Source organism: Streptomyces taklimakanensis, assembly GCF_009709575.1.
GTDB lineage: Bacteria > Actinomycetota > Actinomycetes > Streptomycetales > Streptomycetaceae > Streptomyces > Streptomyces taklimakanensis.
This window is the reverse complement of sequence record NZ_WIXO01000001.1, coordinates 5,545,830-5,600,976: the sequence shown is the minus strand read 5'-3', so window position 1 is coordinate 5,600,976 and position 55,147 is coordinate 5,545,830. Positions and strand designations below refer to the sequence as shown.

Annotated in this window: 54 protein-coding genes and 1 riboswitch (2 of these 55 only partly in view); of the genes, 22 read left to right on the top strand and 32 right to left on the bottom strand. The window is 73.3% G+C overall.

Translation table 11 applies throughout. The features are described 5' to 3' along the window. The 3 genes from F0L17_RS24685 to F0L17_RS24675 all read right to left on the bottom strand — a co-directional run. Nucleotides 1–314: the 5' portion of a YidC/Oxa1 family membrane protein insertase gene (locus F0L17_RS24685; RefSeq protein WP_155072752.1), read on the bottom strand. The gene continues 406 nt to the left of window position 1, outside the view; the window shows 314 of its 720 coding nt (coding positions 1–314); its start codon is at nt 312–314; its stop codon lies beyond the left edge, outside the window. A 102-nt stretch (nt 315–416) separates the two neighbouring features. After that, nucleotides 417–677, bottom strand: a complete 261-nt coding sequence (locus F0L17_RS24680; RefSeq protein ID WP_238420910.1) for a DUF6412 domain-containing protein — start codon at nt 675–677, stop codon at nt 417–419. Nucleotides 678–1,016: 339 nt separating this feature from the next. After that, a complete protein-coding gene (locus F0L17_RS24675; protein WP_155072751.1) occupies nt 1,017–1,649 on the bottom strand; it encodes a TIGR03086 family metal-binding protein in 633 nt (210 codons plus the stop codon). A 339-nt stretch (nt 1,650–1,988) separates the two neighbouring features. Here F0L17_RS24675 and F0L17_RS27175 point away from each other — a divergent pair, with 339 nt between their 5' ends. Beyond that, nucleotides 1,989–2,159: a hypothetical protein gene (locus F0L17_RS27175; RefSeq protein ID WP_202917935.1), complete on the top strand. Its 171-nt coding sequence runs from the start codon at nt 1,989–1,991 to the stop codon at nt 2,157–2,159. 88 nt (nt 2,160–2,247) lie between these two features. Here the strand turns inward: F0L17_RS27175 and F0L17_RS24670 are convergent, their stop codons facing one another. Beyond that, on the bottom strand, nt 2,248–2,607 hold the full coding sequence (locus F0L17_RS24670; protein ID WP_155072750.1) for a hypothetical protein: 360 nt from the start codon (nt 2,605–2,607) through the stop codon (nt 2,248–2,250). Nucleotides 2,608–2,958: 351 nt separating this feature from the next. Here F0L17_RS24670 and F0L17_RS24665 point away from each other — a divergent pair, with 351 nt between their 5' ends. Then, complete coding sequence (locus tag F0L17_RS24665) at nt 2,959–4,314, top strand: hypothetical protein (RefSeq protein WP_162466655.1); 1,356 nt, start codon at nt 2,959–2,961, stop codon at nt 4,312–4,314. 40 nt (nt 4,315–4,354) lie between these two features. Here F0L17_RS24665 and F0L17_RS24660 read toward each other — a convergent pair whose 3' ends face one another. Next, nucleotides 4,355–5,080: an ABC transporter permease gene (locus F0L17_RS24660; protein WP_238420908.1), complete on the bottom strand. Its 726-nt coding sequence runs from the start codon at nt 5,078–5,080 to the stop codon at nt 4,355–4,357. Nucleotides 5,081–5,147: 67 nt separating this feature from the next. Beyond that, on the bottom strand, nt 5,148–6,134 hold the full coding sequence (locus F0L17_RS24655; RefSeq protein ID WP_155072748.1) for an ATP-binding cassette domain-containing protein: 987 nt from the start codon (nt 6,132–6,134) through the stop codon (nt 5,148–5,150). 130 nt (nt 6,135–6,264) lie between these two features. Here F0L17_RS24655 and F0L17_RS24650 point away from each other — a divergent pair, with 130 nt between their 5' ends. After that, a complete protein-coding gene (locus tag F0L17_RS24650; protein ID WP_155072747.1) occupies nt 6,265–7,029 on the top strand; it encodes a TetR/AcrR family transcriptional regulator in 765 nt (254 codons plus the stop codon). Between the two features lie 45 nt (nt 7,030–7,074). Here F0L17_RS24650 and F0L17_RS24645 read toward each other — a convergent pair whose 3' ends face one another. After that, nucleotides 7,075–8,727 carry a glycoside hydrolase family 13 protein gene (locus tag F0L17_RS24645; RefSeq protein WP_338018208.1) on the bottom strand — a complete coding sequence of 551 codons (1,653 nt, stop codon included), beginning with the start codon at nt 8,725–8,727 and terminating at the stop codon, nt 7,075–7,077. Between the two features lie 224 nt (nt 8,728–8,951). Between F0L17_RS24645 and F0L17_RS24640 the strand changes: the two genes are divergently transcribed. Then, on the top strand, nt 8,952–9,599 hold the full coding sequence (locus tag F0L17_RS24640) for a DedA family protein (protein ID WP_155072746.1): 648 nt from the start codon (nt 8,952–8,954) through the stop codon (nt 9,597–9,599). Between the two features lie 154 nt (nt 9,600–9,753). On the opposite strand, the gene F0L17_RS24635 is transcribed toward F0L17_RS24640, so the two are convergent. The 3 genes from F0L17_RS24635 to F0L17_RS24625 form a co-directional block, all read right to left on the bottom strand. Beyond that, a complete protein-coding gene (locus F0L17_RS24635) occupies nt 9,754–10,236 on the bottom strand; it encodes a phosphatase domain-containing protein (RefSeq protein ID WP_155072745.1) in 483 nt (160 codons plus the stop codon). 82 nt (nt 10,237–10,318) lie between these two features. Then, nucleotides 10,319–11,107 carry an alpha/beta hydrolase-fold protein gene (locus tag F0L17_RS28390; RefSeq protein ID WP_162466654.1) on the bottom strand — a complete coding sequence of 263 codons (789 nt, stop codon included), beginning with the start codon at nt 11,105–11,107 and terminating at the stop codon, nt 10,319–10,321. 63 nt (nt 11,108–11,170) lie between these two features. Next, nucleotides 11,171–12,148, bottom strand: coding sequence for an SDR family oxidoreductase (locus tag F0L17_RS24625; RefSeq protein ID WP_155072744.1), 978 nt, complete (start codon nt 12,146–12,148; stop codon nt 11,171–11,173). A 187-nt stretch (nt 12,149–12,335) separates the two neighbouring features. Between F0L17_RS24625 and F0L17_RS24620 the strand changes: the two genes are divergently transcribed. Together F0L17_RS24620 and F0L17_RS24615 are read left to right on the top strand one after the other, a co-directional pair. Further along, nucleotides 12,336–12,716 (top strand): hypothetical protein, encoded by a 381-nt coding sequence (locus tag F0L17_RS24620; RefSeq protein ID WP_155072743.1) that lies wholly within the window; start codon nt 12,336–12,338, stop codon nt 12,714–12,716. 94 nt (nt 12,717–12,810) lie between these two features. Then, nucleotides 12,811–14,079: a cytochrome P450 gene (locus F0L17_RS24615; RefSeq protein ID WP_155072742.1), complete on the top strand. Its 1,269-nt coding sequence runs from the start codon at nt 12,811–12,813 to the stop codon at nt 14,077–14,079. 39 nt (nt 14,080–14,118) lie between these two features. On the opposite strand, the gene F0L17_RS24610 is transcribed toward F0L17_RS24615, so the two are convergent. The 5 genes from F0L17_RS24610 to F0L17_RS24590 form a co-directional block, all read right to left on the bottom strand. Beyond that, nucleotides 14,119–14,652 carry an AAA family ATPase gene (locus F0L17_RS24610; protein ID WP_338018207.1) on the bottom strand — a complete coding sequence of 178 codons (534 nt, stop codon included), beginning with the start codon at nt 14,650–14,652 and terminating at the stop codon, nt 14,119–14,121. Nucleotides 14,653–14,733: 81 nt separating this feature from the next. Further along, complete coding sequence (locus tag F0L17_RS24605; RefSeq protein ID WP_238419598.1) at nt 14,734–15,264, bottom strand: DUF1360 domain-containing protein; 531 nt, start codon at nt 15,262–15,264, stop codon at nt 14,734–14,736. A gap of 50 nt (nt 15,265–15,314) precedes the next feature. Further along, entirely contained in the window at nt 15,315–15,620 is a 306-nt protein-coding gene (locus F0L17_RS24600) for a hypothetical protein (protein WP_162466653.1), read from the bottom strand. 66 nt (nt 15,621–15,686) lie between these two features. Beyond that, nucleotides 15,687–16,100, bottom strand: coding sequence for a site-specific integrase (locus F0L17_RS24595; protein WP_155072741.1), 414 nt, complete (start codon nt 16,098–16,100; stop codon nt 15,687–15,689). Between the two features lie 137 nt (nt 16,101–16,237). Next, on the bottom strand, nt 16,238–17,134 hold the full coding sequence (locus F0L17_RS24590; protein ID WP_162466652.1) for a glycoside hydrolase family 19 protein: 897 nt from the start codon (nt 17,132–17,134) through the stop codon (nt 16,238–16,240). Between the two features lie 326 nt (nt 17,135–17,460). On the opposite strand from F0L17_RS24590, the gene F0L17_RS24585 reads away from it, so the two are divergent. Further along, complete coding sequence (locus F0L17_RS24585) at nt 17,461–18,396, top strand: DUF2637 domain-containing protein (protein WP_338018206.1); 936 nt, start codon at nt 17,461–17,463, stop codon at nt 18,394–18,396. A gap of 121 nt (nt 18,397–18,517) precedes the next feature. Here the strand turns inward: F0L17_RS24585 and F0L17_RS24580 are convergent, their stop codons facing one another. From F0L17_RS24580 to F0L17_RS24565, 4 genes are all read right to left on the bottom strand, one after another. Further along, nucleotides 18,518–21,721 (bottom strand): glycosyl hydrolase 115 family protein, encoded by a 3,204-nt coding sequence (locus tag F0L17_RS24580; protein ID WP_155072740.1) that lies wholly within the window; start codon nt 21,719–21,721, stop codon nt 18,518–18,520. 296 nt (nt 21,722–22,017) lie between these two features. After that, nucleotides 22,018–23,199 (bottom strand): aminotransferase class I/II-fold pyridoxal phosphate-dependent enzyme, encoded by a 1,182-nt coding sequence (locus F0L17_RS24575; protein ID WP_162466651.1) that lies wholly within the window; start codon nt 23,197–23,199, stop codon nt 22,018–22,020. A 76-nt stretch (nt 23,200–23,275) separates the two neighbouring features. Further along, nucleotides 23,276–23,548, bottom strand: a complete 273-nt coding sequence (locus tag F0L17_RS24570; protein WP_155072738.1) for a DUF4235 domain-containing protein — start codon at nt 23,546–23,548, stop codon at nt 23,276–23,278. Between the two features lie 151 nt (nt 23,549–23,699). Continuing rightward, a complete protein-coding gene (locus tag F0L17_RS24565; RefSeq protein ID WP_338018205.1) occupies nt 23,700–25,355 on the bottom strand; it encodes a catalase in 1,656 nt (551 codons plus the stop codon). 384 nt (nt 25,356–25,739) lie between these two features. Between F0L17_RS24565 and F0L17_RS24560 the strand changes: the two genes are divergently transcribed. Then, nucleotides 25,740–26,165 carry a hypothetical protein gene (locus tag F0L17_RS24560; RefSeq protein ID WP_155072736.1) on the top strand — a complete coding sequence of 142 codons (426 nt, stop codon included), beginning with the start codon at nt 25,740–25,742 and terminating at the stop codon, nt 26,163–26,165. Between the two features lie 93 nt (nt 26,166–26,258). On the opposite strand, the gene F0L17_RS24555 is transcribed toward F0L17_RS24560, so the two are convergent. Then, nucleotides 26,259–27,338: a glutamate--cysteine ligase 2 gene (locus F0L17_RS24555; protein WP_155072735.1), complete on the bottom strand. Its 1,080-nt coding sequence runs from the start codon at nt 27,336–27,338 to the stop codon at nt 26,259–26,261. A gap of 207 nt (nt 27,339–27,545) precedes the next feature. Here F0L17_RS24555 and F0L17_RS24550 point away from each other — a divergent pair, with 207 nt between their 5' ends. Next, complete coding sequence (locus tag F0L17_RS24550) at nt 27,546–28,571, top strand: DNA topoisomerase IB (protein WP_155072734.1); 1,026 nt, start codon at nt 27,546–27,548, stop codon at nt 28,569–28,571. A gap of 67 nt (nt 28,572–28,638) precedes the next feature. Here F0L17_RS24550 and F0L17_RS24545 read toward each other — a convergent pair whose 3' ends face one another. Then, nucleotides 28,639–29,856 carry a hypothetical protein gene (locus F0L17_RS24545; RefSeq protein ID WP_155072733.1) on the bottom strand — a complete coding sequence of 406 codons (1,218 nt, stop codon included), beginning with the start codon at nt 29,854–29,856 and terminating at the stop codon, nt 28,639–28,641. 226 nt (nt 29,857–30,082) lie between these two features. Beyond that, complete coding sequence (locus tag F0L17_RS24540; protein ID WP_155072732.1) at nt 30,083–30,940, bottom strand: helix-turn-helix domain-containing protein; 858 nt, start codon at nt 30,938–30,940, stop codon at nt 30,083–30,085. A 395-nt stretch (nt 30,941–31,335) separates the two neighbouring features. On the opposite strand from F0L17_RS24540, the gene F0L17_RS24535 reads away from it, so the two are divergent. Further along, on the top strand, nt 31,336–31,797 hold the full coding sequence (locus F0L17_RS24535; RefSeq protein WP_155072731.1) for an ATP-binding protein: 462 nt from the start codon (nt 31,336–31,338) through the stop codon (nt 31,795–31,797). 63 nt (nt 31,798–31,860) lie between these two features. On the opposite strand, the gene F0L17_RS24530 is transcribed toward F0L17_RS24535, so the two are convergent. Together F0L17_RS24530 and F0L17_RS24525 are read right to left on the bottom strand one after the other, a co-directional pair. After that, nucleotides 31,861–33,276, bottom strand: coding sequence for an NADP-dependent succinic semialdehyde dehydrogenase (locus F0L17_RS24530; protein ID WP_155072730.1), 1,416 nt, complete (start codon nt 33,274–33,276; stop codon nt 31,861–31,863). 218 nt (nt 33,277–33,494) lie between these two features. After that, the gene (locus tag F0L17_RS24525; protein WP_155072729.1) at nt 33,495–33,902 is read right to left on the bottom strand and encodes a hypothetical protein; all 408 of its coding nucleotides are present in this window, start codon (nt 33,900–33,902) and stop codon (nt 33,495–33,497) included. Nucleotides 33,903–34,021: 119 nt separating this feature from the next. Between F0L17_RS24525 and F0L17_RS24520 the strand changes: the two genes are divergently transcribed. Then, nucleotides 34,022–34,486 (top strand): MarR family winged helix-turn-helix transcriptional regulator, encoded by a 465-nt coding sequence (locus F0L17_RS24520; RefSeq protein ID WP_155072728.1) that lies wholly within the window; start codon nt 34,022–34,024, stop codon nt 34,484–34,486. Nucleotides 34,487–34,502: 16 nt separating this feature from the next. Here the strand turns inward: F0L17_RS24520 and F0L17_RS24515 are convergent, their stop codons facing one another. From F0L17_RS24515 to F0L17_RS24500, 4 genes are all read right to left on the bottom strand, one after another. Then, nucleotides 34,503–34,892 (bottom strand): hypothetical protein, encoded by a 390-nt coding sequence (locus F0L17_RS24515; RefSeq protein WP_155072727.1) that lies wholly within the window; start codon nt 34,890–34,892, stop codon nt 34,503–34,505. 47 nt (nt 34,893–34,939) lie between these two features. Further along, the gene (locus F0L17_RS24510) at nt 34,940–35,956 is read right to left on the bottom strand and encodes an NAD-dependent epimerase/dehydratase family protein (protein ID WP_155072726.1); all 1,017 of its coding nucleotides are present in this window, start codon (nt 35,954–35,956) and stop codon (nt 34,940–34,942) included. Nucleotides 35,957–36,086: 130 nt separating this feature from the next. Further along, entirely contained in the window at nt 36,087–36,560 is a 474-nt protein-coding gene (locus F0L17_RS24505) for a C40 family peptidase (protein WP_155072725.1), read from the bottom strand. Nucleotides 36,561–36,564: 4 nt separating this feature from the next. Next, nucleotides 36,565–36,721: riboswitch (cyclic di-AMP (ydaO/yuaA leader) on the bottom strand. A 397-nt stretch (nt 36,722–37,118) separates the two neighbouring features. Further along, complete coding sequence (locus F0L17_RS24500) at nt 37,119–38,372, bottom strand: acyl-CoA dehydrogenase family protein (protein ID WP_155072724.1); 1,254 nt, start codon at nt 38,370–38,372, stop codon at nt 37,119–37,121. Between the two features lie 172 nt (nt 38,373–38,544). Here F0L17_RS24500 and F0L17_RS24495 point away from each other — a divergent pair, with 172 nt between their 5' ends. The 5 genes from F0L17_RS24495 to F0L17_RS27170 all read left to right on the top strand — a co-directional run bounded on the left by F0L17_RS24495 (nt 38,545) and on the right by F0L17_RS27170 (nt 43,065). Continuing rightward, a complete protein-coding gene (locus F0L17_RS24495) occupies nt 38,545–39,198 on the top strand; it encodes a TetR/AcrR family transcriptional regulator (protein WP_155072723.1) in 654 nt (217 codons plus the stop codon). 515 nt (nt 39,199–39,713) lie between these two features. Then, entirely contained in the window at nt 39,714–40,952 is a 1,239-nt protein-coding gene (locus tag F0L17_RS24490; protein ID WP_155072722.1) for a MurT ligase domain-containing protein, read from the top strand. A gap of 49 nt (nt 40,953–41,001) precedes the next feature. Next, nucleotides 41,002–41,730: a type 1 glutamine amidotransferase gene (locus tag F0L17_RS24485; RefSeq protein WP_155072721.1), complete on the top strand. Its 729-nt coding sequence runs from the start codon at nt 41,002–41,004 to the stop codon at nt 41,728–41,730. 115 nt (nt 41,731–41,845) lie between these two features. Next, nucleotides 41,846–42,796: a cytochrome c oxidase assembly protein gene (locus F0L17_RS24480; RefSeq protein ID WP_155074156.1), complete on the top strand. Its 951-nt coding sequence runs from the start codon at nt 41,846–41,848 to the stop codon at nt 42,794–42,796. 110 nt (nt 42,797–42,906) lie between these two features. Continuing rightward, nucleotides 42,907–43,065, top strand: a complete 159-nt coding sequence (locus F0L17_RS27170; RefSeq protein WP_202917934.1) for a hypothetical protein — start codon at nt 42,907–42,909, stop codon at nt 43,063–43,065. 100 nt (nt 43,066–43,165) lie between these two features. Here F0L17_RS27170 and F0L17_RS24475 read toward each other — a convergent pair whose 3' ends face one another. Then, on the bottom strand, nt 43,166–43,573 hold the full coding sequence (locus F0L17_RS24475; RefSeq protein WP_155072720.1) for an SSI family serine proteinase inhibitor: 408 nt from the start codon (nt 43,571–43,573) through the stop codon (nt 43,166–43,168). 366 nt (nt 43,574–43,939) lie between these two features. On the opposite strand from F0L17_RS24475, the gene F0L17_RS24470 reads away from it, so the two are divergent. Together F0L17_RS24470 and F0L17_RS24465 are read left to right on the top strand one after the other, a co-directional pair. Continuing rightward, on the top strand, nt 43,940–46,069 hold the full coding sequence (locus F0L17_RS24470; RefSeq protein WP_155072719.1) for an amylo-alpha-1,6-glucosidase: 2,130 nt from the start codon (nt 43,940–43,942) through the stop codon (nt 46,067–46,069). A gap of 246 nt (nt 46,070–46,315) precedes the next feature. Next, the gene (locus F0L17_RS24465) at nt 46,316–47,434 is read left to right on the top strand and encodes a glycosyltransferase family 4 protein (protein WP_202917933.1); all 1,119 of its coding nucleotides are present in this window, start codon (nt 46,316–46,318) and stop codon (nt 47,432–47,434) included. Between the two features lie 40 nt (nt 47,435–47,474). Here the strand turns inward: F0L17_RS24465 and F0L17_RS24460 are convergent, their stop codons facing one another. Both F0L17_RS24460 and F0L17_RS24455 read right to left on the bottom strand, forming a co-directional pair. Next, a complete protein-coding gene (locus F0L17_RS24460) occupies nt 47,475–48,488 on the bottom strand; it encodes an ion channel (RefSeq protein ID WP_155072718.1) in 1,014 nt (337 codons plus the stop codon). Then, nucleotides 48,485–49,738 carry a cation:proton antiporter gene (locus F0L17_RS24455; RefSeq protein WP_202917932.1) on the bottom strand — a complete coding sequence of 418 codons (1,254 nt, stop codon included), beginning with the start codon at nt 49,736–49,738 and terminating at the stop codon, nt 48,485–48,487. Before F0L17_RS24455 ends, F0L17_RS24460 begins: the two co-directional genes overlap by 4 nt. 249 nt (nt 49,739–49,987) lie before the next feature. Between F0L17_RS24455 and F0L17_RS24450 the strand changes: the two genes are divergently transcribed. Continuing rightward, on the top strand, nt 49,988–50,719 hold the full coding sequence (locus F0L17_RS24450; RefSeq protein WP_162466650.1) for a 1-acyl-sn-glycerol-3-phosphate acyltransferase: 732 nt from the start codon (nt 49,988–49,990) through the stop codon (nt 50,717–50,719). Between the two features lie 193 nt (nt 50,720–50,912). On the opposite strand, the gene F0L17_RS24445 is transcribed toward F0L17_RS24450, so the two are convergent. Further along, nucleotides 50,913–52,133 (bottom strand): 8-amino-7-oxononanoate synthase, encoded by a 1,221-nt coding sequence (locus tag F0L17_RS24445; protein ID WP_155072717.1) that lies wholly within the window; start codon nt 52,131–52,133, stop codon nt 50,913–50,915. A gap of 150 nt (nt 52,134–52,283) precedes the next feature. On the opposite strand from F0L17_RS24445, the gene bioB reads away from it, so the two are divergent. From bioB to bioD, 3 genes are all read left to right on the top strand, one after another. Next, on the top strand, nt 52,284–53,516 hold the full coding sequence (bioB, locus tag F0L17_RS24440; protein ID WP_155072716.1) for a biotin synthase BioB: 1,233 nt from the start codon (nt 52,284–52,286) through the stop codon (nt 53,514–53,516). Then, nucleotides 53,509–54,888 carry an adenosylmethionine--8-amino-7-oxononanoate transaminase gene (locus tag F0L17_RS24435; RefSeq protein ID WP_155072715.1) on the top strand — a complete coding sequence of 460 codons (1,380 nt, stop codon included), beginning with the start codon at nt 53,509–53,511 and terminating at the stop codon, nt 54,886–54,888. Before bioB ends, F0L17_RS24435 begins: the two co-directional genes overlap by 8 nt. Before the next feature lie 61 nt (nt 54,889–54,949). Continuing rightward, on the top strand, nt 54,950–55,147 hold the beginning of the coding sequence (gene bioD / locus F0L17_RS24430; RefSeq protein ID WP_155072714.1) for a dethiobiotin synthase. 534 nt of this gene lie beyond the right edge of the window; the window shows 198 of its 732 coding nt (coding positions 1–198); the start codon lies at nt 54,950–54,952; its stop codon lies off the right edge, out of view.

Here is a 55,147-nt window from a genome sequence, read left to right as displayed (position 1 = left end):
ACGAAGAAGACGGGCAGCTGGGCCAGCGTCGGTGCGAGCCCCGCCAGGGGTGAGACGCCCTCCTTGGCGTGCAGGTCCAGCAGGGCGCGCCGGAGCCGTTCGGGGTCCCGGGCGTGCCGCCCGCGCAGTTCGGCGATCCTGGGCGCGAGCCGGGCGCGGGCCTTCTCCGCCCGCGCCCCGGCCCGGGCCAGGGGGTGGAGCACGGCGCGTACGAGCATGGTGGCCACCACGATGGCGACGGCGGCGGCGGAGTGGGCGAAGATCGGTTCCAGCGCGTCGGTGAGCAGCGCGAGGAGTCGGGCGACGAAGGACATGCGGATCCCTCCCGGGAATCGTCGTGCCGGATGTGCGGTACGGCATGACGAGCCGCGCGGACGCGCGGCCCCCGGAGAAGACCTGTCGTGGGGTGCCCGCGTCTACCCGGCCGTCGGGAGGGGACGGCCGGGTGCCCGGGGCCGGGGACGGCCCGAGGCGTCGGGATCGCGCTGCGGCAGGAAGGCGGTGCGGCGTTCCCGGTCGCGCAGGGCGGTGCGGACGTACGCGCGCGGGACGGGATGGGCGTGGCGCGCGGCGAGGACGGCGGCCGCCGCGAGGACGGTGCCCGCGGCCGCCGTGGCGAGGGCCACCGCGGTCTCCGCCAGGCCGCCCTGTACGACCTGGACACCGGTCAGGAGCATCAGCAGCGCGAGGAACGCCGGGGGCAACAGCAGGCCCACGAGGGAGAGGACGGTGCCCGGCCGCGGCCCGCGCCGAACGCGCGCACGGCCTTCCGGCCCCCCGTACGGCATGTGCGCCTCCCCCGGCCCTGCTTGTCGTCGTTCGTCGTCGTTCGTCGTCCCACCGGGTGTCCGGGCGGGACGGGCCGCTCCGATGGTAACTCGCGCACTGCGGCCCGCTCCCCGGCACCGGACCTCTTCCGCTCACGCCGCCGCCCTGTACCACGGAAGGAATTCGATCACCGCTGCTTCCCGCCGATTTCCGACCGGCGCGGCCCGGTGTCGAACGGCGCCGGACCGTCAGTCGGAGGTCGGGGCCCAGGAGGGGTCCCGACCGCTGAGGCCGACGACCCGGTCCACCAGCGGGGCGCCGGGCGGGACCTCGACGACCGGTCCGAACGCCCCGGCCCGGTCCGCCTCGTCCGTCGACCGCGACAGCAGGTCGAAGCAGACCCGCAGGCTCGCCTCCTCGCAGTGGTACTCCCGTCCGGTGGCGCGGGCGAGGTCCCACCCGTGGACGACGAGCTCGTCGAGCGCGACACGACCGGCGACGGCGGCCGGCAGGGTGACGCCACCGGCCCGGGTGGTGCCCTCCCAGGCCGCGGGGTCCCGCCAGGCGGCGGCGAGTTCGTCCAGGCGGCGCGGGACGGCGGTGCGCCAGTCGGCGGGCAGCAGGGCGGCGGAGGGACGGGAGGCGCTCGGGTCGGTGTCGGTCGTGGGCCCCAGGTCCTTGCGCGCCGCGTCCCGGAAGGCGGTGCTCAGGCCGAGCACGTGATGGAGCAGGTCGCCCACGGAGGTGCCCGCGCAGGGAGTCGGGTCGTCCAGTCGGTCGTCGGTGACGTCCGCCACCAGCCGCGCCATCCGCCGGGCCGGAGGGCCGAGGTCGGGCGTGGCGGAGGCCGCGGCGGCCGCTTCGGGGGAGGTCTCGGTCATGTTGGGCTCCGGTTTCCGTCCGATTTCCGTCGGGGTCCTGTCGGGCGTCCGCGCGTGCCGCGCGGGCACCCGCCTCCGTGGAGACCGGAGAAGCGTCCGAAATTCATCGCCGTTCCCGCGAGTGGCGTACGTCTCCCCGCCGTTCCGGCATGACCATTTCGGCAGTGGGTAGCCGCTCGCCGGTTCGCGTCGTGTTCGCGCCGTGCCCGCCATGCGAGCACGGCGGCGGTCGCGCGATCGGCCCATGAAACGATCGGACGCGGCGGCCTCGTCGCCGCCCGAGAGGGGCGCCCGCGGCGTCCATGACACGACAGGCACGACAGCAGGAAGGACGGCGACATGACGACGACCGCCACTCGGACCGACCACCCTCCCATCTACGAGAGCCTGCTCGAGGAGCTCGGTGACGTTCCCACCGAGACCCGTGAGGTGGCCGAGCGAATACAGCGCGAGGCCAAGGAGGCACTGGACTGGAGAGACCTGGGACTCCCGGAGCGCCGGCCGGAGTGAACGGGTCCGCCGCCGGGCGCCCCGCTCCGATCCGGGCGGGGCGCTTCCGTCGTGCGCCGGACGGCGCGTCGGGCGCGGGCCCGAGCCGTCAGGCGGTGGCCGGGATCGGAACCAGGAAGTACTCCCGGCCGTCCCGGTCCCTCACCCGCACCGGGTGGGAGGGCAGGGATCCGAAGACCGCCGCCGCGACGGCCTCCGGGGCGTCGTCGGCCGTGATCGGCGCCCCGAGCGCGGCCCGGATCGCCTCGCGGGAGGTCGCCGACGGGGCCTTGCGACCGGCGAGTTCGGCGCACTCGTCGATCTGCTCGTCGCTCAGGTCGGGCCCGTAACCCCTGCGCCGCGCCTCGGCCGCCACCACGGTGGCCAGCGCCGCGCGGTTGTGGTCGCGGCAGATGTCGCCGGGCGTCCCCTCGGGGTGGAAGTGGCGTGCGGTTCCGATCGAGGACAACGCTGCCTCCGTGAAGTGCTGGAGGGACCGGGACGGATGCCCCGCGCGCGGACCGTCCGACGGTCCGCCGGAGGTGGGGAAGGCCCCGGCCGAGACGGGGGAGAACTCGACCGGGGCCGGCTTGGGAGGGGCGGCGGGCGGCGGTCCGCGCCCGTGGAGGGGAAGTGGTCCGCGCCCCTGCTTTCCGCTCCTGGTTAAAGAATAAACCATTCACGGTCGTTCCCTCACGTCGGGGCACCGGAGGACCGTTCACGGTTCCTTCCCCGGGCCCGACGGAGAATTCCCCCGATTCGCCATGAAATGACCCCCGGCTGTCCGGGTGAGGCGCCCCGGGGTGGGTAGCGGAACTCCATGAGGACAAACCGCCCCATCTCTCACATACTCCTGGGACGGCGGGCGGCTCTGCTCTGGGCTGTCCTGTTTGCCGTCGCCACCGTCTTCATCGCCCCGGCGGGCGACGCCCGATCGGCCACCGACCTGGACAAGGTCGCCGCCGCGCTCCGCGACGACCCGGTCTTCGTCGACCCCGACGCCTCCGACAAGCTCCCCGAAGCCGAGGCCGAGCGGCTCACCGAGCAGATCCGGGCGGGCGACGTGCCGATCTACGTCGCCGTCCTCCCCGAGGACTCCTCCTACGGCGGCGAGGCCGTCTTCGACCGACTGCGTTCGGAGGTGGGTCGTCCGGGCGTGTACGCCGTGGCGCTCGGTTCGCGGTTCGGCGCGGCGTCGGACTCCGACGTCCTGTCCGGTTCCACGGCCAGTGAACTCGCCCAGCGCAACCTGCGGGAGCACCCCGGCGAGCCCGACCGCATCCTCGACGGCTTCGTCGCCGACGTACAGTCCGCCGCGCGTGACGGCGGAGGCGGCGGCTACGGCGAACGAGACGGCGCCGGGTCCGGTTCCGGCGGCGGTCTGCTGGTGGGCTTCCTGGTGGTTCTGGCGGTGTTCGCGCTCGGCGGCGTGTTCCTGACCCGACGTACGCGCAAGCAGCGCGAGCGGGAGGAGCGGGCCGAACTGGAGCAGGTGCGGAAGGCGGTCGAGGAGGACATCACCTCCTACGGCGAGGCCCTGGACCGGCTGGACTTCTCCCCCTCCGCCCCCGGCGTCACCCAGGAGATGCTCGACGACTACCGGCGGGCGCTCGACGCCTACGAGAAGGCCAAGGACGCCTCCGCGGCGGCCGGGCGCCCCGACGACATGCGGGCGGTGACCGAGGCGCTGGAGGACGGCAGGTTCGCCCTGGCCTCGTTGGAAGCCCGCCGGGAGGGGCGGGAGCTGCCCGAGCGCAGGCCGCCGTGCTTCTTCGACCCCCGGCACGGACCGTCGGTGCGGGACGTGGAGTGGGCTCCTCCCAGCGGCGCGCCCCGCGACGTGCCGGTCTGCGCGGCCGACGCCACCCGGATCGAGGACGGTCTGGACCCGGCGGTGCGCACGGTGCCGACGGCGACCGGCGAGCGGGTGCCGTACTGGGACGCGGGCCCGGCCTACGGCCCGTGGATGGGCGGATACTACGGGAGCTACGGCTCGATGCTGCTGCCGGGCCTGCTCTTCGGAACGATCCTGGGCAGCAGCATGGGCGGCTGGGGGTACGGCTACGGCCCCGGTTGGGGCTACGGCCACAGCGGCGGCGACGACTTCGGCGGGGGCTTCGGGGGCGGCGACTTCGGCGGAGGGTTCGGCGGGGGCTTCGGGGGCGGCGACTTCTGAGCCGACCCGACGCCTCCGTCGCCCGCCCCCGGCCCGCCGCTCAGGCCGTACGGCGCCGGAAGAGGAACGCGGAGGCGGCGATCGAGACGACCGACAGGCCGGCACACCAGGCCAGGGCCCACCAGAGGGCGTCCCCCGCGGGCCGGTCCAGCAGCAGGGCGCGCAGCGCCTCGATGACGTGGGTGACCGGCTGGTTGTCGGCGAAGCCGTGCAGCCAGTCCGGCATGGAATCCACCCGGACGAAGGCACTGCTGGGGTAGGGCAGGAAGAGGACGAAGAAGGTGAATCCGCTCGCGGCCTCGGGCGACCTCGCGAGCAGGCCGACCGCCGCCGACAGCCAGGAGAAGGCCAGGACATAGGCGGCCAGGACGCCCACCACCGCAGCCCAGGCCGCCGCGTCGGCCGCCGGTCGGAAGCCGATCAGGAAGGCGACCGCGAGCACCGCCGCGGTGGCGGCGGCGTTGCGCGCCGCGCTCGCGACCACGTGCCCGGCGAGGACGGAGGTGCCGCCGACGTCCAGGGAGCGAAAGCGGTCGATGACGCCCTCGGTCATGTCGGCGGCGACACCGACGGCGGTGTTGGCGGCCCCGTACCCGGCGCAGAGCACCAGTACTCCCGGAACGACGTAGGTGACGTAGGCGGTGCCGGTGTCGATCGCCCCTCCGAAGAGGTAGACGAAGATCAGCATCAGCATCACGGGCAGGGCCAGCGAGATCAGCAGCGCGTCGAGGTTGCGCGCGGACAGCCGCACGCTGCGGGCGGCCATGGTCAGGACGTTGACGGATCCCCGGAGCGGGGATCCGGGTGCGGCGGCGCGGGGCGCGGCGACGGTCTCAGGCATCGGTGGCCTCCTCGGGGGCGGCAGCGGCGGTGGACACGGCGGGGGCGGCGGGGCTGCCGGTGAGGGCGAGGAAGACGTCGTCGAGCGTGGCCTCGTACACGGCGAACCGGTCCACCGCGTCGCGGTCCGGGTCCACTTCGTCCAGCAGCGCCCTCACGTGGGCCGCGCTCCCGTCGGTGGGCACGCCCAGGAGCAGGCGGTCCGGGACGCGGAGCACCGCGATGTCGCCGAGCCGGTCCGCCACCCGCGCGTACGCGGCGGGGTCGGCGAGCGTGAGGTCCAGGCGTCGCCCGGCGATCCGCCGTTTGAGTTCGCCCGGGGTGCCCTCGGCGACCAACCGGCCGCCGTCGAGGAGGGCGACGCGGTCGGCGAGCCGGTCGGCCTCCTCCAGGTACTGGGTGGTGAGGAAGACCGTCGTCCCGGTTCCGGCGAGGGAGGCGACGAACTCCCACATGGCCTGCCTGCTGCGCGGGTCGAGCCCGGTGGTCGGCTCGTCGAGGAAGACCACCTCGGGGTCGCCGACGAGGCCGGCCGCGATGTCCAGGCGGCGGCGCATTCCGCCGGAGTAGGTGCCGACCCGGCGGCGGGCGGCGGCGGTCAGGTCGAACCGTTCCAGCAGTTCTCCGGCGCGTTCGCGGGCCCGGCGTCGGGAGAGCCCGCTCAGCCGTCCCATCATGCGGAGGTTCTCCTCGCCGGTCTGTTCGGCGTCCAGGGCCGCGTACTGGCCGGTGAGGCTGATGCGGCGGCGGACGGCGCGCCGGTCGCGCACGGCGTCGAAACCCGCCACCCGAACGCGTCCGGCGTCGGGGCGCACCAGCGTGGACAGGATGCGCACGGTCGTGGTCTTGCCCGCGCCGTTGGGCCCGAGCAGGGAGAACACGCTGCCGCGCGGCACGTTCAGATCGACTCCGGCCAGGACCCTCACCCGCCCGTAGGACTTCTCCAGGCCGGTCGCCTCGACCGCCGTCTCGTCCGCCATGCGGACCGCCCCCTCATCTTCCGCGTATCGGGTACGCGCTTCTGTGTGTGTCCTACGCACTACTGCGTAGGGTATACACAGACCTAGGATGGCGGTCAACCGAACCGGAAGACCAGGAACGGCGGAGACGATGGCGAAGGACAGCGACACCGGTCTGCCCCCGGGCGTCGAAACCGCCTGGGGCCTGCGGGAACGTCCCGGAAAGGGGCCCCGTCCGGGGTTGAGCGTGGACCGAATCGTCGACGCCGCCGTCGAACTCGCGTGCGCCGAGGGACTCACGGCGGTCTCCATGAGCCGGGTCGCCTCCACCCTCGGCGCCTCGACCATGTCCCTGTACCGGTACGTGTCCTCCAAGGAGGAGCTGCTGGTCCTGATGCAGGACGCGGCCTACGGGCCGCCTCCGGCGGGTCCCGTACCGGAGGAGGCGGGCTGGCGCGCGGCCCTGGCCCACTGGGCGGGGTCGATGCGGGACGTGCTCCACCGCAACCTGTGGATGCTCCGCGTCCCCATCGCCACCCCGCCCACCACACCGCGCGCGCTCGCCTGGATGGAGCGGGGTCTGGCCTGCCTGCGGGGCACCGGCCTGCACGAGGGGGAGAAGCTCGAGACGATCCTGCTGGTCAGCGGCTTCGTCAGGAACGAGGCCACTTTGACGGCGGACGTCACCTCGGCCGCCCGCGCCTCGGGCGGCACCGTCGAGGAGGCCATGGCCGCCTACAGCCGCCTGCTGGCCAGGGTGGTCGACCCGGAGCGCTTCCCGGAGATCGACGCGGTCCTGAAGTCGGGGGTCATGAGCGAGGAGGGCGCCCCGGACGAGGAGTTCGTCTTCGGCCTCGAACGGCTCCTGGACGGCATCGAGGCGCTGGTGAGGACGCGGAACGGCCGGGATCGCTGACGCGCGGCGGCGCCGGCGGTCCCGGCCGTGCGACGACCGACGGCGTCAGCGCGGTCGGGCGTCCAGCCAGACGGCGGTGTCCGGCGGCAGTGTTCCCTCCTCGCGTTCCCCGCCGATCGGCAGCGGCACGGCGGCCGACGGCGGCAGGGGCAGCGGAACGTCGGAGAAGTTCACCCGGCATTCCAGGGCGCCCTTGCGGAAGGCCAGTTCACCCTCGCGGGAGGGAAGCCAGCTGAAGCTCTCGTCCCCGGTGAAGGAACGACGGAGCTTCAGGGCCGTCCGGTACAGCTCCAGGAAGGAGTCCGGGTCGCCGGTCTGCGCCTCCACCGAGTACTCGCCCCAGCCTTCCGGCTGCGGCAGCCAACTGCCGCCCGGCCCGAACCCGTACGACGGCCCGGAACGCTTCCAGGGCAACGGAACGCGGCAGCCGTCGCGCCCCTTGCGGGTGTTGCCGGTGCGCTCCCACATCGGGTCGCGCAGCGCTTCGCGCGGCAGGTCGGCCACCTCCGGCAGGCCCAGCTCCTCGCCCTGGTAGACGTAGGCCGAGCCGGGCAGCGCCAGCGTCAGCAGGGCGGCGGCACGGGCCCGACGGCGACCGAGCTCCTCGTCCGCGACGGGCTCGCGGCCGTCCGCCATCAGCCAGGCGACCGTGTCGGTGCCCTCGGGCAGGGCGTAGCGGCCGGCGTGCCGCACCACGTCGTGGTTGGAGAGCACCCAGGTCGGCAGCGCGCCGACGGAGCGGGCGCCGGCCAGGGAGGCGTCGATCACCCGGCGGAACGCGGCGGCGTCCCACGGGCAGCGCAGGTAGGGAAAGTTGAACGCCTGGTGGCACTCGTCGGGTCGGGTGTACAGCGGCAGCCGGGACTCGCTCACCCCCGCCTCGGCGACCGCGATGCGCGGCGGGTCGTACTCGTCCAGGATCCTGCGCCAGGCACGGTGGATCTCGTGCACCTCGTCGCGGTCCCAGAAGGGGTGGTCGTGGCCCTCGGGCGGGGCGTTGAGCGGGGCGGAGTCCGCGCCGCGGGTGTCGCGCAGCGGCGGGGCGAGGTCCTTGCGCATGCCGTGCGCCACGTCGATGCGGAACCCGTCGACGCCCAGGTCCAGCCAGAACCGCAGGACGCTCTCGAACTCGGCGGCGACCTCGGGGTTCTCCCAGTTCAGGTCGGGCTGCTCGGCGGCGAAGATGTGCATGTACCACTGGCCGTCCGGCACCCGGGTCCAGGCCGGGCCGCCGAACTTGGACTGCCAGTCGGAGGGCGGCTCCGTCCCCTGCGGCCCCCTGCCGTCCCGGAACACGAAGCGGTCGCGGGCGGGCGAGCCGGGCGGGGAGGCCAGGGCCTCCGCGAACCAGGGGTGTTCGCTGGAACAGTGGTTGGGGACGACGTCCACGATGACCTTCAGTCCCAGGGAGTGGGCCCGGTCCAGCAGGTCGCGGAAGTCCTCCAGGGTGCCGTGCCGGGGGTCGACGTCGCGGTGGTCGCTGACGTCGTAGCCGCCATCGGCCCAGGGCGAGCGGTAGAAGGGGGTCAGCCACACGGCGTCCGCGCCCAGTTCGGCGACGTGGCCGAGACGGTCGGCGACCCCGCGCAGGTCGCCCATGCCGTCCCCGTCGAAGTCGGCGAAAGCGGGCACGTATATCTGGTAGACGACCGACTCCCGCCACCAGTCGGAGCTGTCCTGGGACGTGCTCTGTATCACGGGATACCTCTCGCGCTTCGTACGACAGTCGGCTTTCCTGGGCGCAGCCGCGCCCCTCGGTCAAGGAATGTCCCGGATACGGACGCGCGACATACACCATGTCCGGCATCCGGACACCTTCTCGCCCGACCGTGGAGAGCGGAGCGGAGCGGGGACCGATTCCCCGGCCGACCCCGGGGTAACCGACCTCCCACCGTCCGCGTTCCCCACACGACAGGGCTTCCATGATCGGAACGACGACCGCAGCGCAGCAGAACACCGGCGGGATCACCGGGTGGGCCACCGGTCTGATGGAGTCCCTGGGGGCTCCCGGGGCAGGTCTGGCCATCGCCCTGGAGAACGTCTTCCCGCCCCTGCCGAGCGAGGTGATACTGCCGCTGGCCGGGTTCACCGCCGCCCGTGGTGACATGAACCTGTTCGCGGCCCTGCTGTGGACCACCGCCGGCTCGGTCGTCGGCGCCCTCGCCCTGTACTGGGTGGGAGCCCTGCTGGGACGGGAACGGATCCTGGCGTTCGCCTCCAAGGTGCCGCTGCTCAAGCCCGCGGACGTCGAGAGGACGGAGTCGTGGTTCTCCCGGCACGGCACCAAGGCGGTCTTCTTCGGGCGGATGATCCCGGTCTTCCGCAGCCTGATCTCCGTTCCGGCGGGCGTCACGCGGATGCCCGCGGTGACCTTCCTGACCCTCACCACGCTCGGCAGCCTGCTGTGGAACACCGCCTTCGTGCTCGCCGGCTACCTGTTGGGGGAGAACTGGGACACCGTCGCGGACTACGTGTCGATGTACTCCAAGGCCGTGCTGGCGATCATCGTGGTGGCGGTCGTGGGCTTCGTCGCCGTGCGCCTGAAGCGGGCGCGCCGCGACCCCGGATAGGGGCGGACGGTCCGGCGGCCCGCCCGGCCCGCGGCCGCGCGTCCACCGCCACGCGGGCGAGCCCCGGCCACTCGAACGGACCTCTCCCCCTCCCCTCGCCCCCGCGCCTCCCGAGTGCCCCGCACCCCGCCGAAACGGCCGGGTCCGGGTGGGCTCAGGTGCGGCCCTCCCGCTCCTGGACCTCCGCCAGGACGCCACGGGCCGCCATCCAGTCGGCCCGTACCACCGGGAAACCGGCCCGCTCGTAGGCGTCGCAGACCAGTGGGTCGTCGTCCACCACCAGGGCGACGGTGCGGCCCCGCGCCAGGGCGCGCAGCAGTTCCGGTTTGGTGACGCGGGCGGGACGACGGTCCCGCCCGCCGCGCATCATCAGCCGCCCGTGCGGCAGGCCGTGCCGGGCCAGCCACTCCACGGTGTCGCGGCGGCACCGCTCGGGGCGCCCGGTCACGTACACCACCTCGTGCTCCCCGACGTGGGCGAGCGCCAGCTCCACCCCCTCGGCCAGCGGCGGATCGTCGGGAGCGGCGGCGAAGAAGGCGTCCCAGTCCCGCGGCCGGGTGTCGAGGAAACGCAGGCGGTGACGGACGTCGGCGAGCGTTCCGTCCAGGTCGAACACCGCCAGGGGACGCGGCGCCATGGATCACACCTCCGAGCGCGGTGGGGCGCCCCGAACGGGGCGCGGGAGACGGGCACGGGGTGCCAGGATCGCACCCGGACGCTCACGGGCGCGCGTCCTCGGTGCCGCGCGGGCCGTCCACCCACCACCGCAACGCCTCGGTCGCCATGCCGGGCGGCACCTCGTGTCCGCCGCCGAACTCCCGGTAGGTCACCGCGTAGCCCTGTCGGGACAGCTCGGACACCAGACGGCGGCCGCACTCCTCCACCGGCAGCACCGGATCGGCCCGGCCGTGGGAGACGAAGACCCGGGGACGGCCGTGCCGGACCATCGGCGCCATGAACCCGGGTGAGAGGGCGAGGACGGCGCCGAACAGATCCCCGTTGGCCGCTCCCAGCGACAGCGCGTAGGAGGCCCCGTCGGAGAAGCCGGCCACCGCCACCCCGGCCGGATCCACCGGGAAGCGGCGGAAGACGTCCTGGAGCGCGGCGTCCAGCCGGGCCACGTCCGGGCCGTACCCGCCCTCGACGACGTCCCAGGTGGAACCGGTGGCCTGGGGCGCGAGCAGCAGCAGCGACGCGGAACCGGCCTGGGGCAGCAGCCAGGACAGGGCCTGTTCCGCCGCGCCGCCGGCGCCGTGCAGCACCACCACCAGCCAGTACGGCGTCCTGGCCACCCCGCTCTCCGGGGCCGGCGGCACGCGCAGCAGCGCTCCTCCCGCCACCCGGTGGGTGCCCGGCTCCCCCTCGCCCGCGAGCGACGCGGACGGTCGGGCGACGAGCCGACCGTGCCGCGCGTCCTCGGTGACGGTGGGGTGGGGCGGTTCGCTCTCCGGAGTCGCCGCCCCCGGCGCCCTGTCCTCTCCGACCGCTTCTCGGGGGTTCCTGTCCACCCTGTGCTCCTCCCGATCCCCGCTGCCGTGTCCGGCCCTTCCGGCCGACCCGCTCCGTCGCCCTCAGCGGGCGCCGAGCCGCCGGCCGGCCCCCAGGACGGCACCGGTCAGCAGCGCCGCCGTGGCCAACCGCCGCGCGGCGGTGCGCCGCCGGCCGTGCCAGCCGCCGTGCGCCGCGCCCCCGCCGGGGAGCGGTGCGAACAGGTTGCCCTGGGTGTCGGGACCGGGCTCGCGACGGGAGAGGTGGGTGCGGTCGGCCTGGAACGCCATCATCCGCTCCGCCGTGCCCGGCATGGTCCTCGCCTCCGCGAGGATCTGCCGCCCCGCCGGGCCGACGACCTTCTCCCGGCGCGGCGAGCGGACCAGTCCCACGACGGCGCGGGCGACGCGTTCGGGGGTGTAGACCGGCGGCATGGCGACCGGCCTGCGCCCGGTGTGGTTGGCCGCGTGGTCGAAAAGCGGCGTGTCGATGGTGGCCGGGAGCACGGTGCACACCTTGACGCGCCGCATCCCGTCCAGCCACAGCTCCTGCCGGAGACTGGTGCCCAACGCCCGTACGGCGGCCTTCGACATGCCGTAGGCGTGGGTGTAGGGCTGGGGCAGGGCCGCGACGACGGACGAGACGTTGACCAGCGTGCCCCTCCCCTGTTCGCGCATCACCTCCAGGGCCGCTCGGGCGCCGTGGACGTATCCCATGACGTTGACGTCCAGCACCCTGCGGATCTCCTCCAGGGGGGTGTCCTGGAACGGGCCGAAGACGGTGACGGCGGCGTTGTTGACCCACACGTCGATCCGCCCGAAGCGCTCCACCGCCCGGCGGGCCAGTTCGTGGACGGACTCGGCGTCGGTGACGTCGGTCGGTACCACCAGGGTCCGCGCGTTCCGGTGCCTCCCGCACCGCTCGGCGACCTCTTCCAGGGCTTCCTCCCGGCGGGCCGCCACCACCACCGAGCACCCCTTCCGGGCGAACTCCTCGGCCGTGGCGCGCCCCACACCGCTCGACGCCCCGGTCACCACCACCACTGAACCGCGTACGCGCATCCGCGGGCCTCCTCCGCTCTCCGTCTTCTCTTCCGGCTTCTTCCGTGTTCGCGCTGCCGGTTCCGTGCCCGGGCGCTCCTCCCGGCCCGGCCCCGCGCACTGCGGCGAGCCCGTTCCGCCGTCCGGCGGCGGGGTACCCGTGGGGGGACCGGGCATGCCCGGTCCCCCCACGGGTACGCACCCCCGCATGGCAGAAGAAAACGAGACGAACCGCGACAAGAGGCACGGCGAGGGCGGTTCGGGAACGTCCCGCCGGTCCACGGGCGACGACAGGGTCCGCGAGATCAGGGAGGAGGAGCGGCGGCGGGACGAGTCCCGTCCCTTCGACTACCCTTACCCCGAGCGACGGGCGAACGTGCGGGCCCGGCGCCACATCAGCCGGGAGGAGGCCGACGCGGACATGCCGCCGGGTCTCTCCGGCAGCTACGGAACCACCGGCGGGGGGCAGCCCGCCGGCCCGGCCCACGCCCGCCCGAGCAGGTCGGTCACCGAGGAGGACCCGGCCGGGACGGTCGACCGGCGGGACGACGAACCGGGCCCCGACGAGGGCGGCGCCGACCGCCGGTGACCGGCCGACGGACCCCGGGAGCGCGGAGCAGCACGGGGGAGCCCGTGGGGGCCGGTGGACGTTTCGGTCCCCGGCCCCGGGGCACGCGCGCCCCATGAGTCTCCCGCGTCCCATGGTCGACAGCACCCTGTCCCTGTTCACCCGGGGGTACGCCTGGCTGCCCGATCGCGCGCGCCGCGCCATAGGGCCCCTGGTCCGCGCCCGGTTGCTGGGTCGGCACGCGGTGGCCCTGCGCGGACCGGACGCGGTGCGGTTCCTCTACGACGAGCGTCACGTGCGGCGGCACGGCGCCCTGCCCGAGCCGGTGAAGAGCACCCTGTTCGGGCACGGCGCGGTGCACACCCTGGACGGTGAGGCCCACCGTGTGCGCAAGGCGATGTTCCTGTCCCTGCTGACCTCCCGCGACGGCATCGACGCGCTGGTGGACCGGACCGTCGAGGCGTGGGACACGGCCGCCGCCCGGTGGGCCGGGAGCGAGAGGGTGGTGCTGTTCGACGCGGCGGCCGAGGTGCTCACCGAGGCGGTCTGCCGGTGGGCCGGGGTGCCGCTCCCGAACTCCGGGCCGGGGCCGCTCGCCCGCGACCTGGTGGCCATGGTCGACGGCTTCGCCACCCTGGGACCGCGCCACTGGCGCGCCCGCCTGGCGCGTCGGCGCCGTGAGGACCGGCTGGCCCGCCTGGTGGAGGAGGTGCGCGACGGATCGGCCACCGTGCCGGAGGGTTCGGTGGTGGAGGTGGTGGCCCGACACCGTGACGCCGACGGCGAGCCGTTGGACTCCCGTACGGCCGCGGTGGAGATCCTCAACGTGCTCCGCCCCACCGTGGCGGTCTGCTGGTTCGTCGCCTTCGCGGCCCACGCGCTGCACCGGTGGCCGCAGCAACGCGACCGCCTGGTCGAGGAGGCGCGCGAGGGCGGGGCCGGTCGGGAGCAAGGGGGCGCGTACGCCGAGGCGTTCGTCCACGAGGTGCGCCGTTTCTATCCGTTCGCGCCGTTCATCGGCGGGCGGGCCGTGCGGGACCTCTCCTGGCGGGACAGCCCGATTCCCGCCGGCTCGCTCGTCCTGCTCGACATCCACGGTCAGAACCACGATCCCAAGCTGTGGAAGGACCCCTACTCCTTCGACCCGCGCCGGTTCCTGGACCGGCCGGTGGAGCGGGACGAGTTGGTTCCGCAGGGCGGTGGCGATCCGGCCGCCGGCCACCGCTGCCCCGGCGAGGACGTCACGGTCGCGCTGTTGACCGCCCTGTCGGTGCGGCTGGCGCGGCTGGCGTACGAGGTGCCCGCGCAGGACCTGCGCATCCCGCTGCGGCGCGTCCCCACCCGTCCGCGCAGCGGCTTCGTCGTCACGAACGTGCGCCCGTGACGGTGCGGGGCGGCCGAATCCCGGCCGCCCCGCACCGCCTCACAGCCCGGCGCGCCCGTCTCCGTCACCTCCGCCGCCCCCGCCCGGATCGCCCTCGCCCTCGCCCTCGTCCTCGTCCACGTCGCCGGGCCGTACGTCGAACCCGCCACGACCGTCCGTGCGCACCTCCCACACCGCGTCGAAACCGTCCGCCCGGCGCGGCCGGCGCAGCCGCCGGAGGGTGTCGAAGAACCCCACGTCGGGCACTCGTTCCCGCCCCTGCCGAGCGGCGTTGCGCGCCATCGCGTTCGGCACGTCCGGCGGGAACCAGTAGGCCACCACCCGCGCCCCGTGGGCGCGGCCGGCGGCAATCAGGGGAGCCCACTCCAGGGGGGAGGGGTTGGTGTTGTCCACCACCACCGACCGCCCCCGCTCCAGCGCCTCGGTCACCATCCGCATCTGGCGCCGTTGCCGGTGCCGGGCCGAGCGCGGGAAGAGGTCCTTGCCGACCACGGTGAAGTCCGCGGGGAACGCTCGGGCCCGGAAGGTGGACTTGCCCGACGCCTGGAGCCCCACCAGCACGGCCAGCTCCACGGTCCCCGGGGCCGACCGTCGGGGCTCCTCTCCGCGGGACGCGGGGGGCGGCGGCACGGCGTCACGACCTCCCGGGCGCCCTCAGCCCTCGGCCTTCTGCTGGGTAAGGCTCCACGCGTACTGCAGCCAGTCGGAGACGGTGACCGTCGTCAGGCACGAGGCGACCAGGCGCGTGGCGCGCGGGGCCGTGGCGTACCCCATGGCCAGTCCGCTCGCGATCCACATGCCGATGCAGAAGGGACAGGCCAACAGCTCGCCCACGGACCTGTGCACCCCGTGGCCGCGTGGCTCGTCCATCACCTCCGCCCCGCCGATGCTCCCGGCGCGCCGGGTGAAGGGGGCCCGCAGGAAGCTGGTGACCTTGTCCTTGGTCAACAGGCGGGAGCTGCGGTAGGTGGCCACCCCCATCAGGAGCAGGTCCAGCGGCGGCACCCGCTCGGGAAGCTGCCGTCCGGACGCCCTCAGGCGCCAGGCGAACAGGCCGACGCCGCTCGCGTAGGCGCCCGCCAGCACGGCGAGTCCACGCAGGGAGACCTCCCCCTCCTCGGCGTACTCGTCCGCCCCGGTGACCCGACCCACCGTCTCGGCGGCCTGGTCCATCGCACCACTCATTCGGTTCCTCCTCGTCACCGGCTCCCGGTGTTCCGCTTCCGTCCGGCCGCTCAGGGCCTGGGGTTGGTGCGCCGCCACCGGGGACGCGCGTCGCTTCCCCTGCGCCCCGCCACCGAGGCGCACCTCGGGCACAGGCGCCGGACCCGGTCGGCCGCGCCGCCCGATTCCGGTATGACATCGGTCCAGGTCACGTGCGGGAAGCGGCCGAGCCGTGAGCGGCTGAGGGACAGGCCGCACACGGTCTGGTTCATGCCCTGCTCCCAGGCGTGCACCTCTCCCGCGGGCAGGCGGACGTTGTCCTCCTCATCGGTCCACTGGCCCGATGCCGCCACCGCATAGCGTTTGCGTACTGACACGGATGACGGGGTTCCCGCTGTGTCCGCGTCCACACCCCCGGCGTCCCCGCGCCCGGCCGGGCCGCCTCACTCCCCCGCCTCCGGGAGGTCCCCACGGCGGTGGGACTTGCCGCCCGTGCGGAAGGCGTGGACGCCGTGTCCCCGTTCCTCCGCGGTCCGCACCACTTCCTCCCAGCCCAGCGAGCGGTCGCCCACGGCGAACAGGGGACCCGCCCCCCGGTCACCGATCAGCTCGGTCAGCAGTTCCACGGCGCGGTCGCTGAGAAAGACCTCGCCCTCGGCGACCGTCCGGCCGGATGCGCCGGCCACCCGCCGGCCCGCCAGATCGATGTCCCCCCTCGTCAGCGAGAGCAGGTCCAGGACCTTCACCTCGCACTCCCACAGCAGCAGCCACAGGGCCCGGTGGGCCAGGGGAACGGAGTCGTCGCCGAGCAGTTCGTCGAGTCGTTCGGCGGTGATGCGGTCGTCCGTGAGCGTCATGGCCCGGCAGTATTCCCGGGGAGGGGCGTGAAGGACAGAGGTAGGAGCGATCCTTCACGTAAAGGGCCGCCGGCCGCCGCACGGCGCCGGTGGGGCGACGTGCGGCGGGCGCGGCGGCCGGCCGGGGCGGCTCCTCGTCAGCAGCTCAGGTTGTCACCCGGCGTGGTGCCCAGGATCTGGACGAACCGCTGGTAGTTGGCGATCCGGCTCTGCACCTGGGCGGGGTTGCGCCCGCCGCACTCCAGGGAGCCGTTGATGCTGCGGATGGTCTCGCCGAAACCGTGTCCGTTCACCATCGCGTTGTGCGGGGTCATGGTGCCCGGCCCGCTCTGGGTGTTCCAGTACCACAGGGCGGTCTTCCAGGCGACCGCGGCGTCCCGCTCCACCAGGTACGGGTTGCGCAGCAGGTCGATGCCCAGGGCGTCGCCCGCGGCCTTGTAGTTGAAGTTCCAGCTGAGCTGGATCGGGCCGCGACCGTAGTAGGCGGCCTGACCCGCGGGGCAGCCGTACGGCTGGCTGGTGTCGCAGTAGTGCGGGTAGTTGGCGGTGTTCTGCTCCACGATGTGGACCAGTCCGCCGGTCTCGTGGCTGACGTTGGCGAGGAAGGCGGCGGCCTCCCGCTTCCTCACCGTGTCGCTGCCGGTGGCGGCGAAGGCGGGGTAGGCGCTCAGGGCGGCCTTCAGGCCCTGGTAGGTGTAGAAGGAGTTCCGGTTCGGGAACATCTGGTTGAACTGCGCCTCGCTGACGACGAAGCCCGAGGGGTCGGGGTCCGTGGGAGGCGGAGTCGTGCCGCCGCAGGCCCCCTGGTCGGCCCAGACGCCGGAGTTCCCGGGGGGCATCTCGTTCTGGGTCCACCACTTGGCGGTCCAGTTGCGGCCGTTGTGGGAGACGGTGTCACCGCCCCAGTAGGTCGTCGAGGAGCTCCAGGCGGGGGCGCAGTCGGCTGCCGAGGCGGAGGTCGCGGGCAGGACGACCGTCAGGGCGCCCGCGAGGGCGGATGCGGCGACGAGCGCCGACAGACGCTTACGTAGCACCTGAACGTCCCTTCGTGTGGGGGGATTTGGTCGGCACTACTCAACCGCCTTGGTATGTACCAGTCAAGGTATGGACCAAAGGCGGTCGGGATCCGACCGATCACCGACCCCCGGCACCGCCGGCGTCCTCGATGCGCGGACCACGAGGCAGCCCGGCACGTTCACCCGAAATTCATTCACCGTGACTGTCATTCACCGCGATCGTATGGCTTACGACTTCACCCGAATGCCGGTCGTCCGGCCGGTTCCCGGCTTCGTTGTTGTGGACGTGACTCCACCACATCTGCTTTCCACATCTACGACTCCTCCCGCCGGACGGAGCCTCCGTGGGTGACCAGGGCCAGTACTTCGACCCCTACGGCGTGCCGCCCGGCGGGCCCCAGGGCGGGTACCGGCCCGCCGGCGGCCACCCGGAGTCCGTTCCGAACCCCGCGCCGGAGCAGAGGCCCACCGCCGCACCGGATGTGGACATCCTGGACCCCTCCTGGGACTTCGAGGCCGAACTGGCCAAGCTGCTGCGCGACTCCGACCGGCTCCACGACCCGGCCGGGCCGCCGCGGCAGGCTCCCCACCCGTCGCAGGATCCGACCGCTCCGTGGCCCGACGGCGGGATGGACGACGCCACCCGGGTGCTGCGCCGCTTCGACCCGGGCGGCACCGGCGACACCACCGCGTCACCGGGCGCCCCCGACGCCCCCTCCCCGGCCCGTTCGCCGACGCGGCAGGCGTCCGACCGCCGCAGGCGCCGCAGGCGCCGTTCCCAGCCCCGCCCCGAGGTGTCGTGGCTGCACCTGTTCAGCTTCGCGGTCGCGGCGCTGACGGCCGGCATCGTGGCGATGGTCAGCGTCCTCGGCGGACTGGTCTCCTACGATCCGCTGCGCCAGATCGCCGGTCCCACAGTCCCCGCCGACCTCGCCCGATGGTGGCCCCTGCTGGTCTACGGTCCCTGGCTCGCCGGGTCGCTGTCGATCCTGCGCGCCACCGTGCTGCGGCGCCGGGTGAGGCACTCCTGGGCCGTGGTGATCGTCTTCTCGACCGTCGCGGTGGCCCTGTGCGTGGCCGAGGCACCCCGGACCCCGACCGGGATCGCGGCCGCCGCGATCCCCCCGATCACCGCCCTGGCCTGCTTCCACCAGCTCGTCGGGCAGATCACCCTCACCCAACCCCGGCACGCCCTGCCCCGCCGCCCCACTCCCCTCCCGCAGCAGCGTGGTCCACTCCCCCGGAAGCGGGCCACGCGCCGTCCCGAGGGGCGCGACTGATCGCCCGGCGGTCCGCTCGCCCCTCGACTCCGCGACCGGTGCCCGGTGCGGGCGGAAAAGCACGGATCCGGCCGGCGACCGATCGGTCGCCGGCCGGATCCGTGCTGTCGCGGCCTGCGCCTCAGCGGCGCCGGCCGACCCGCATGCTCTCGGGCGGCCCCAGGTAGCTCGGCTCCAGACCGCCGGTGTCCACGACGATCCGGTGGACGATGACGGTCGGATCGACCATCCACAGCTTCAGGGTGTGGACGCCCGGCCGGTCGATCCGGTGCCGGGTGGAGGTCCGGTTGACGTTGTCGGAGGTGTTCCGCGCCCACCGCCTGTTCATGTAGGTGTCGTCCGCGCCCGTGGCGGTGGTGACGTTGACGGTTCGCGGCTCGGCGTCGTCGATCGAGACGGCGTACCGCAGCCCCTCCGTCGGCAGGACGTTGTTGCGGGGCGCCAGGTACACCCAGACGTCGACCTCGCCGGCCGTGGTGAGGGTCATCTCGTACTCCAGGCGCGGGCCGTGGCCACCCGGCGTGCGGCTGGGCGCGGTGACCGGGTAGGGCTCCATCCCGTCCTCGTCCCGCCCGATGTCGGGCAGGCGCTTCCAGTGGATCCCGGCGCTGTTGACGGCCCGGCTGTAGTGGGCGGCCTCCATGCAGACGTAGCCGCCCGCCTCGACGAAGCCCCGCAGCCTGTGGCGCGAGAGCGCGGGGTTCTCCACGACGGCCGTGACCTCCACGGCGGCACCGTCCGGCCCGTGGACCGTGATGGGCACCCGCGTCACGCCCTTGGGGGCCCGGTGCCAGTCGATGCGCACGGTCGCGCGCGCCTCGTCCTCGACCCGGCCGCGGGCGCGGTCGATCCTCACCCACGGCTCGGCCGCGGTGATGCGGTAGTCGAACGGGCGGCTGCCGCGGTTGAAGACGTCGATGTACTGGTCCGGCCGGGTCTGGTACGGGCTGAACGCGGGAAGCACCGGCTTGCCGTCCGCCTCGGGCCACCACAGGTCGGAGCCGTCGACGGCCACGCCCATCTCGGCGCGGTCGGGGACCTCGATCCGCTTCACCGCCGGGAAGACCTCGTCGGGCAGCGCGACGTGGTTCGGGGTCTGGGGCTGCTGCCAGGGCGCGTCGGGGCCGTAGCGCTCCACGTCGCCGTAGCCGATCTTCGGCTGGGTCTGGAAGCCCTTCCACTTCCCGTCGGCCAGGATGTTGTTGTAGTAGTCCGACATCGCCTGGTCGTCGGCGAAGCGGGCGTCGGTGAGGTCGGCGTAGCGGTTGGTGGCGGCGCGGCCCTGCTCCGCGTAGAGGATGTTGGTGAACTCCGCCTCGCGCAGCTCGTAGAGGTTGGCGGTCGCCTTCACCTGGTAGAGCACCAGCTGATAGTAGGCGTCCTGGTCGGCGCGCGGCAGCTTGCGTCCGACGCGTTCGGCCTTCTTCGCCAGGTCCCGCCACTCCCGGGTGACCCGCGCCATCTCCCCGTAGTGGTTGAGGTGGTACGGGCCGGCCTGGTCGTCGTAGACGACCGCCGCCTCGTCCTTGGACAGGTCCTTGGTGGGGTCGAGGGTGATGCGGCGGTTGAGCAGCTCGGGCTTGCGGCGGGCCTGGAGGACGCCGTAGGTGTGCAGGATCTCGGCGATCTCCTCGGCGTGCTCGGGACCGAAGCTCTGCTCGGCGTACCGCCGTCCCCACTCGTGGAGGCGCTCCAGCGGCCAGCGCTCGGGGTCCCAGGCGTAGTCGAGGAAGAACTGCGTGGGCATCTCCTCGGCCTTGAGGTCGCCCACGTTGACCACCCACAGCCGGTCCACGCCGTAGGTGTAGGTCAGGTGGAGCTGCTCCCAGGTGCTGACGAGGTTGACGGTGTCGACCCACTTGTAGTTGCGGCCGACGCCCACGTAGTCGAAGTGGTAGTACATGCCGTAGCCGCCGGCGCGCTTCGGGAGCGACTGGTCGGGCAGCTTGCGCATGTTGCCCCAGTTGTCGTCGCAGAAGACGACGGTGACGTCCTCCGGTGGACGCAGCCCCTTGTCCCAGTAGCGCTGGACCTCCTTGTAGAGGGTCTGCACCTGCGGGATGTCGGTGATGTCGGACTTCCCCGTGACCTCGGCCAGGATCCGACGCTGGCTGTCGAGGATGGACTGCATCAGGTCGATGCCGTCGCCGTCGGGCAGGCTGACGTCGCCGTTGCCGCGCATGCCGAGGGTGACGACGCCCTCGAAGTCCTCCTCGACCATGCGGCGTATGCCGTCGGCCCAGTACGCCTCGATGGCCTCCCGGTTGCGGCGGAAGCTCCACTCGCCGGTGCCGCCGTACGGGTCGCTGCCGGGCTCGGTGATGTTGCCCTCGGCGTCGCGCCCGGCGGGGACGGCGTGTCGGTTCCACTCCTCGATGCCGCGCATCATGGGCGCCTCGTGGGAGGTGCCCATGACGATGCCGTACTCCTTGGCGGTGGCGTGGTTGGCCGGATCGTCCTCGGCGAAGGCCCGGCCCCACACCGCCGGCCACAGGTAGTTGGCCTTGAGGCGGAGCATGGTCTCGAAGACCTTGGCGTGGAACTCCTTGTTGAAGCCGTTCGGGAAGCCGGGGGCCTTGCCCGGGCCGAAGTACTCCGGCGCCCAGGTGCCCAGGGCCGGGTTCTCGTCGTTGATGAAGAAGCCGCGGTACTTCACCGCCGGGGTGCCCTGGGTGTGGCGCCCGGGCAGCACGTGCAGTTCGTCGTGCCGGCGCGGCGGCACGTCGTCCCAGAAGTGCCAGGGGGAGACGCCCATCTGGCGGGTGGTCTCGTAGATGCCGTAGATGGTGCCGCGCTGGTCGCTGCCGGCGATCACGAAGGCGCGGCGGACTCCCGGGAACGGGTCCTCCACCACCTGCTCCAGGGAGGTCTCCCACTTCCCGGCGATGCCGGAGACGTCCAGTCTGCCGTCGGCGACGAGCCGGTCGACGAGCGGGCTCCTGCCGATGGTGCCCACGATCACGATCTCGGACCGCCTGGGTGGGGCGTCGCCGCGCCGGACGGCGGGTCCGACGCCGGTGACGCGCTCGACGTCCCGGCGCAGGTCCTCCACCGCCCTCAGGACACCGGGGTGGTCGTCGGCGCCGACCACGATGGTGGCGGCCCTGCCGCGGGCCACCAGGGGAAAGCTCCCGGGCCTGCGGGAGAAGGCGATGTAGGTGTCGGAGCCGCGCTCGGGCCTGCCGCGCCCCGCCCCCGCCGCGTTGGCGGCCGGGGCGGAGACGGCGGGCACGGCGGTGGCGGCGGCGGTCAGCGGAAACAGACTCAGGAACGTCCGTCGACTGGCGTTCTCGGGGACCTGCGAGCCGGTGTTGGGCCTTCTCATGTGCTCAATCTCCGCAAGAAAGGGACGGGAGAGTACGGGAGTGGGATGGTGCGCCGGTGACTTCCGGAATGGTTCCGGAAAGGAAATCATCGGGTCATGCCCGGGTCAAGGCTCTGTGTCCGGGAAGTTTCCGGCACCTGACGGCCGGTCGGGAACAGTGGTCCGGCCATCGGAGAGCCGAGCCACCGAAAGTTTTCGATGCCGTGTCGGATACCGGAGGGGCCACGGCCGGCGAGCGGCACACGGCCGCCGGCAGCGAGGTCACGGCGGCGCCAGGCCGACCGCGGCGGAGCCCGTCAGAGCGCGCCGGCCATCCTCCGCACGGCCTCGGTGAGCACCTCCGGCGAGGTTCCCAGGTTCAACCGCGCGTGGCCGGCACCTCCCGTGCCGAAGTCCGGACCGGAGCCGAGGGCGACCCGCCCCCGTTCCAGGAACACCGCGGCCGGATCGTCCCCCAGCCCGAGCCCACGACAGTCCAGCCAGGCGAGGTAGGTGCCCTGGGGCGCGCGGTGGCGGACCCCGGGGAGGCGGCGGTCCACCAGCTCGCCCAGCAGCAGTCGGTTCCGGTCCAGTCCGACCAGCAGGGCGTCGAGCCACTCGCCGCCGTACCGCAGGGCGGCGGTGTGGGCGATCGCGCCCAGATGGCTCGCCCCGTGCCCGACCTCCTCGGGCATCCGCGCCAGGTCCCCGGCGGCCTCCGGCCCCGCCACCGCGAGCGCCGCCTTGAGTCCGGCCAGGTTCCACGCCTTGGACGCCGACAGCAGAGCGAAGCCGCGCTCCGCGCCGCGGACGGAGAGGTAGGGCACGTGCTCGGCGCCCGGCAGCACCAGGGGCGCGTGGATCTCGTCGGCCACGACGCGGACCCCGTGTGCCTCCGCCGACTCGGCCACCCGCTCCAGCTCGGCCCGGGTGTGGACGGTGCCGGTCGGATTGTGGGGACTGCACAGCAGGTACGCCGCCGGACGACCACCCTCCGTCGCTCGGACGAACGCCTCCTCCAGCACGTCGTGGTCCAGCCGCAGGTCCGCGCCGAGCGGTGCCTCCACGATCCGACGGCCCAGGTGCCGGACGAAGGCGTGGAAGGGCGGGTAGACGGGCGGGTTGACGACCACCGCGTCACCGGGTCCGGTGACGAGCTTCAACACCTCCGTGATCCCCAGCATCACATCGGGCACGAGCGCGGTGTGCTCCACCGCCGGCCGCCATCCCCACCGGGCCGCCGCGAAGGCCGCCAGCGCCTCGGCGTAGCCGGTACCCGCCGGATAACCGGTGTCGCCCAGGGCCACCGCCTCGGTGAGCGCCCGCGCCACGGGTTCGGCGAGCGGGACGTCCAGCTCGGCCACCCACAACGGCAACACGTCCTCGGGGTACGCCCGCCACTTGACGCTGGTGCGCCGCCTGAGCTCGTCGAGGCTCAGGACGCTCAGGGGATCGAACGCCTCCCCGGGGACGGACGGGCGCGGGCGCGGGAACGTCACCGGTGCCTCCGAGAACGACGGTGGGCCGTACGGACAACCGTACGGCCCACCCGTGCCGTCGAACAGTCGGCCGGGCTCATCCCGGCCAGGTGCCGGTGACCTTGCGGACCACCACGGCCCCGCCGCGGTCCACCGCCGCCCTGACCACCGAGAAGATCACTCCCTGGATCGCGGACGCCAGCAGGATCTCCCCCAGCCCGCGGTCCTCGTCCCCGGGGTCGGGGGCGTCGTCCTCGTCGCTGACGGCCTTCCACGCCTGCTTGAAGGCGGCGGTCGCGATGGCACCGCTGAGGGCGCCGAGCGCGAGGCCCACCGGCCTGTACAGCAGCTTCTGTTTTCTCTTCTTCATGACCGGGCTTCTCTCCCACCGATTCCGGCGAACTCGTGCGCCCCGACCCCCGTGGGGGCCGGGGCGCGGGTCTTCACGGATTCCCCGGGGGCGGCCCGCTACACGACGTCCGCGCGCCCGCGCGGCGGGCCGCCCGGCCGGAGCGCCGGCCTCAGCGCGTCACCACGTGCCGCTCGTCGGGCACGCTGTGGGTCATGGTCAGGCCGGTCACGTCGCGCGGCGGGTTCTTGCCCAGGTTCGCCAGCCGCTCGCGGTCCTCGTCGGTCAGTTGCTGGTTCGGCAGCGGCTCCAGGTGCGAGACGTCCTGCGGAGTGATGCCGAGCCCCTCGCCGACGCGCAGCCCGAGCTCGTTCTCCACCAGCAGGAAGTGCCACACCATCCGCTCCTGGATGTGGCGCGGGCACTGCTTCAGCTGGTTGGTGAAGTTGGCGACCAGGTCGTCGCGCTCCCAGTCCTCCATCAGCCGGAAGCGCTGACCGGCCTGGAGGTAGTCGTTGGTGCGGGGGATCCGGCTGCGGGTCAGCCGGCCGCGGATCTCCGGGCCCTGCTCGCCGTAGCCCGGTCCCTCGGCCTCGTCCAGTCCGCCCAGGGTCGAGGGCTCGTAGTTGACGTGCGGGTTGTCGCCCCCGGGATCGACCTCGTAGGCCATCGGGCCGCCCCGCTGGTTGGTGTGCACCGGAGCCTTGGCCCGGTTGACCGGGAGCTGGAGGTAGTTGGGGCCGACGCGGTAGCGCTGGGTGTCGCTGTAGGAGAAGGTGCGGCCCACCAGCATCTTGTCGTCGGAGAAGTCCAGGCCGTCCACCAGCACGCCGGTGCCGAAGGCGATCTGCTCGTTCTCGGTGAAGAAGTCGTCCGGCATCCGGTTGAGGACCATGCGGCCCACCGGCTTGGGCGGGAACTCCTGCTCCGGCCAGGTCTTGGTGTCGTCCAGCGGGTCGAAGTCCAGCTCCGGGTGCTCGTGGTCGTCCATGATCTGCACCAGGAGTTCCCACTCCGGGTAGTCGCCCCGCTCGATCGCCTCGTAGAGGTCCTTGGTGGCGTGACCGAGGCTCTGCGCTTGGACGTTGGCGGCGTCCTCCTCGGTCATGGAGCGCACGCCCTGCTTGGGCATCCAGTGGTACTTGACCAGCACGGTGTGGCCGTCGGAGTCGGCCCACTTGTAGGTGTTGACCCCGAAGCCCTGCATGTGCCGGTAGTCGGCGGGGATGCCCCGCGGACTGAAGAGGTTGACCAGCATGTGCATCGACTCGGGGGTCTGCGACATGAAGTCGAAGATCCGCTCGGGTCGCTGCTCGAAGGTGACCGGGTCGGGCTTGAGCGCGTGGATGACGTCGGGGAACTTGATGGCGTCCCGGATGAAGAAGACGCCCAGGTTGTTGCCGACCAGGTCCCAGTTGCCCTCCTCGGTGTAGAACTTCACCGCGAAACCCCGGGGGTCGCGGGCGGCCTCGGAGGAGTCGCGTCCGCCGATGACCGTGGAGAACCGGACGGCCACGTCGGTGCGCTTGCCGCGCTCCTGGAGCAGCTTGGCGCGGGTGTAGCGGCTGATGGGCTCGTCGCCCCAGGAGCCGTACGCCTCGAAGAACCCGAAGGCCGTCACGCCGCGCGCGTGCACCACCCGCTCGGGGATGCGCTCCCGGTCGAAGTGGCTGATCTTCTCCAGGAAGTGGTAGTTCTCCAGCGTGGCCGGACCACGGGCACCGACCGTGCGCTGGTTCTGGTTGTCGTGGATCGGGTGGCCCTGCCGGTTGGTGAGCACCGGCTGGCCGTTGCCCTGGGTGTCTCCCCGCCTGGCTGTCTCGGTCACGTACTGCTCTCCTTCGAACGGATTGGCGCGGGCGAGGGCCCGCCACGCCCGAGTGGCTGTACCCCGATCCATCCCTTTTGCACCTCCTGCTCGGCCAACGGGTGCGCACCCGTCCGGTCCCCGGACGGCGGGAGGCGGGCTCGCGGATGTCCGAAACACGACGGCGCGCCTCCGGCGAGGAACCGCACCCGGCGGCCACGACCGACGGACGCGCAGGTGAGAGCCGCCGGCTCCGGTGTTCCGGACGCCGTCGGGCCGGCAGCCGGGGCGGGGACGGGATCGGCCGGAGTTCCGCTGTCCCCCGTGGCGGATCCGGGGTAGGCATGACCCGGGGGCCGCACGGTGCGGACGGCCCCTCCCCCGAGGCGAGAGGAGGCCGCCACCGTGCTCACCGGTACGGGCGCAGCGGGGGATCGCGACGCCCCCCGGTACGGCACCGCGTCCTCGGAGCCGGCCGGCGAGGACGATCGGGGCAGGTGGGTCGTCGGGGACTGCTGGCTGTGGTGCGAGCGGATCGGTACGGCGGTGACCTGGCTCGGACCGGTGATCTCCTGGGGTACTCACGCCCCCCTGTACGCCTGCGACGACTGCATCGGCAGGTTGGAGGAGCAGGTGCGGGAGGCCGCCTCCACCCACCGGAACGCGGCCTGCTGGTTGTGGTGCGGGCGCGGTGACGTTCCACTGGTCCCGCTCGCCGAGGTCGGACACCGGGGCGGTACGACCGTCTTCCACGCGTGTGAGGAGTGCGTCGACCGGGTCAAGCAGAGGGTGCTGGCCCTGGCGATGGGGAAGGACACGGCGAAGCGCTGAGCGCGGTGCGGACGCGGGGCACGGCGAGCGGGAGGGCACGGAGCGGCGGCGGACCTCCCGGCATCCCGTTCCGCCGAACGGCGAGAGCGTGTTTCAGGACACGGTCCGGCGTATGGATTCGGCCACCACGGCGCCGAGGTCTCCCCCGGACTCCTCGAAGACCGCGCGCTGGACGTCGGCGCCGTTGCCCCGTCGGAACAGCTCCGCCACGCCCTCCTCGACCCGGGTCAGGTCCCCGAGGTCCGACAGAGCCGGGCCGACGTGTTCCAGCAGGGCCTCCACGACGGTGCGCGCGGGTGCCGGCTCGAAGGTCACCGGGTGCACCAGATCGTCAAGGATCCCGGAACGGCCCGCGCGCCAGGCGGCCAGTCGCAGCAGACCGACGTCGATCGCGGCGGGGGGTTCGCCCTCCCGCCAGGCGCGTGCGGCGGTCTCCACCAGGCCCCGGGCCAGGGCCGCGATCAGTACCGTGTCGTGGGCGTCGAGGCAGACGTCGGCGACCCGTATCTCCACCGTCGGGTAGTTGCGCGCCAGCCGGGCGTCGAAGTAGACCATCCCCTCGTCCAGCAGCGCACCGGTGCCGATCATCGCGCGCACCCGCTCGTGGTAGGCCCGGGCCGAGCCGAAGACCTCCACCGGCCCCGCCGAGGGCCACCGTCCCCACACCCGGTTGCGGTAACTGGCGTATCCGCTGTCCTCCCCCTGCCAGAAGGGCGAGTTGGCGCTCATCGCCAGCAGCGGGGCCAGCCACGGCCGGATCCGGTCCAGCACCGCCACACCCTCCTCGTCCGATTCCACCCCCACGTGGACGTGGCAGCCGCAGGTGAGCTGTTCCTGGGCGGTCAGTCCGTACTCCGTCACCATCCGCCGGTAGCGGTCGCCGGGGCTGAGGGAGGGGTCGACGGCGAGCGGCGAGGTGGCCAGCGCAGCGACCTCGGCGCCGACCGAGCGGGCCCGCTGGGAGGCCGCTCCGCGCCAGCGTCGCACCTCCACCGCGAGGTCCATCATCTGCGTGCGGGGGCGGGTGCCGGTCTCCACCTGCTCGCGCTGGAGTTCCTTCTCCAACTCCTCCCCCTCGGCCGCCGAGGCCAGCACCGCCCCCGACACGGCCTGCGGCTCACCGCTGTCCGCGCTCACCAGAAGCAGTTCTTCCTCGACGCCAACGCTTCTCATCGTCACGGTCTCCTCGGGCGCTCGTCCGGTCCAGCGGATTCCCCGGTCCGGCCGGAGTACGCGGTCCGGATCGTCCTCGACCGGTCGTTCGGGAAGGGCGGGGCGGCAGAGTCATGAAGGGACGGCGCGGGGGAAGGAGAACCTCCCCGCCGTCGGGTCCGCGAGGAGCGGCCCGGACCACGGCGGACCAGGGAGGTTCGTTCACCGATGCGTCACGTCCGGCCCGACGGCCCCGGCTACGCGCGCGTGCGCTGTGGCCGCGGCTTCCGCTACCTCGACACCGCCGGGCGCCCGTTGCGCGACCGGGCGGAGGTGGAGCGGATCAAGGCCCTGGTGATCCCGCCGGCCTGGACGGACGTGTGGATCTGCCCGGAGCCGGACGGTCACCTCCAGGCCGTGGGCACCGACGCGGCCGGCCGTCGCCAGTATCTGTACCACCCCGGTTTCCGAGCGGAGCAGGAGCAGGCCAAGCACGAGCACGTGCTCGACGTGGCCGAGGCGCTGCCCCGCATCCGCGAGGCGGTCGAGGCCCACACGAGCCTGCGCGGGCTGACCCGGGAGCGGGTGCTGGGCACCGCGGTCCGCCTGCTGGACCTGGGCTTCTTCCGGGTCGGCGGGGAGCGCTACGCGGAGCTGAACAACTCCTACGGGCTGACCACCCTGCTGCGCGAACACGCCGAGTCCGCGCGCGGGACGGTGACCTTCTCCTACACCGGCAAGCACGGCAGGGAGATCGTGCGGGCGGTGGCCGACCCCGCGACCTGCCGTGCCGTGCGTGCCCTCAAGCGGCGACGCGGGGGCGGCGACCGGCTGCTGTCCTACTGGGACCGCCCGGTGTGGCGCGAGGTGACGGGCGAGGACCTCAACGCCTACCTGAAGGACCTGGGCGGAGTGGACATCACCGCCAAGGACTTCCGCACCTGGCACGGCACCGTGCTGGCCGCCGTCGCGCTGGCCGTCTCGCGATTCGCCGACGGGAGCGCCACCACACGGCGCCGCGCGGTCGCCCGCGCGATGCGGGAGGTCTCGGAGTACCTGGGCAACACCCCGGCGGTGTGCCGCGCCTCGTACGTCAACCCGCGGGTGATCGAACTGTACGAGGAGGGCGTGACCATCGCGCCCGCCCTGCACCGCCTCGGTGACGGGGCCGCCTTCGGCGTGCCCGCCACCCAGGGGGCCGTCGAGGGAGCGGTGCTGCGGATGCTGCGCACCGGCCGCCCGCCGAGCGGCTGAGCCGGTGGGCGAAGGAGCGGGCGGCCGTCGGTGCGCGGTGCCGGGGCCGAGCGCGGTGTCCCGCTCCTCAGGTGCGGGTGACGACTCCGCACTGCCCCTCGTCCGGCTTCCCTTCGGCGATCGGCTCGCTGCGGTCGTAGGGGTCGCGTTCCGGGCCGGAGGGGGCGGGCCGGGCGTAGCGGTCGGCCACGAACATCGGATGGATGAACCCGTCACCGCTCTCGCACACGTCGTTGGCGATCCTGCTGCCGTAGCCGGCGACCCACAGCCTGCCCTCGGTGTACTCCCACTCGGGCCCGTGCGGCACGTGGATCTCCAGGGACCTGCGCACGATGGTGCGCGCCACCTCCTCGCCTCCCTCGGCCCTGGCCAGGGGGTAGACGAAGGTGTAGTCGGCCCGGACGCGCGGTACGCCCCGCTCGCCCTCCGTCACCTCCATCCGGCCGCGGACCTTGACCACGTCGCCGGCGAGGCGGACCTCGTCCCGGTCGAAGCGGGTGAACATCCACTTGGGATCGTTCTCGACGGTGGGCTCGGCCAGCGCCTTCCGCAGTTCGGTGACCGTCTCCCCCAACAGCGGATCCATCAGGTCCAGCGCCTCGGTGGGTTCGGCGCCCATGAGCACCCGACGGTCGAGGTTGGCGGCGACGAGGAAGCGCTTGGTGCGTCGCAGGGCGGCCTCGATCGCGGTGGCCGGCACGTCGCCGACCGCGGTGGCCTCGGGGAGCACGATGGCGTCGGCGCCGTCGGCCCACCGCAGGGCGGGCGATCCGGCGAAGGGCGCGTCGACGGTCGGCAGGTCGGGGAGGAGTTCCTCCTCCGGCGCGGCGGCGGGCGCCGCGGTCTCCGCAGGCAGCGGCTCGGGGGCGCCGGGTTCGCCGCCGGGCATCCAGGAGCGCACGAAGGAGGGGTTGAGCGCGTAGAGGAGGGCGAGGGCGACCGCGGTCGCACCGATCGCGGTGCCCACCCGGCCGAGCCTCCCGCCGCGTCCGCCGCCCTCCGTCTCCTGCCAGGCGGGGCCGGTGCGCCGGCCCTCGGGCTGCCAGGGTTCGGGCTCGCGCTTCCCACGGAATCGGCGGCGCTGCCCGCGCGCGGCTTCCTCGTCCAGCTTCCGCAGCCGTTCGGTCACCATCCGGGCGCGGGCCGACGGCTCCTTCGGGGCGGAGCCGTCCGGCGCCTCGCACGCCTCGACGAGCCGCTCCCACACCTCGTCCGGCACGCTCCGGCCCGCCTCACCTCCCGGCTCGTCCGCGTCGCTTCCCGGGGTGGGCGGCCGGCTGGGCATGGCGCTGCTCTTCCTTCTTCTCGATCTTCCCGATCTCGTTGCCGGCGCCGGAGCGCGGGCCGGGACCGCCCCTTCCTACAGGAAGGCGCATTCGTCGTACAAGGTTGTACGGAATATCGAAGTCGGTGGGTGATCTCGCTCACGCCGTGCCGTGGTCCGTGCCGAACCGGCGGGGACGCCCGGAGGCCGGGGCGGGGGGCGGGACGGACTCGGTGCGGCCCGGCGCTCAGTACCGGTCGCGCAGCTCCCGCAGCGCCCGCTGGGTGTCCTGGACCGGCAGGGCCTGGGTGACCATGCGGTCCAGTGCCTCCAGGTAGGCGGTGACCTCGGGTCGCTCGTCGATGTAGACGGCGCCGGTCAGGCTCTCGGTGTAGACCACGTCCGGCAGCTCGGGATAGCTGAACCGGAAGAGCTGGAAGGGACCGAACATCCCGGGGTGCGGACCCGCCTCGAAGGGCATGATCTGCACGCTGATGTTCGGCTTGGTGCTCTCCTCGATCAGTCGGTCGATCTGGGCCCGCATCACGCCCGCGTCGCCGACCGGCCGCCGCAGCACCTGCTCGTCCAGCACCATCCACAGGCGCGGGGCGTCGTCCTTGGCCAGGAGCCGCTGCCGCCCCATCCGCAGCGCGACCCGGCGGTCGAGTTCCTCCTCGTCCGCGCCGGGGAAGCCGGTGCGCAACAGGGCGCGGGCGTAGTCCTCGGTCTGGAGCAGGCCGGGGACACAGTGCGGTTCGTAGGAGCGGATGAGGCTCGCTTCGCTCTCCAGGCTCACGTAGAGGCTGAACCAGTCGGGCAGGACACTGCGGAAGCGGTGCCACCAACCGGGTCTGTTCGCCTTCTCCACCAGGGCGAGGAAGGCGTCGACCTCGTCCTTCTCGACGCCGTAGCTCTCCAGCAGGGCCTTGACGTACAGGGGGCGGAGACCGACCTCGGCCTTCTCCATGCGTCGGACGGTGGAGGTGGTGACGCTCAGCACCCTGGCGGCTGCCTCGAACGACCATCCGGCTCGTTCCCGCAGGTCACGCAGGCGCAACCCAAGGACGATCTGTCCCACGGTCGGTGCCGACCGGGACTCGCCCATGACCTCTCCTTCCCCACCTGTGCCTCACAGGCAGAGCAGTGTGCCACGAGCCGGGCGGCGCGGCCAGACCGACTCCGGTGAAGCAGTCAGAATGACAATCGAACCTTGCAATTTGCAGAACTCTTCTTGCCTTTTGCGGACACCAACGAGCATAGTAGCCGGGTGATCCAGTTCACGACGCGGCCGCACCGGCGTCGAACCGCCCCGGCACGCGGGCCCTCGCCCCTTCTCCCCCGCGAGGCCCGCCTCCTCACCGTCCCCGTCTGCCGCGGCGCGCTGCTGGACCCGGCGACCGATCGACCGACGCTCTCGAGCGTCGGTCCTCCCCACGGCGCCGACGACGGACGCGGGGCGCCGCCCTCGGCGCCCTCCGGCGTACGAAAGGCGAGCCACTGATGGCTCTTCTCCCCCGTTCCACGCACCTGGTCCCCACCCTGTCGGCCGTACCCGTCCCACGCTCCCCGCACCGGGCCGAGTTCGAGGTGCCGGCCCAGCGCTCCTCCGTCGGCGTGGCACGGCGCCTGCTCACGGAGTGGTTGCGTCGCTGGCACTGCCCCCCGGACGTCGTCGACACCGCGCAACTGGTCGTCTCCGAGTTCGTCACCAACGCGGTGGTCCACACCGTCAGCGACCGGATCGGGTGCTGTCTCCTGCGAGGCGAGCACCGGCTGCGTATAGAGGTGCGCGACCAGGGCACCGGAGCGCTCGGGCTCGCGGCGCGCTCGGCCGACGTGGAGGCGACCAACGGACGCGGCCTCCAGCTCGTGGACACCCTCGCCGACGCCTGGGGCGATGTCCCCGTCTCCCGGGCACAGGGGCGTGTGGTCTGGGCGGAGCTACGGCTGACCGACGCCTGACGGGAGCCGGGCGGCGTCCCGTCACACGACCGCTCGGCCCCGCGCCGCGACCGCCGCCACCGGCTACTCGGCGGCGGGCACGTCCGGAGGCGTGCCGTGCCAGACCGTGGTGATGTTGCAGAACTCACGGATGCCGTGGCCCGACAGCTCACGACCGTAGCCGGAGCGCTTCACTCCGCCGAAGGGCATCGCCGGATGGGACGCGGTCATGCCGTTGAAGTAGACACCGCCGGCCCTCAGGTCCCGCACACACCGCTCCTGCTCCGCCCGATCCCGCGTCCAGACGTTGGAGCTCAGGCCGAAGTCGGTGTCGTTGGCCACCTCGATCGCCTCGTCCAGGTCCGCCACGCGGTAGAGGGTGGCCACCGGCCCGAAGGTCTCCTCCCGGTGGATCCGCATCCCGGGCGCGACGTCCGCCAGGACGGTCGGTTCGTAGAACCAGCCCGCCGGATGGCTCGCCGGCCGACGTCCACCGCACAGCACCGTCGCGCCGCGCTCGCGGGCGTCCTCGACCAGCTCCTCCAGATCGGCCCGGCCCCGCTCGCTGGAGAGCGGCCCGATCTCGGTGGACTCGTCCATCGGGTCGCCGACCCTCAGCGCCCGCATGCCGTCGGTGAAGAGCCGGGCGAACTCGTCGTACACGTCCCGGTGCACGATGAAGCGCTTGGCGGCGATGCAGGACTGGCCGTTGTTCTGGGTGCGCGCGGTCACCGCGACCTCGGCCGCCTTCTCCAGGTCCGCCGAGGGCAGGACGAGGAACGGGTCGCTGCCGCCCAGCTCCAGGACGGTCTTCTTGATCTCGTCGCCGGCGACCGAGGCGACGGAGCGCCCGGCGGGTTCGCTGCCGGTGAGCGTCGCGGCGGCCACGCGCGGATCGCGCAGAACGCCCTCGACCTCCCCGGATCCGATCAGCAGGGTCTGGAAGCATCCCTCCGGATATCCGGCGTGGCGGAAGAGTTCCTCCAGGTACAGGGCGGTGCGCGGCACGTTGGAGGCGTGCTTGAGCAGACCGGTGTTGCCCGCCATCAGGGCGGGCGCGGCGAACCGGATCACCTGCCAGAGGGGGAAGTTCCACGGCATCACCGCCAGCACCGGGCCCAGCGGGCGGTAGCGCACGTAGGCGGCGGTGCCACCGCTGTCCTCGACGTCCCCCTGCGAGGGGTACTCGTCGGCCAGCAGTTCCTCGGCGCGCTCGGCGTACCAGCGCATCGCCTTCACGCACTTGGCGACCTCGGCTCGGGCCGCGGTGACGGGCTTGCCCATCTCGGTGGTCACGGTCCGGGCGATGTCGTCCCGGTCCTTCTCCAGCTTGTCGGCCGCCCGACGCATCAGGTCGGCGCGCTCGGCGAAGCCGGTGGTGCGGTACTCCTCGAAGGCGGCGCGGGCACGCTCCAGCCGCTTCCCGACCTCCTCCGCGTCCATGGCCTCGAAGGTCTCCAGCGTCTCCCCGGTCGCCGGGTTGGTGGTCGAGATGGGCATGGGGTCCCTCCTTGGGGTGGTGGAGGCCGCGCGGCCGCTCCGGGAACGGGACGCTCGGCGGCCGCTCCGACCGTTCCTTACGTCCGCGAGCCCGCGTACCCGCGCGCGGCGCTCTCAGTCGGCCCTCCCGACCGACCGTGCCCGACGTGCCGGCGCGGCGGCGGGCGGAGGCCCGGCACCGCGCCGGGCGCCGCGGCCCCACCGCCGGAGTCGGACGGTCAGCGCCGGGCGAGCCTCAACCGCACCTCCACCTCCTGGTCCCCGGAGATCCGGGGCTCGGCCGTCACGTCGTAGAGGCCGGCCAGCGCGTCCTGCACCTGCCGTACCGCGTCGGGGCTGCCGCTGAGGTCGGCCTCGACCGCCTCGCTCAGCTCCGGCGCCTCTTCCACCTCGCCGTGCGTACGGACGTCGACCGTCCCCATCCAGAACTTCGTTCCGCCTTTTCCGCCCTCCTCCCCGGCTCCCCGCCGACCGTTCCCCACCTGGGGGGAACGGGGAAAGAGCGACCCGAGGGCGGTGAAGACGGCATCGGCGTCCGCCGCGGTGCAGTGGGGCAGCTCGATCTCGACCTGGCACACGTCCTGTCCACCGGTCTGCGCGGTCTGTCCGTTCTGTTCAGTGCTCATAGCCCCACCTGTACCCCGGCGCGGGCGATGGTCACAGCCCGTTCGGGCCTGTCGCGAGAACGGTCCCGCGCGTCCGTCGGTCCCGTGGGTGCGACCAACGGCCTTGTTAGGCTCCCCCCATGGACACGACGGCCCACGACGCCGCACCCGCCCGGTTGAGGAACGCCCCGATCTGGCTGATGTCACAGGTGACGGCACACGCCCACCGCCTGGTGTGGGAGGCCTTCGCCGCCACCGACGACCGTCGCTACCACTACGCCCTGCTCGCCGCCCTGGAGGAGTACGGTCCGGCCAGCCAGGCCGCGCTGGGGCGTCGCTGCGGCATCGACCGCAGCGACGTCGTCGCCGCGCTCAACGAACTGGCCGACCGCGGCCTGGTCACCCGCTCCCCGGACTCGGCGGACCGGCGGCGCAACATCGTCTCCGTCACTCCCGAGGGCCGACGGCACCTGGAGTGGCTCGACGGGGCGCTGGGCCGGGTGCAGGACGAGCTGCTCGCCGGGATCTCCACCGACGAGCGCGAGCACCTCGTGCGGCTGCTGCACCGGGTCCTGGCACACCACGCGCCCCGCCGGGCGGAGTGAGGGAGCCGGACGTCGGTCACTCCCCGCCGCGGTGGAGCCGGAGGGTCGCCTCCCCGTCCGGCCCCACGTACGGCTCCTTGACGCGGGGCTCCACCGGCGGCTCCCACCAGGACGGCGGATCGCTCGGTTCGCCGACGGACCGCGCGCACGCCCAAACGTGTCCGGGCGTCGGGGTCTCGGGCGGCCCGCAGGAGCCCTCCGCCGGGGCGGGCGAGGACTCCTCCCCCAGTGGGACGTACTCGCTCCAGCCGTGGCGCTCGACGCCCTTGTCGATGTCGGCGTTCAACACCCAGGTGGCTCCGGCACCCCCCACCGTGAGCACCGCCCACCCCAGGATCAGGAGCGGACCGGCTCTCCGCCTCCCCTTCCCCGGCGGCTCCGCCTCGTCCCTCTCGTCCGTCCCCACGTTCCACCTCCTCGGTCCCCCGCCCTCGCGACGGGGCACACACCACCCTAGGAGTCGCCGCCGAGCGACCGCATGATCTCGGCCTCCCGCTCCGGCGCCAGACCGACACGGGACCGGCCGACGCGCGGCGGCACGCCACCCTCCGGTCCGCGCATCCAGTCCCAGGTGTCGGCCACCGTCTCGGCCACCGGACGGCAGCGCAGTCCCGCCGCCACCGCTCTGGAGACGTCTCCCCGGTGCATGCCGTCGTGGAACTCGCCCGGCGGGGTCCACACCGGCAGGTCCGTCCACGGCTCCACCCCGGCGGCCAGGATCGCCTCGGGAGCGGTCCAGCGCAGCTCGGCGCGGGAACCGGTGACGCGCACGCAGTTCTCCAGCAACGCGCCCATGGTGGTGTGACCGGGAGGACTCACCAGGTTGTACGGGCCACCGAGCCCGCGCGCGACAGCGTCCAGCGTCCAGCCGGCGAGGTCGCGGGCGTCCACGTACTGCAGGGGGAGAGCGCGGGGGCCGGGGGCCAGGACCTCTCCGCCGCGCGCGACGCGGGACAGCCACCACGGCAGCCGCCCGACGTTCTCGTACGGGCCGAGAATCAATCCCGCACGCACCAACAGGCCGCGGTCGCCGAAGGTCTCCGAGGTGGCCAGTTCCCCACCCCGTTTGGCCCGCGCGTAGTCGGCGTCGTCGGTGTCGTCGGACGATCCGTCGACCAGCGGGCCTCCCTCGTCGGTACCGGCCGCGGGCGGGAAGAGGTACACCGAGCGGCTGGAGACGTAGGCGTAGTGCCCGACATGCGGCTCCAGCAGCGCGGCGGCGGTGCGGACCGCGGAGGGCGCCCCGCTCCAGGTGTCGACCGCGGCGTCCCAGCCCCCGTCGGCCGCCGCCCGCTCCAACGCGGCCAGGCCGGCACGGCCCTCGGTGCGGTCGCCGTGCAGGGCGGTGACACCGCGGGGCGCGGGATGTCGCCCCCGGTGGAGGACCGTCACGTCCCAACCGCGCTCGATCGCCTCCTCGACGACCGCGCGTCCGACGAACTCCGTTCCACCCAGCACCAGAAGTCTCATGGGGACGAGCCTTCCCGCCGGCCGGTGGCGGGGGAAGGACTTCACGCCCTCGGCGGAATCGCCGGGAGCCGAACCGGAATCGTGCGAACCGGGTCGGGCCGGGCCCGGTGGGGCCCGACCCGACCCGGTGTCACCTCACGCGCCCGTACCGCACGTTCTTGGTCCAGATCCTCTCCTTGCGGACGGTCTTGCCCGGCTTCGGGGAGTGCCAGACCCGGCCGCCGCCGGCGTAGATGCCGACGTGGTAGACGCTGCCGCCGGAGTGGAAGAAGACCAGGTCGCCCTTCCTGCGGGTCGTGACGGAGATCCGCTTGGAGCGGTTGTACTGGGCCGCCGCGGTGCGCGGCAGTTTCTTGCCCGCCTTCTTGTAGGAGTACTGGATGAGTCCCGAGCAGTCGAACCGGCTGGGGCCCGCGGCCCCGTACTGGTAGGGCGACCCCTTTTTGGAGGCCGCGACCCTGAGCGCCTTGTTCGCGGGAGTGGCCGCTTCCGCGTCGGGCGTGGCCGACGGGATCAGTGTCGTACCCGCCAGGGTGACGGCGGTGACGGCGGTGGTGATGCCCGCTCGGGACAACCGTCCCGTTATGGGTGTGTGCGCAGACATGAGCGAACCCTTCGTCATGCGCCTGCGAAAGATGACCTGTCGGGTTCGGGCCGGCGAAGTTGCCCGGCCACCTGATGTGGCTTCACCCCAAGGACCGCGTCGTGCGACGCGATCCGCCGTGCTCGGGTCTCCCGCTCCTGCCGTGTCGTCGTCTCGGTCCGGACTCGCCCGGGCGGCGGCAGGATTCGGCGTCCGCCCGGGCGGCCCCGCCCTTCGACGGGGTCTTGCGGTCTTCTACGGATAGTGCGTCACCATCGGCCCGAATCGGGCGATCACGGATCCTTTGTGAACATGCTCACTCGGGTCTCCGGACGGTGGGGACCGCCCCCTCGGGAGGGTCCCCGTGCCTGGAAGACCGCGCTGACCAGCGACGGTTGAGGGTCGTTCAGCATTCCACGACCTGGGGGGAGGCATCGCCGCGCGCCACGGACGCCGCCGCGATCACCCCGAATGGCCGCCGCCGTGTCGGGTGATCGCGGCGGGTCGCGCAACGGTGCGGCGGCGCGTCCGGGAGGTCCCGGCGAGGGGCCTGCCGAACGGGCCCGCGGGGCCCGGGGATCAGCGGATGTGCACACCCGAGATCGTGCGGGCGATGACCAACCGCTGGATCTCGCTGGTGCCCTCGAAGATCGAGTAGATCGCGGCGTCCCGGTGCATGCGCTCCACCGGGTACTCCCGGGTGAAACCGTTGCCGCCGAGGATCTGCATCGCCTGGGCCGTGACGGTCTTGGCCGTCTCCCCGGCGAAGAGCTTGGACATCGATCCCTCGGCGGCCTCGAAGGGCCGGCCCGCGGCCGCCATCCAGGAGGCCCGCCACACCAGCATCCGGGCGGCGTCGATGCGGGTGCGCATGTCGGCGAGCTGGAAGGCGATGCCCTGGTTGTCGATGATCGGGCGGCCGAACTGCACCCGGGTCCCGGCGTACTCCAGGGCGACCTCGTACGCGGCGCGCGCGATGCCGACGGCCTGGGCGCCCACGGCCGGACGGGACGCCTCGAAGGTGGCCATCGCGGCGTTCCCCACGCTCCCCCTGCCTCCGGCGGAGGGCGCCCCCGCGCCGCCCTTCCCGGCTCGTTCGCGGGCGCGGGCCAGACGCTCGTCCAGCTTCTCCTTGCCGCCCAGCAGGCAGTGACCGGGGATCCGGACGTCGTCCAGGACGACCTCGGCGGTGTGGGAGGCGCGGATGCCGTGCTTCTTGAACTTCTGTCCCTGGAAGAGGCCGGGGGTGTTCGGCGGGACGACGAAGGAGGCGTGTCCCCTGGAACCGAGTGCGGGGTCGACGACGGCGACGACGACGTGGACGTTCGCGATGCCGCCGTTGGTCGCCCAGGTCTTGGTGCCGTTGAGCACCCACTCGTCCTTGGCCTCGTCGTAGACCGCGCGGGTGCGCATCGCGGAGACGTCCGATCCGGCGTCGGGCTCGGAGGAGCAGAAGGCCGCGACCTTGACGTCGTCGGCGTCGCCGTACATCTGCGGGATCCAGGTGCCGATCTGCTCCTCGGTGCCGTTGGCGAGCACGCCGACGGCCGCCAGGGCGGTGCCGACGATCGACAGGCCGATGCCCGCGTCGCCCCAGAACAGCTCCTCCATCACCATCGGGATGCCCAGGCCGGTGGGGTCGAAGTACTGCTGGGCGTAGAAGTCGAGCGAGTACAGACCGATCTTGGCGGCCTCCTGGAGGATGGGCCAGGGGGTCTCCTCCCGCTCGTCCCACTCGGCGGCGGCGGGGCGCATGACGTCGGCCGCGAAGCCGTGGATCCAGTCCCGAACGGCCTTCTGGTCGTCGTTGAGGTCGAATGCGAACTCCGCCATGGAAGCCCCTCCATCTGGTTGTTACTAGCGGTAACGTGAATATGTCACCGCCCGGCGCCGTGTCAACCGGCGTCCACCGGTCCGTCTCGCCGTCTTCGGCGGGTGTTACGTTGCGCGAGGGTGGAAGACGGCGAAACGCGCCGAGGCGTACAGGGACGGGGAGACCGGGCAGATGGAGACCACACAGCGGGAGAGGCGGCGCGACGGGCAGCGCGGCGCCGCCGAGCAGCGCCGCAGGGAGTTGCTGGAGGCGGCCGAGCGGGTGGTCCTGCGGGACGGCCCCGGCGCCTCGATGAACGCCATCGCCGCCGAGGCGGGCATCACCAAACCCATCCTCTACCGGCACTTCGGCGACAAGGGCGGGCTCTACCGCGCCCTGGCCGTACGGCACACCGACGCCCTGGTGGATGCGCTGCGGACCGCGCTGGACGAGCCCACCGACCGGCGCGAACGCGTGGAGGCCGCCCTGGACACCTATCTGGCCGCCATAGAGGCCCGGCCCCAGGTGTACCGCTTCCTGATGCACCCCGCCGAGGAGCCCGGCGGCGAACGCGGCTTCGACATCGGGCAGCACGCGGCGCCGCTGCTGCGCAGGCTCGGCGAGGAACTGGCCACCGTCATCGCCGAACGCGTCGAACTCGACCCCGACTCCGGAGAACGAGCCCGGGTGTGGGGGCACGGCATCGTCGGCATGATGCACGCCGCCGGCGACTGGTGGCTGCGCGAGCGCCCCTGCCCCCGGCAGTCGCTCGTGAAGCACCTGGCGGATCTGCTGTGGGGCGCCCTGGCCACGGCGGACGACCGTGCGGGCGGACCCGGCTTCTGACGGCGGCGGACCGCCCGGAGGACCCGGACGCCGCCCGGCCCGCGGGCGGCGACGTCGCGTCACGGTCCCACCGTCCCGGAGGGTTTCGGCGCCCCGGGCCGGGCGGCGGAGGACTCCCCGGAACGCGTACGATGACGCCCCGGTCCCCATCGAGCGGAGGTCGGGCCCCGTGGCGCCGACGACGGCGGTCCGCACCGTCCCGGCGGTCGCGGACGGCGTCCGTCGGGGGCACCGTCCGGCCCGCCCACCGGCTCCCGGCGGGCGCCGCGTCGACCCGAACGGGCGCTCTGCCGGACGGGTCGGTTCCGCATCGGACGGCGCCACTCGCGCCCCGGCGCGGGCCCCGTCCACCCGGCGACCGCGGGAGCCGGACGGAACCGGAACGTCCGGGGACGTCGTCGCGGGCACGGGCGTCGCCCTACGCCGTGCTGATCATCTTCGGGTGGCGCGGTTCGGGACCGGGAGAGGACCTCGGTAGGCTGATGCCCGACCCAGGGGCAAGGAGGGACAGGACGATGGCAGGCAACACGGAGCCGCTGCCGCCGCGGGCCAAGCTGGCCGTGACGGCGGGCAAGGCCGCCGCGGCGGTGTCGCGGGCCGCGGGCCGCGGCAGCGGGTCGGTGATCGGCGGACGGGTGGCGCTCAGACTCGACCCCGACCTGCTGGCCAGGCTCGCCCAGAAACTGGACGTCGTCCTGGTGTCGGCGACCAACGGCAAGACCACCACCACCCGACTGATCGCCGAGGCGCTGCGCGCCGCCGGCCCGGTCGTCTCCAACGCCCTGGGCGCCAACATGCCCGCGGGCATCACGGCCGCGCTCGCCGGGAGCGGCGATGCCCGCTACGGCGTCATCGAGGTCGACGAGAAGTACCTCGCCATGGTCGCCCGGGACGTCACGCCCAAGGCCATCGCCCTGCTCAACCTCTCCCGCGACCAACTCGACCGCGCCGCCGAGACCCGGATGCTCGCCGAGCGGTGGCGCGAGGGCCTGTCCGGCTCCAAGGCCGTGATCGTGGCCAACGCCGACGACCCGCTGGTGGTGTGGGCCGCCTCCTCCTCCCCCAACGTGGTGTGGGTGGCCGCCGGGCAGGAGTGGAAGGACGACGCCTGGTCGTGCCCCGCCTGCGGCGGCGTCATGCAGCGCCCCGGCGACGACTGGTTCTGCGGCGAGTGCGGTTTCCGCCGCCCCACCCCGAGCTGGGCCCTCTCGGGCGACCACGTGCTGGATCCGCACGGCTCGGCCTGGCCGATCCGTCTCCAGCTCCCCGGCCGCGCCAACAAGGCCAACGCCACCACCTCCGCGGCCGTCGCCGCCGCCTTCGGCGTCCCGCCCCAGGCGGCGCTGGAACGCATGTACTCGGTGACCGCGGTCGCCGGCCGTTACGACGTGGTCTCCTTCCAGGGGCGCGAGCTGCGTCTGTTGCTGGCGAAGAACCCGGCGGGCTGGCTGGAGACCTTCTCGCTGATCGACCCCCCGCCCGCCCCCGTGATCCTGTCGGTCAACGCCCGCGGCGCGGACGGCACCGACACCTCCTGGCTGTGGGACGTGGACTACTCACGGCTGGCCGGCCACCCCATCTGCGTGATCGGCGACCGCAAGCTGGACCTGGCGGTCCGGCTGGAGGTGGCCGGGGTGGACTTCCAGGTGTGCGACGGCCCCGCCGAGGCCGTGCGGCAGTGCCCGCCCGGCCGGATCGAGGTGATCGCGAACTACACCGCGTTCCAGGACATCCGCCGCGTCGTCGGCAACTGATCCACGAGCCCAGAGCCCTACGAAGACACGGCGAGGATGGCGAGCGAGCATGAATGAGAGCGGCCTGCGCCTGGTGTGGGTCTACCCGGACCTGCTGAGCACCTACGGCGACCAGGGCAACGCCCTGGTGGTGGAGCGGCGCGCGCGACAGCGCGGACTGGCCGTGCACCGGACGGACGTCCGGTCCGACCAGCCGATCCCCACCTCCGGGGACATCTACCTGATCGGCGGCGGCGAGGACCGACCGCAGCGGTTGGCGGCTGAGCGGCTGCGCCGCGACGGCGGGCTGAACCGGGCCGTGGACAACGGCGCGATCGTCTTCTCGGTCTGCGCCGGCTACCAAATCCTGGGGCACGAGTTCGTCAACGACCTCGGACAGCGCGAGCCGGGTCTGGGCCTGTTGGACGTGACCAGTTCCCGCGGCGAGGGCGAGCGCTGTGTCGGCGACGTCCTGGCCGACATCGACGAGCGACTGGGCCTGCCCCAGCTCACCGGCTTCGAGAACCACCAGGGGATCACGCACCTGGGCCCGACGGCCCGACCGCTGGCCCGGGTGCGGCTGGGACGGGGCAACGGCACGGGAGACGGCACCGAGGGCGCCTGGAACGACACCGTCTTCGGCACCTACATGCACGGTCCGGTGCTGGCCAGGAACCCGCAGATCGCGGACCTGCTGATCAAGATCGCCCTGGACGTGAACGCGCTGCCGCCGGTGGACGACCGGTGGTACGAGGCGCTGCGCGCCGAACGGATCGCCGCGGCCACCCAGCCCGCCTGACGGGCGTCCGACGCCGCTCGGGCCCGCCCCCGACACACCGCCCCCGACCAAAACCCCGGTCGGGGGCGGTTCTACTCTGGTTCGAGCGGAACGGCACGATATGGGAGAGCTGCGGATGGACCACGACGGACACGGCATGACGACGGACCTCCCGCCGTTCACCCTCGGGCGTGGCCTGGAGTTCTCCCCCGAACCGTTCTTCCTCGTCGGCTGCCTGCTGGCGCTGGCGCTCTACGGCTGGGGAGTCGCACGACTGCGGCGGCGCGGCGACACCTGGCAGACGGGCCGCACCGTCTCCTTCGTCCTGGGTGTCCTGACGGTGGCGCTGATGATGTGCACCGGGCTCAACGACTACGGCATGGTGCTGTTCAGCGTCCACATGGTGCAGCACATGGTGATCAGCATGCTGTCGCCGATCCTGGTGCTGCTGGGCGCCCCGGTGACGCTGGCGCTCCGCGCGCTCCCGGCCGCCGGGCGCGGCCGGAAGGGACCGCGCGAGGTACTGGTGGCGGTGCTGCACAGCCGGTACGTGCGGGTGATCACGCACCCGGTGTTCACCATCCCGATGTTCATCGCGAGCCTGTACGCCCTGTACTTCACCCCGCTGTTCGACTTCCTGATGGGCTCCGGGGCCGGGCACATCGCGATGATGGTGCACTTCCTCGCGGTGGGGCTGATCTTCTTCTGGCCGATCATGGGCGTGGACCCGGGACCGCACCGCCCCGGTTACGTGATGCGGATGCTGGAGCTGTTCGCCGGCATGCCCTTCCACGCCTTCTTCGGCATCGCGCTGATGATGGCCGGCGAGCCGATGGTGGAGGCGTACGCCGACCCGCCCGCCTCGCTCGGTGTCACCGCGCTGGCCGACCAGAACGCGGCGGGCGGCATCGCGTGGGCCTTCAGCGAGATTCCGTCGGTCGTCGTCCTGATCGCCCTGGTCTTCCAGTGGTACTTCTCCGAACAGCGACAGGCCCGGCGCAGCGACCGGGCCGCCGACCGCGACGGCGATCGGGAGCTGGCGGCCTACAACGCCTACCTCTCGTCGTTGCAGGCCCGCGGCCGGTAGGCGCGCGGCGGGCCGTGCCGGGCACGGACGCGGTACCCGAGTCGCGGCGGGAAGCGTCGAGGCCCCGTGCCCGGGTACCCGTCCGACCGACCGGGAGGAGGGTGCGAACGATGCAGGAGACGGCGAAGACGATGGCCGTCACCACGATGGCCGCCCTGGTGGTGATCACCGCCTACACCGTGGCGCTGGGTGGCAGCGGCTGGCTCTGGTTCGCCTGGGTGGTCCTGGGGCTGGTGACCCTGGGCCTGGCGACGGCGCGGAGCCGCTGAACACCGCGCGAGCGGGGCACGTGGACGGAGGCCCCGACGGCTGTCCGACCCCTTCGGCGTTCCGCCCACCGCGGTGGGCGGGACACCGAGGGCACGGGACTCAGAAGTCGAACACGGCTCCGGTCCGGCGGACGAGCACGCAGACGTTGGGGAACTCCGTCCGCCAGTGCAGCCGGCTGTCCCGCCAGGTGCCCTCGGCCTCGGCGACCACCGGCCGGTGCTCGTTGGTGCAGTTGCTCTGCCGGCCGGAGAGGGCTCGCAGCTCGCCCCCGGCCCGCTCGATGTCGGTGCAGGCGGCGGCCGCCCGGGGATGGGGCCCGTCCCCCTGGTCGGGGCAGATCAGCAGCACACCACGGGTCCAGGTTCCCTTCGCGTCGGAGACGGTCAGGAAGAGCTCGCCGCGTGCGGGCTCCGGGTTCTCGGGCACGGCGCGCGCGGCGGACGCCGGGACGATCGTGAGGAGCGCGGCGACGGCCGCGACGGCGGCGGTGCGGGAACGCGGGGGCATACGGGGTCTCCTCGGCAGTACGGGGGCGGATGGGCGACGGGGACGGACGCGGGAGGGACCGCGGGAGGGCACGGTCGACGTCCAGACCAGCGCTCCGGGACGGGTCCGACAAGGCGCCGTGCCGGGCCGTCCCCCGTCCGGCGGGCACCTCTCCCCCGTCCGGACGCCCGCCCCTCAGCGATCCGCGCTCCACTCCACTGCCACACGCCCTTGAAGAAAACTTGCGTCACACCGTATAAAGACGGTGATCGTCGCGTGATCTCCGCGAGGAGGTCACGGGCGTTCTCTTCTGCGTGCTTCTGCTCGCCTTTCTGCTGTGGTTCTCCACATCCGGCTTGCCGTTTTCTGCTGTGTGGGAGGGTGACGATGGCGGAGGGATGGACTTTCGCCGGAGAATCCGCGCGGGTCGACACCGGTGCGGTCACACTCATCGAGGGTTCGTCGTTCTGTCTGGCCGAGCCGGGGGGCGACATCGCCCCCGGCACGTCCCAGGGACTCTTCTACCGGGACACCCGCATCCTGTCGGCCTGGCGGTTGCGGTTGGACGACGAGGAACTCGACCCGCTCTCCACGATGGTCCCCGAGCCCTACCGCGCGGTCTTCCTCGGCCGCGCCCGCCCCCGGCCGGGACAGACGGAGGCCACCCTCCTGGTCGAGCGCCGCAGGTTCGTGGGCGCCGGGATGCGCGAGGACGTGGTGCTGCGCAACCTCGGCAACGAGGCCGCCGCCTGCGTGCTCACCCTCCGCGCCGAGGCGGACTTCGCCGACCTGTTCGAGGTGAAGGAGGGGCGGGTCCGCCACCGCGGCCGGCACGGGGTGGAACACGGTGACGGCACGCTGGAACTGTCGCGCCAGTGGCGCGGGCAGAGCCGCGGCGTCCGGATCGCGGCCGAGGGCGCGGCCGGGGCGCCGGGGTCGCTCACCTTCCGGGTCGTGGTGCCGCCGCGCGGCACCTGGGAGAAGTCCGTTCTGGTGACCCCGCTGGTGGACGGGGTCGAGACGCCGACGTCCTTCCCGCTGGAGCGGCCGGTGGAGCAGGCCGGCCCGGTGAAGCGCAACACCGCGTGGCTGGAGACCGGGCCCCGGGTCTCGGTCGGCGACGAGGCGTTGGGCACCACGTTGCGCCGCAGCCGCCGCGACCTGGGCGCGCTGCGCATCTTCGATCCGGAGGTGCCCGACACCCCGGTGGTGGCGGCCGGAGCGCCGTGGTTCATGGCCCTGTTCGGACGGGACTCGATCCTCACCGCCCTGATGGCGCTGCCCACCGACCCGCGGCTGGCCCTGGGCACCGCCCGGGTCCTCGCCCGCTACCAGGGCACCCGGGTCGATCCGATGACCGAGGAGGAGCCCGGCAGGATCCCGCACGAACTGCGCTTCGGCGTGGACGCCTCACTGGTGCTGGGCGGCAACGTCTACTACGGCACCGTCGACGCCACCCCGCTGTTCGTCGTCCTGCTGGGCGAGTTGCTGCGCTGGGGCGTCGACCGGGAGGCGGTACGGGCGCTGCTGCCGCACGCCGACCGGGCTCTGGAGTGGATCGAACGGTACGGGGACCGGGACGGTGACGGCTTCGTGGAGTACCGGCGCGCCACCGACCGGGGCCTGGCCAACCAGGGGTGGAAGGACTCCTGGGACGGCGTCAACGACGCCGACGGCCGCATCGCCGAGCCGCCGATCGCCCTGGCCGAGGTGCAGGGCTACGTCCACGCCGCCTACCTGGCCCGCGCCCTCCTCGCCGAGGACGCCGGGGACGCGGACGGCGCCGCGCGCTGGCGGGGCAAGGCCCGCGAACTCGCGCGCCGGTTCGACGAACGGTTCTGGCTGCCGGAGAAGGGCTGGTACGCGATGGCGCTGGACGGCGCCAAGCGCCCCGTCGACTCCCTGGCCTCGAACATGGGCCACTGCCTGTGGAGCGGCATCGTGGCCGCCGAGCGGGCACCGCGGGTCGCCGAGCACCTGCTCTCGCCCGAACTGTTCAGCGGCTGGGGGGTGCGGACGCTGGCCACCTCCATGGCCGCCTACAACCCGATGAGCTACCACAACGGCTCGGTGTGGCCGCACGACAGCGGCATCGCGGCGGCCGGGTTGATGCGCTACGGCTTCACCGAGCACGCCCGGCGCGTGGCCGAGGCCGTGCTCGACGCCGCGGCGGCCTTCGGCGGACGGCTGCCGGAGCTGCTGTGCGGCTTCGACCGCGCCGAGTACGACCAGCCGGTGCCGTATCCCGCCTCCTGCTCACCGCAGGCGTGGGCCTCGGCCACCCCGCTGCACCTGATGCGCGTCCTGCTGGGCGCCGAGGCGTGCCTGCCCCACGGGCGGCTGCGCCTGGCGCCGGCCCTGCCCGAGCACTTCGGTCCGCTGCGCGTGGTGGACCTGCCGCTGGGCGACGCGCGCGTACGGGTCGAGCTGCGCGACGGGCGGCTGGACGTGGCCGGCCTGCCGCCCGGTGTGGAGCTGACGGACGAGCCGTGCCCGTGCACGGCGTTCGACGGTTGAGGCCGTCCCGCCGCTCCGCGCCCTTCCCCCCTCGCGGCCCCGCCGCCCCTGCTCGCTCTCCGGTCGCCCCTGCCCGCTCTCCGCCTCTTCGACGCCCCCGCACCGTCTGCGCACCGTCTCCGCACGGTCCCCGGGGCGGCCGTCCCGCTCTTTCGTCCCCCCTCCGGATCCGCCCGGCCGGGCCCCGGCGTCGGGGCCCCGACCGGTCCGTGTCCGAAACACCGAAGCGTGCAAAGGAGGATTCGCATGAACGACCGGCAGCTTCGCATCGCGATGGTCGCGCCACCGTGGTTCGACCTTCCCCCGCGCGGTTACGGGGGCATCGAGGCCATGTGCGCCGACCTGGTCGACGCGCTGGTCGAGCGGGGCCACCAGGTGACGCTGATCGCGGCCGGCCGCAACGGGACCCGTGCCCGCCTGGTGCGCACCTACGACGTGCCGCAGGGGCCGCGGCTGGGCGAACCGCTGCCGGAGGTGCTGCACGCGGCGGCGGCCGGACGGATCCTGTCCGATCTGGACGTGGACGTGGTGCACGACCACTCGCTGGCCGGTCCCCTGCTCGCCCGCGGCCGCAACGTCCCGACGGTGGTCACCGTCCACGGCCCGGTCGAGGGCGAGCCGGGCGAGTACTACCGACAACTGGGGGACAGCGTGCACCTGGTGGCCATCTCCGACGCCCAACGGCGCCCCGCCCCCGAACTCAACTGGTGCGGCACCGTGCACAACGCGCTCCGCCCCGAGGACTTCCCCTACCGTCCGGACAAGGAGGACTGGGTCCTCTTCCTGGGGCGCTGCACTCCCGACAAGGGCATGCACCTGGCCATCGACGCCGCGCGCGCCGCGGGCCGGGAGATCAGACTGGCCGCCAAGTGCAGCGAACCGGCGGAGCGGGAGTACTTCGAGGCCGAGATCAGGCCCCGGTTGGGCGACGGCGTCGAGTGGCTGGGCGAGGTCGGCGGCGTCCGCAAGAAGGAGCTGCTGGCCAGGGCCCGCTGCCTGTTGTTCCCGCTCCGCTGGGAGGAGCCCTTCGGCATGGTGATGATCGAGGCCATGGCCTGTGGCACCCCGGTGGTCACCCTCCGGCGCGGCTCGGTGCCCGAGGTGGTGGAGGACGGGGCGACGGGACTGGTGCGCGACGACCCGGCCGAACTGCCCGAGGCGCTGGAGGCCGTGGGCGATCTGGACCCGGCGCGGTGCCGCAAGAGCGTCGTCGAGCGGTTCCGCCCGGAGATCATGGCGGCCGGCTACGAGGCGGCCTACCTCCGCGCCATCGCCGCGCACGGCGGTACTCCCGGGGACGTGCCGCCGGAACCGGACGGCTCCCTGACCGGCGCCGTGGGCGCGGGCATGCGACCGGTGGCCTGACGCCCGCGCCTCCGCCGGCCGTACCGCGGCGCGACGGTGTTCAGGACCTCTCGGAGTCCTCGCGCCACCCGTCGCTGTACAGGAAGCCCCGTACGGTGCGCCGTCGCCGGGCGTGCCGCCGGACGGCGGCGGCGTACCGCTCCTCGTCCACGGTGGGGATCCCCGCCCGGCCCAGCACCGACAGCGGTGGCGCGGGACGCTCCCGGTCGGCTCGCCGGAAGAACTGGCCCCGCAGGGTGTCCAGCACCTGGTCCAGAGCGGCGACCAGGGGGGCGGTGGCCGCGGGGTCGGGCCGGGCCCGGGGGTCCGCGCCGGCGTCGAGCAGCAGCAGGGTGTCGTCAAGGACGGCGAGGGCGACGGCGGGTGCCTTGGTGGGGACGGTGCTGTGGAAGTAGTGGACGACCGGATAGGCCAGGTGCTGTTCGCCCATCCGCAGCAGCGGTTCGGTCAGGGAGACCAGGTGCTGGTTGAACATGGAGCTGAAGCCGCTTCCGGTCCAGCCGGTGGCGACGATGTGCGCGGCGTCGCGGCCCAGGGCGTGGACCTGCTCGGCGAAGGCGCGCTTGTGGACGACCGCCTGGACCACCTGCACCACGTAGGTCAGGGAGAGGGTGACCAGGAACAGACCGGACAGGGAGGCGACGGGGGTGGCCACCCGGGCCCAGGTGGTGCCGGGGACGTAGTCGCCGGTGCCCAGGGTGAAGACGGTGTAACCGGCGTAGTACACCCGCGTCCAGGCATCGGCGGGAACGGAGGTGCGGGAGGAGACCACGGCGGCCTCCTGGGCGGTGAACACCAGCCACCAGCCGACCCACAACAGCACCGTCCAGGCGAGGAAGGTGACCAGCAGGGTGCACGTCCCCGACCACTTCAGCAGCCCGCCGGTGCCCCGCGTCCGGGTGTGGACGGCCCGCAGGGCCCGCCACACCCCCCGGGCCACCCGTCCGGTGACCGGCCCGGTGCCCGTCACCACGGAGAGCGCGGTGACCGCCGCGTCCACCAGGGCCAATACGATCAGCACGCACCCCAGTCCCGCCACCACCGGGCCCGTCACGCGTTCTCCTCCCTCCGCGGGGCGGCCTTGCGGTAGAGGTCCAGACCGGGCGCCGTGGTGGCGCCGTGCACGACGGTGCTGGCGGCGACGACCAGCGTCCCGGCCGCCAAGACCGTGGGATCGACGCCGAGCCGGTGGGCCTCCATCGTCAGGTAGAACAGGGCCGATACGCCGATCGGACCGAACCAGCCCAGGAAGACGGCGTCCCGCCAGGCCAGGGAGAGGGGGCGCTTGAGGGCGAGCAGGATCGGCAGTCGGCGCAGCAGCAGCACTCCGAGGACCAGCAGCAGGCCGCGCCACCATCCCAGCTCCCCCCACTCGCGCCAGGGGAGCATGGCTCCGAACACCGCGAACAGCGGCAGGACCAGGAAGCGGTTGACCGCCTCGTCGTTCTTGTCCTCGTCGGCGCGCTCGCTCACCGAACTCGTCGCGTTGAAGGCCAGACCGCTCGTGAAGACGGCCAGGACGCCGTCGAGGCGGAGCAGACCGGCCGCGCCGAGGACGAACAGGGCCAACAGCAGGGTGTACACCAGCAGGGGGCCGGATTCGATGCTCCTCTTGGCCTCGGCGACCCGCAGCCCCCGTCCGCCCAGCCAGCCCGCCAGCACTCCGAGGACCACCGCGCCCAGGACCTGCCACAGGGACTCCAGCAGCGCGTCGGTCCCCGTCAGCGTCCCGGCGACCGCCACCGCGGCCAGCACCAGGGGCAGGGCCAGGCCGTCGTTGGCGCCCGATTCCAGGGAGAGCAGTTGCCGGGTGCGGGCGGCGACGCCCTTCTCGGCGGGCTCGCCGGTGACCACGCTGGAGGCGAGCACCGGGTCGGTCGGGCACAGGGCCGCGCCCAGCAGCATCGCCGCGCCGAGGCCGACCCCGAGGACGGCGGCCGACAACGCCGTGGTGATCAGTGCCATTCCGAGCATGGCCACGACCAGCAGGACGGCCACCGGCTTCGCCCGCCCCCGCACGTCACGGAACGGGAAGCGCAGGGCCACGGCCATCACCGAGATCGCCAACAGGACCCGGGAGAACTCGTGCAGCTCCTTGTGCCCCTCCACCACGGTGGGCAGGTCGATGACTCCCAGGACCTCCGGGCCGAAGACGATCCCCGTCAGCAGGGCCAGCAGCGGTCCGCTCAGCGGCGCGCTCTGGATACGGCGGGAGAGCGCGGCGATCAACAGGGCCAGGGCACCCACGACGGTCAACAGGACATCCAGCATGTCCCTGCTGCTGCCCAGTCGTGATCGAGGCATGTCGCACCACCCCCACCCGGCCCCCCCGACAGCGCCGGCGGGGACGCGGTGGTGGGCTCCCGACGCTCCGGCCGGGTGGTTCGGGACGGCCGTCGGCCGCGGTGTCGGCCCGGTGCGCGCCCGGCGGAGGCCGAGACGGGCCGCGCACGGCGGTGCCCTTCCCTCCCGAGTCCCTCCGCCCGTCACCGCGCGCTGGAAGAATGGCGGCCGGAGAGCCGTCCGGCGCAGTAGGCAGTAGGGAGCCAGCCCGTGTTCTACAACGTGCTCAAGTACGCCCTGTTGGGGCCGCTCCTGCGGCTGCTGTTCAGGCCCCGCATCGAGGGCCTGCGGAACGTGCCGGGCGAGGGCGCCGCGATCGTGGCCGGGAACCACCTGTCGTTCTCCGACCACTTCCTGATGCCCGCGATCCTCCCCCGGCGCATCACCTTCCTGGCCAAGGCGGAGTACTTCACCGGTCCGGGCCTGAAGGGGAGGCTGACGGCGGCGTTCTTCCGCAGCATCGGGCAGATCCCGGTGGACCGCTCGGGTCGGGGCGCCGGACGGGCCGCGATCGAGGAGGGGTTGAAGGTGCTGGGCAGGGACGAGTTGCTCGGCATCTATCCCGAGGGCACCCGGTCGCACGACGGACGGTTGTACCGGGGACGGACCGGGGTCGCCGTCATGGCGCTCCGGGCGGGCGTACCGGTGGTGCCGTGCGCCATGGTGGGCACGTTCGAACTCCAGCCGCCGGGCCGGAGGCTGCCGAGGATCGGGAGGGTGACCATCCGGTTCGGCGAGCCGCTGGACTTCTCCCGCTTCGCGGGCCTGCACGAGGAGCGGACGGTGTTGCGGGCGGTCACCGACGAGATCATGTACGCGATCATGAACCTGTCCGGCCAGGAGTACGTGGACCTGTACGCGCCCGACGCCAAGGCCGCGCGGGCGGCGGCCCGGCGGGACGACGGCGGAGCGAGTCCGGCACCGGGCGACGCCGCGCCGTAGGCCGTCGGCCCGCGTCCCACAAGGTCACGCGTCCCGGTGCCCCGGGGGGGCGTCCCCCACCGGGCGGACCGGACCGTCCCGCCGCCCCCGCGACGACCGCCGCGCGCCGGGCGCCCGTCTGGCACCGCCACTGCGGCCGCTCCCCGACACGGACCGTTCTCCGTCGCCCCGAACGGTGAACTCCGTGCGCCCGTCAGCGCCCTCGGCGCGGCCCTTCGGGCGGGGGCGGCGCGGAGGCGTCCCCCGGCCGGGACGCGTGCGGCGCCGTGCGGGTGACGACGGCGACCGCCGTGTCGAGCTGGTCGTCCGTCAGGTCGGCGCGGGCGGTCAGCCGCAGGCGGGAGACGCCGTCGGGCACCGACGGCGGCCGGAAGCACCCCACGGCCACCCCGGCGTCCCGGCAGTCGGCGGCCCACCGGACGGCCGCTTGGGGGGAGGGGGCGCGCACGGAGACCACGGCGGCGTCCGGAGGGGCGGCCTCCAGCCCCGCGGCGGTCAGCCTGGCGTGCAGCTCCCGGGCGACGGCGCGGACGCGGGCGGCACGGGCGGCCTCGCCGCGCAGCAACCGCAGCGCGGCGAGGGCGGCGCCGGTCGCGGCGGGGGCCAGACCGGTGTCGAAGACGAAGGTGCGGGCGGTGTTGACCAGATGGCCGATCACCCGGGCCGGGCCGAGGACGGCGCCGCCCTGGGCGCCGAGGGCCTTGGAGAGCGTGACGGTGGCGACCGCGCCGGGGCTGCCCGCCAGCCCCGCGGCGTGGAGGGCGCCCCGGCCGCCGTCGCCCAGGACGCCGAGGCTGTGCGCCTCGTCCACCAGCAGCGCCGCGCCCCGCTCCCGGCAGACGGTGGCCAGTTCGCCCAGCGGCGCGGCGTCGCCGTCGACGGAGAAGACGGCGTCGGTGACGACCAGCGCGCGTCCGTCGAAGTCGTCGAGGGTCTTGCGCACGGCGTCGGGAGCGGCGTGCGGGACGACGACGGTCGTGGCGCGGGAGAGCCGGCAACCGTCGATGAGGGAGGCGTGGTTGGCGGCGTCGGAGACCACCTGGGTGCCGCGGTCGGTCAGGGCGGTGACGGCGGCCAGGTTGGCGGCGTAGCCGGAGGAGAACACCAGGGCGGCCTCGAAGCCGCAGAAGTCGGCGAGCTCCGCCTCCAGTTCGGTGTGCAGCTCGGTGGTGCCGGTGACCAGTCGGGAGCCGGTGGCGCCCGCGCCCCAGCGGCGCACCGCGTCCCGGGCCGCCGCGACGACCTCGGGGTGGCGGGTGAGGCCGAGGTAGTCGTTGCCGGCCAGGTCCAGCAGGGAGGAGTCGGCGGGGCGGGGGCGCAGGGAGCGCAGCAGGCCGGCGCGGCGCCGCCGTTCGTGCCGCTCGTCGATCCAGTCGAACGGGTCCGGGGTCGTGCTGCGGTGCTCCTGCGGCATGGCGGGCCGTCCCTCGCCTCCTGTCGGGTCCGCCCAAAGGTAGTCCCGGACGGGTCCGGACAGGGTGTGGCGATACACACACCTTCAGGCGAGTCGTTTGTGGGGGGTCGTCCTTGGCCGCGGGCGACGGCGTACGACAGGATCAGCGCCATGGACCTGCTGAGGACGCTGGTGGACAAGGGGCTGCGGCGCGAGCCGCCCACACGGGACGAGGCGTTGGCCGTGCTGGCGACGTCCGACGACGACCTCCTCGACGTGGTGGCGGCGGCGGGGAAGGTGCGACGCCACTGGTTCGGCCGTCGGGTGAAGCTCAACTACCTGGTCAACCTCAAGTCCGGGCTGTGCCCGGAGGACTGCTCGTACTGCTCGCAACGGCTGGGGTCCAAGGCGGACATCCTCAAGTACACCTGGCTGAAGCCCGAGGAGGCCGCCGCGGCGGCCGGCGCGGGCGTGGCCGGGGGAGCCAAACGGGTGTGTCTGGTGGCCAGCGGGCGCGGCCCCACCGAACGGGACGTGGACCGCGTCTCGAAGACCATCGCCGCCATCAAGGAGCAGCACGGGGAAGTGGAGGTGTGCGCCTGCCTCGGGCTGCTCTCCGACGGCCAGGCGGAGCGGCTGCGCGAGGCGGGCGCGGACGCCTACAACCACAACCTCAACACCTCCGAGGCGACGTACGGCGAGATCACCACCACGCACACCTACGCCGACCGCGTGGCGACGGTCCGGCACGCGCGGTCGGCCGGGCTGTCGGCCTGCTCGGGGCTGATCGCCGGCATGGGCGAGTCGGACGAGGATCTGGTGGACGTGGTCTTCTCGCTGCGTGCCCTGGACCCGGACTCGGTGCCGGTGAACTTCCTCATCCCCTTCGAGGGGACGCCGCTGGCGAAGGAGTGGAACCTCACCCCGCAGCGCTGTCTGCGCATCCTGGCGATGGTCCGGTTCGTCTGCCCCGACGTGGAGGTCCGACTGGCCGGCGGGCGCGAGGTACACCTGCGGTCGATGCAGCCCCTGGCCCTGCACCTGGCCAACTCGATCTTCCTGGGGGACTACCTCACCAGCGAGGGCCAGGCGGGCAAGGCCGACCTGGACATGATCTCCGACGCCGGTTTCGAGGTGGAGGGCGCCGGGGAGCGGACGCTGCCCGAGCACCGGGCGGACGTGGCGGCCGCGGCCGGGTCCGGCTGCGGTGGCCACGGCGGCGCGGAGCACGGCGGCTGCGGTCCGTGCGGCACCGAGGCCGCGACCGGCGACGGGGCCGCCGCAGGAGTCGACTCCACCGCGGACCCCGCGCCGCGGGGCGCGGCGGTGCCCGGACCGCCGCGCACCGACCTGGTGGCCGTACGGCGGCGGGGCGCGGGAACGGAGCTGCCGCCCAATGCCTGACGTTCCGCCCCTCCTCTCCCCCGCGCCCCTCGACGGCCCCGCGAGGAGCGTCGCGGAGTTGCCGGAGCCGTCCCCGGGGCTCTCCTGCGAGGAGTTGCTCGACCTCGACCGGCGCCACGTCTGGCACCCCTACGGTCCGATGCCCGGCCGCTCCGAGCCGCTGGTGGTCTCCTCGGCCTCCGGCGTCCGGCTGCGGCTGGCACGGCCGGCGTGGGGGCGCGAGGAGCTGGTCGACGGCATGTCGTCGTGGTGGTCGGCGATCCACGGCTACCGCCACCCGGTGCTCGACGACGCGGTCCGCTCGCAGGTGGAGCGGATGAGCCATGTGATGTTCGGTGGGCTCACCCACGAACCCGCCGTGCGGCTGGCGAAGCGTCTGGTGGACATCGCCCCCGATGGTCTGGAGCACGTCTTCCTCGCCGACTCCGGTTCGGTGTCGGTGGAGGTGGCGGTGAAGATGTGCCTGCAGTACTGGCGTTCGCTGGGCAGGCCCGACAAGCGGCGGCTGATGACCTGGCGCGGCGGCTACCACGGGGACACCTGGCACCCGATGTCGGTGTGCGACCCGGAGGGCGGCATGCACCACCTGTGGTCGGGGGCGTTGCCGGAGCAGGTGTTCGCCGACGCGCCCCCGGACGGCTTCGACACCGAACCGGATCCGGCCTACACCGCACACCTGAGGAAGACCATCGCCGACCACGCCGACGAGCTGGCCGCCGTGATCGTGGAACCCGTGGTGCAGGGAGCGGGCGGGATGCGCTTCCACTCCCCCGCCTGGCTGCGGGTGCTGCGCGAGGCGTGCGACGAGCACGACGTGCTGTTGGTGCTGGACGAGATCGCCACCGGATTCGGGCGGACGGGGGCGCTGTTCGCCTCCCACCACGCGGGGGTCGCCCCCGATGTGATGTGTGTCGGCAAGGCTCTGACCGGCGGCTATCTGACGATGGCGGCCACGTTGTGCACCACGCGGGTGGCGGATGGCATCTCACGCGGCGAGGTGCCGGTGTTGGCCCACGGCCCGACGTTCATGGGCAACCCGCTGGCCGCCGCGGTGGCGGGCGCCTCCCTGGACCTGCTGCTCGGCCAGGACTGGGCGGGCGAGGTGGGGCGGATCGAGACGGGCCTGCGCGCCGGGCTCGCCGAGGCCGCCGACCTGCCCGGGGTCCGGGACGTGCGGGTGCTGGGCGCGATCGGCGTGGTCCAGCTCGATCACGAGGTGGACACGGCGGCCGCGACGGAGGCCGCGGTGCGCGCGGGCGTGTGGCTGCGGCCGTTCCGCGACCTGGTGTACACCATGCCTCCGTACGTCACCGGCGACGAGGACGTGGCGCGGATCGCGGACGCGGTGTGCGCGGCCGCGCGTGCGGGCTGAGCGCACGCCGAGGGAGCGGGCCCTCGAAGGGGGCTTTGAGGATCGAGGAGAGGCGCGAGGGATGTCGGTGCTGGTGGTCACCGGAACGGGCACGGAGGTCGGCAAGACCGTGGTCACGGCGGCGTTGGCCGCCGCGGCGGTGGCGGCGGGCCGTTCGGTGGCCGTGCTCAAGCCCGCGCAGACCGGGGTCGCCGAGGGCGAGCCGGGGGACGCGGCCGAGGTGCGGCGGCTGGCGGGCCCACGGGTGACCGCCGTGGAA

Coding starts and splice junctions, on each gene's coding strand:
- F0L17_RS27170 (WP_202917934.1), top strand. CDS start 42,907: ATGCAGGAGACGGCGAAGACGATGGCCGTCACCACGATGGCCGCCCTG.
- F0L17_RS24555 (WP_155072735.1), bottom strand. CDS start 27,338: ATGAGAAGCGTTGGCGTCGAGGAAGAACTGCTTCTGGTGAGCGCGGAC.
- F0L17_RS24635 (WP_155072745.1), bottom strand. CDS start 10,236: ATGGCGCCGCGTCCCCTGGCGGTGTTCGACCTGGACGGAACGCTCGCC.
- F0L17_RS24615 (WP_155072742.1), top strand. CDS start 12,811: ATGAGTCTCCCGCGTCCCATGGTCGACAGCACCCTGTCCCTGTTCACC.
- F0L17_RS24465 (WP_202917933.1), top strand. CDS start 46,316: ATGAACGACCGGCAGCTTCGCATCGCGATGGTCGCGCCACCGTGGTTC.
- F0L17_RS24445 (WP_155072717.1), bottom strand. CDS start 52,133: ATGCCGCAGGAGCACCGCAGCACGACCCCGGACCCGTTCGACTGGATC.
- F0L17_RS24680 (WP_238420910.1), bottom strand. CDS start 677: ATGCTCCTGACCGGTGTCCAGGTCGTACAGGGCGGCCTGGCGGAGACC.
- F0L17_RS24550 (WP_155072734.1), top strand. CDS start 27,546: ATGCGTCACGTCCGGCCCGACGGCCCCGGCTACGCGCGCGTGCGCTGT.
- F0L17_RS24510 (WP_155072726.1), bottom strand. CDS start 35,956: ATGAGACTTCTGGTGCTGGGTGGAACGGAGTTCGTCGGACGCGCGGTC.
- F0L17_RS24545 (WP_155072733.1), bottom strand. CDS start 29,856: ATGCCCAGCCGGCCGCCCACCCCGGGAAGCGACGCGGACGAGCCGGGA.
- F0L17_RS24595 (WP_155072741.1), bottom strand. CDS start 16,100: ATGACGCTCACGGACGACCGCATCACCGCCGAACGACTCGACGAACTG.
- F0L17_RS24675 (WP_155072751.1), bottom strand. CDS start 1,649: ATGACCGAGACCTCCCCCGAAGCGGCCGCCGCGGCCTCCGCCACGCCC.
- F0L17_RS24455 (WP_202917932.1), bottom strand. CDS start 49,738: ATGCCTCGATCACGACTGGGCAGCAGCAGGGACATGCTGGATGTCCTG.
- F0L17_RS24620 (WP_155072743.1), top strand. CDS start 12,336: ATGGCAGAAGAAAACGAGACGAACCGCGACAAGAGGCACGGCGAGGGC.
- F0L17_RS24480 (WP_155074156.1), top strand. CDS start 41,846: ATGGACCACGACGGACACGGCATGACGACGGACCTCCCGCCGTTCACC.
- F0L17_RS24650 (WP_155072747.1), top strand. CDS start 6,265: ATGGCGAAGGACAGCGACACCGGTCTGCCCCCGGGCGTCGAAACCGCC.
- F0L17_RS27175 (WP_202917935.1), top strand. CDS start 1,989: ATGACGACGACCGCCACTCGGACCGACCACCCTCCCATCTACGAGAGC.
- F0L17_RS24470 (WP_155072719.1), top strand. CDS start 43,940: ATGGCGGAGGGATGGACTTTCGCCGGAGAATCCGCGCGGGTCGACACC.
- F0L17_RS24605 (WP_238419598.1), bottom strand. CDS start 15,264: ATGAGTGGTGCGATGGACCAGGCCGCCGAGACGGTGGGTCGGGTCACC.
- F0L17_RS24500 (WP_155072724.1), bottom strand. CDS start 38,372: ATGGCGGAGTTCGCATTCGACCTCAACGACGACCAGAAGGCCGTTCGG.
- F0L17_RS24535 (WP_155072731.1), top strand. CDS start 31,336: ATGGCTCTTCTCCCCCGTTCCACGCACCTGGTCCCCACCCTGTCGGCC.
- F0L17_RS24540 (WP_155072732.1), bottom strand. CDS start 30,940: ATGGGCGAGTCCCGGTCGGCACCGACCGTGGGACAGATCGTCCTTGGG.
- F0L17_RS24625 (WP_155072744.1), bottom strand. CDS start 12,148: ATGCGCGTACGCGGTTCAGTGGTGGTGGTGACCGGGGCGTCGAGCGGT.
- F0L17_RS24655 (WP_155072748.1), bottom strand. CDS start 6,134: ATGGCGGACGAGACGGCGGTCGAGGCGACCGGCCTGGAGAAGTCCTAC.
- F0L17_RS24525 (WP_155072729.1), bottom strand. CDS start 33,902: ATGAGCACTGAACAGAACGGACAGACCGCGCAGACCGGTGGACAGGAC.
- F0L17_RS24580 (WP_155072740.1), bottom strand. CDS start 21,721: ATGAGAAGGCCCAACACCGGCTCGCAGGTCCCCGAGAACGCCAGTCGA.
- F0L17_RS24435 (WP_155072715.1), top strand. CDS start 53,509: ATGCCTGACGTTCCGCCCCTCCTCTCCCCCGCGCCCCTCGACGGCCCC.
- F0L17_RS24505 (WP_155072725.1), bottom strand. CDS start 36,560: ATGTCTGCGCACACACCCATAACGGGACGGTTGTCCCGAGCGGGCATC.
- F0L17_RS24490 (WP_155072722.1), top strand. CDS start 39,714: ATGGCAGGCAACACGGAGCCGCTGCCGCCGCGGGCCAAGCTGGCCGTG.
- F0L17_RS24530 (WP_155072730.1), bottom strand. CDS start 33,276: ATGCCCATCTCGACCACCAACCCGGCGACCGGGGAGACGCTGGAGACC.
- F0L17_RS24660 (WP_238420908.1), bottom strand. CDS start 5,080: ATGGCCGCCCGCAGCGTGCGGCTGTCCGCGCGCAACCTCGACGCGCTG.
- F0L17_RS24640 (WP_155072746.1), top strand. CDS start 8,952: ATGATCGGAACGACGACCGCAGCGCAGCAGAACACCGGCGGGATCACC.
- bioB (WP_155072716.1), top strand. CDS start 52,284: ATGGACCTGCTGAGGACGCTGGTGGACAAGGGGCTGCGGCGCGAGCCG.
- F0L17_RS24665 (WP_162466655.1), top strand. CDS start 2,959: ATGAGGACAAACCGCCCCATCTCTCACATACTCCTGGGACGGCGGGCG.
- F0L17_RS24485 (WP_155072721.1), top strand. CDS start 41,002: ATGAATGAGAGCGGCCTGCGCCTGGTGTGGGTCTACCCGGACCTGCTG.
- F0L17_RS24570 (WP_155072738.1), bottom strand. CDS start 23,548: ATGAAGAAGAGAAAACAGAAGCTGCTGTACAGGCCGGTGGGCCTCGCG.
- F0L17_RS24475 (WP_155072720.1), bottom strand. CDS start 43,573: ATGCCCCCGCGTTCCCGCACCGCCGCCGTCGCGGCCGTCGCCGCGCTC.
- F0L17_RS24520 (WP_155072728.1), top strand. CDS start 34,022: ATGGACACGACGGCCCACGACGCCGCACCCGCCCGGTTGAGGAACGCC.
- F0L17_RS24495 (WP_155072723.1), top strand. CDS start 38,545: ATGGAGACCACACAGCGGGAGAGGCGGCGCGACGGGCAGCGCGGCGCC.